This is a genomic window from Serpentinimonas sp. SSL01, assembly GCF_056323735.1.
The window spans coordinates 395,223-451,753 of sequence record NZ_CM150487.1 but is presented as its reverse complement, the minus strand read 5'-3'; the positions used below and the strand labels follow the sequence as shown (position 1 = coordinate 451,753).

Genomic DNA, 56,531 nt, shown 5'->3' with positions numbered 1-56,531 from the left:
CGTGAGGGTGCCGACGATGCCAAAGTCGAGCGAGATCAGGCGCCCAAAGGTCGCGGGCTCGAGGCTGACCTGGATGTTGCCGGGGTGCATATCAGCATGGAAAAAACCGTCGCGAAACACCTGAGTAAAAAAGATCGTCACCCCTTCGCGCGCCACGTGCGGGATGTCCACCCCGGCCGCGCGCAGCCGCTCGACCTGGCTGATGGGCACGCCGCGCATGCGCTCCATCACCAGCACGTCGTTGCGGCACCAGTCCCAATGCATTTCGGGAATCAAGACCAGATCGAGGTCTTGCATGTTGCGGCGCAACTGGGCCGCGTTGGAGGCTTCGCGCACCAAGTCGAGCTCGTCGTGCAGGTATTTGTCGAATTCGGCCACCACTTGGCGCGGTTTCAGGCGCTTGCCATCGACCGAGAGCCGCTCCACCCAGCCGGCCATCAGGCGCATGAGGCCGAGGTCTTTTTCGATCACGGGCTGCATGCCCGGGCGCAGCACCTTGACCGCCACCTCGCGCCCGTCGTGCAGCGTAGCAAAATGCACCTGGGCGATCGAGGCGCTGGCCACCGGCGTTTGCTCGAACTGGGTAAATATCTGCTGCAGCGGCTTGCCAAAGGCTTTTTCGATCGTGGCCACCGCCACCGCGCTGGGAAAAGGTGGCACCCGCTCTTGCAGGTGCGCCAACTCTTCGGCGATGTCGGGCGGCATGAGGTCGCGCCGGGTCGAGAGCACCTGGCCGAATTTGACAAAGATCGGCCCGAGCCGCTCGAGCGCTTCGCGCAGGCGCTGACCGCGCGGCGCACGCAGGTCGCGCCCCACCGAGACGATGCGGCGCAGCAAGGCCAGCAACGGGTTGTCAAAGCCCGACAGCACCAGCTCGTCAAGGCCGTAGCGCAGCACCACCCAGACGATGAAAGCGCCGCGAAAGAAACGCCGGATCACGCTGGCGCCCCGCGCTCGCCGCGGCTGGTACCAAAGCGCTTGAGCTCGCTCAAGCCGACCTGCACCGCGCTCACCAGCCGGTGCGCCAGCGCGTCGCCAAACAGGCGGGACAGGTCTTCTTCGGCGTCCCAGCGCACGTTGTCGAACAGCCACGCCACTTCGGCGGCGAGCTGCACGTCGCCCTGTATTTCGAGCACGGGCTTGGTGCCGCTCAGGGCCGCCTGGGCCAGCGCCAGCGGCGAGGGGTCGGTAAGCTCGATGCGCAGATCGGGGGTGCGCTCGGGCGCCGCCAGCGCCAGCAAGCCCGCCGGCGTGGCCTGCAGCTTGAGCGCGAACGGCCCCCATTGCACCTGCACCGCCTTGCCTTGCTGGCGGCGCAGCCGCTCCATGGCTTGTGGCTCTTGCTGCAGCACGTGGTTAAGCAGCAGCAGCAAGCGGTTGTGCAGCTCGAGGCGCAACCACTCGGGGGGCTCGGGCAAGGCCGCCAAACTGGGCAGCGCGCCGGGTAGCGCATCTAGGGCGGGCAGCTTGGGCAGCGCTTCCAGGAAGCGCTGCAGCGCTTCGGGCGGCGGCGGAAAAGTAAAGGGGGACTGTTTCATGGCCCCCCGATTTTGGCGCATAAAGCCTGGCCTATCGCATCCAGCCTCTTAGTGCATGGCCTGCACGCCCGCCACCACCCAGCCACCGGGGCCGTGTTTGGGGCGGGTGATGTTCCAGACTTCGCGCATCGGCGTGGGGCCGGCGGAGCCTTCTTCGCGCATCATGCCCGAGAACTCGACGCTGGCCATGTAGTCGTGCCCGCGGTCTTCGATGCCCAGCAGCTGCGCTTCGAGCATCAGCACTTCGTTTTTCTGTGCCAGCGGGGCGCCTGCGCGCTCGCGCTCGGCGGCGCGCTCAGCCAACTGGGCTTGGATGTGGCCCACCATCTCGTCGCTCATCAGGGTGCGCAGGGCAGCGATGTCGGCGCGGTCCCAAGCCTCTTGGATGCGCACGAAATTGGCTTTGGAGGCGCGCAGGAAACCTTCGGTGTCGAAGTCTGCAGGCACGCCCCAGCTTTGGCTGCCGCCCAGCGCCGAGCCGCCCAAGGCCGCGCCGATCAGGCTGCCGCCTTGGCTACCGCCTTGATTGCCACCACCATGGGTCGGGGCCGGGCTGCCACCAAAGCCGCTCTGGCTGCGCTCCCAAGGCCGGGCCGAGGCGTCGTTGCCCACGTTGCCGGGCTGGTAGCTGCGCGCCGTGTACTGGCCACCGGCGCCTTGCAGGGCAAAGGGCGAACGGCCCGACGAAGCCGCGCGGGCACGCAGAATCAGGCCCACCACCACCATGATCGCCAAACCAGCGAGCAGGAACAGCAGCAGGGTGGCAAACTCTTCACCCAAACCGAGCGAGGAAGCCAGCCAAGCCAAGCCCAGACCCGCGGCCAAGCCGCCCAGCATGGCCCCCCAAGGGCGCGAAGCCGGGGCCTGATTGGGTGTGGCCTGCCCAGCGCGCTGGCCCGGGGCTTGCGCCGGTTGCGCTGGGGTGGCGTTGCGCTGCACATTGCCCGACTGCTGCCCGAAGGAGCCGCCGCCGCCAAAGCGTTTTTGCGCAAAGGCATCAAAGGAGGTGAGCGCCAGCATCAGCGCCAGAAAAATCGACCAAAACTTCATGTCTCGCTCACTTTCATTGAAAAATCAACACTTGATGCCCACGTGCAAGGCCGTGACGCCGGCCGTGAGGTTGTGCACGTCCACATGCCCGAAGCCGCTTTGACGCATCATGCCACGCAAAGTTTCCTGATCCGGGTGCATGCGGATCGATTCGGCCAAATAGCGGTAGCTGCCAGCATCGCCGGCCACCCACTGGCCCAGCCGCGGCAGGATGTTGAAGCTGTACCAGTCGTAAGCCGCTTGCAGCGGCGGCGCCACCTTAGAGAACTCCAGCACCAGCAGCTTGCCGCCCGGGCGCAGCACCCGGTGCATCTCTTGCAGCGCGTGCTGCTGGTGCGTCATGTTGCGCAGCCCAAAGGCCACCGTGACAAGGTCGAACGCGCCTTCGTCGAAGGGCAGGCGCTCGGCGTCGCAGACCAGCGTGGGCAGCAGCACACCGGCGTCGAGCAGGCGCTCGCGGCCCTCGCGCAGCATGGCCTCGTTGATGTCGGTGTGCACCACCACGCCGCCGGGCTGCACCAGCGGCGCGAAGGCGCGCGCCAAGTCACCGGTGCCGCCAGCGAGGTCGAGCACGCGCTGCCCCGGCTGCACATTGGCCACCGCCACCGCGTAGCGCTTCCACAAGCGGTGCAGGCCGCCCGACATCAGGTCGTTCATGAGGTCGTAGCGCGGCGCCACCGAATCGAACACGGCGCGCACGTGGCGCGCCTTGTCTTGCTCATCGACGGCGGCGAATCCGAAATGGGTCTGGCTCATGGATGTCTATGGTAGCGGGTTTGGGTGGCGGTTGCTGAGGCGGTTTGTGAGCCGGGCACCCGCACGCTGCAAGCGGCGACGCGGCCGGCAGGCAAACGCGGCTTTACAGCCAGCGCCCAGCGGCCAGTTCGGCGTCGCAGGCCTGCAGGCGCTGGCGCAGCTGGGCTAGGCGCTCGGGGTCGGGCGGGCGCTGCGCAGCCGCCCAGATCGGGGCCGGGTAGTGGCTGTCCCAGTCGAAGCGCGCCACGATGTGCCAGTGCAGGTGCGGCACCATGTTGCCCAGCGCCGCGAGGTTGATCTTGCTCGGTTGCAGCTGGCGCCGCAGCACGCGCTCGACGGCGCTGACGGCGCGCATGCACAAGCCCTGCTCGGCCTCGGTGAGGTCGGACCACTCGGGCACGTGGGCATTCCAGATCACGCGGTAAAAGGCCGGGAAGGGCTCTGCCAATGCCTCGGCCTGCACGCCGGCGGGCAAACTGCCATCGAGCACGCTGGCCACGCGCACGAGGCGCAGCTTGTGCTGGCGCAGCAGCAGCACGCCACCGGCGTGCGCGCACAAGGGGCAGATCAGTTCGTGGGCCGCAGCCTCGGCCGGGGCCGAAGCCACCGCTTGGGCAGGAGGCGCAGCGGCACCGCTCACACCAGCACCCGTTCGATGCCCCCAGCGTTGGCGCGCGCCACGTACTCGGGCAGCCAGTTGGGGCCTAGGATCTGCTGCGCCATCTCGACCACGATGTAGTCGGCCTCGAGCAGGCCGTTGCCGCCTAGGTCGTCGCCGTAGCGGCTCAGGCCTTGCAGGCAGCTGGGGCAGCTGGTGAGCACCTTGGTCTTGCTGGGGCGCGGGCCGGCCCCGTTGCCCGCCAGCGCGGCCAGATCGGCGGCGTTTTGCTTGAGCTCTTGCTCTTTGCGAAAGCGCACCTGGGTCGAAATGTCGGGCCGGGTCACGCCCAGCGTGCCCGACTCGCCGCAGCAGCGCTCGGTTTTGAGCACTTTGGGCCCGAGCAGCGCCTTCACGGTTTGCAGCGGCTCTTGCAGCTTCATCGGGCTGTGGCAGGGGTCGTGAAACAGGTAGCTGCCGTCGGTCTTGGGCAGGGTGATGCCTTTTTCGAGCAGGTATTCGTGGATGTCGATGATGCGACAGCCGGGGAAGATTTGCTCAAACTGGTAGCCCTGCAACTGGTCGTAGCAGGTGCCGCAGCTCACCACCACGGTTTTGAGGTCGAGGTAGTTGAGCGTATTGGCGACACGGTGGAACAGCACCCGGTTGTCGGTGATGATCTGCTCGGCTTTGTCGAACTGGCCCGAGCCGCGCTGCGGGTAGCCACAGCACAGGTAGCCCGGCGGCAGCACGGTCTGCACGCCGGCGTGCCAGAGCATGGCTTGGGTCGCCAGCCCGACTTGGCTGAACAGGCGCTCGGAGCCGCAGCCGGGGAAGTAAAACACGGCCTCGGTGTCGCTGCTGGTGGCGCGCGGGTCGCGGATGATGGGCACGTAGGCCCGGTCTTCGATGTCGAGCAGGGCGCGCGCGGTTTTTTTGGGCAGGCCACCGGGCAGCTTTTTGTTGACGAAGTGGATCACCTGCTCTTTGATCGGGGCCATCCCTAGGGTGGCGGGTGGGGCGTTGGTCTGCTTTCTCGCCAACCCTTTGAGCAGCCCGTGCGCCCAGCGCTGCAGCTTGAAGCCCACCCCCACCATCAGGCTGCGTGCGAGCTTGATGGTCTCGGGCCGGGTGGCGTTGAGCATGAACATGGCGGCGGCGTTGCCCGGCCTGAAGCTCTTTTTGCCCATTTTGCGCAGCAGGTTGCGCATGTTCATGGTGACGTCGCCAAAGTCGATGTTCACCGGACAGGGCGACAGGCACTTGTGGCACACGGTGCAGTGGTCGGCCACGTCTTCGAACTCTTCCCAGTGCCGCAGGCTGATGCCGCGCCGGGTCTGCTCCTCGTACAAAAAGGCTTCGATCAGCAGACTGGTGGCCAAAATCTTGTTGCGCGGGCTGTAGAGCAGGTTGGCGCGCGGCACGTGGGTCGCGCACACCGGCTTGCATTTGCCGCAGCGCAGGCAGTTTTTGACCGAATCGGCAATCGCGCCGATGTCGCTTTGCTGCATGATCAGCGACTCGTAGCCCATCAGGCCAAAGCTCGGGGTGTAGGCTTGGCTCAGGTCGGCGCGGCGCTGCTCGGCCTGCTCGAACAAGGGGCTGTGGCGCAGCAGCTTGCCGCGGTTGAAGCGGCCTTCGGGGTCGATGCGCTGCTTGTAGTCGGCAAAGGGGGCCAGTTCGGCCTCAGTCAGGTATTCGAGCTTGGTGATGCCGATGCCGTGCTCGCCGCTGATCACGCCGCCCAGGCTGCGCGCCAGCGCCATGATGCGCGCCACCGCTTCGTGTGCGGTGTGCAGCATGGCGTAGTCGTCGCTGTTGACGGGGATGTTGGTGTGCACGTTGCCGTCGCCGGCGTGCATGTGCAGCGCCGCCCAGACCCGGCCCTTGAGCACGCGCTGGTGGATGGCCTCGCATTCGGCCAGCACCGGCGCCCAGACGCTGCCGGTGAACAGGGCGCGCAGCGGGGCGCGGATCTGCGTCTTCCAGCTGGCGCGCCAGCGCTGCTCTTGCAAGGGCTCGAAGCTGTTGCGCTCGGCGGGCGCGCCGTTCGAGCCATCTACGCCGTCTAGGGCATTGAGGGCATCGAGGGTATCCAAGGCATTCGGGCTGGGGGCGGCGGCGAAGCCGTCGAGGCTGTCGAGCCACCCCTGCCACTGCGCGCGCACGCGCTCGATCAGCGCCCGCGCCTGCTGCGCCCGCTCGAGCTGCGCTTGCGGCCCGGGGCGGTCGACGGCGTCTTCCACCGGCCCCAGCGGCAGCGAGGCGCGCTCAAAGAAAGCCAGCAGCGCATCGGCCAGCTCAATCTTGTTGCGCAGGCTCAGCTCGATGTTGATGCGCTCGATACCGAGCGTGTATTCCCCCATGCGCGCCAGCGGGATGACCACGTCTTCGTTGACCTTGAAGGCGTTGGTGTGGCGGCTGATAGCGGCGGTTTTCTTGCGGTCGGCCCAAAACTTTTTGCGTGCCTCGGGGCTCACGGCGACAAAGCCTTCGCCGGCGCGGCCATTGGCCAGCCGCACCACCTCACTGGTGGCGTGCGCCACGGCGTCTGGGTCGTCGCCCACCACGTCGCCGATCAGCACCATCTTGGGCAGGCCGCCGCGCTTGCTCTTGGTGCTGTAGCCCACCGCCTTGAGGTAGCGGTCGTCTAGGTGCTCGAGCCCGGCCAGCAGCACCGGCTGCGCGCTGCCGTTGCGTTGCAGGCGGTCGAGGTAGTCTTTGATTTCGACGATGCTGGGCACCGCGTCTTTGGGGTTGCCAAAAAACTCGAGGCACACGGTGCGGGTGTGCGCCGGCATGCGGTGCAACACCCAGCGCGCGCTGGTGATGAGGCCGTCGCAACCCTCTTTTTGCACCCCGGGCAGGCCGGCAAGGAACTTGTCGGTCACGTCTTTGCCCAGCCCGGCCTTGCGGAAGGTGCCGCCGGGGATGTCGAGGCGCTCGGTGCGCAGCAGCGTTTTGCCGTCGGGGCCAAAGTATTGCAGCTCGAAGCTGGCGATTTCGGCGTCGTGGATCTTGCCCAGGTTGTGGTTCAGGCGCGTGACTTGCAGCCATTCGGCATCGGGCGTGACCATGCGCCAGCTGGCCAGGTTGTCGAGCGCGGTGCCCCAGAGCACGGCTTTTTTGCCGCCGGCGTTCATGGCAATGTTGCCGCCCACGCACGAGGCCTCGGCGCTGGTGGGATCGACGGCGAACACGAAACCGGCGCGCTCGGCGGCGTCGGCCACGCGCTGCGTCACCACCCCGGCCTCACTCCAGATCGTGGGCACGGGCTGCGCCACGCCGGGCAGTGCAGTCATTTCGACGGCGCTCAGGGTTTCGAGTTTTTCGGTGTTGATGACGGCGCTGTTCCAGCACAGCGGCACCGCGCCGCCGGTGTAGCCGGTGCCGCCGCCACGCGGAATCAATGTCAACCCGAGCTGGAAGCAGGCGCGCACCAAGGCGGCGGTTTCGGCCTCGCTGTCGGGCGTGAGCACCACCAAGGGGTATTCGACGCGCCAGTCGGTGGCGTCGGTGACGTGGCTGACGCGGCTCAGGGCGTCGAACTTGACGTTGTCGCGCGCGGTGTGGCGGCGCAGCGCCTTGGCCACGCGCTGGCGCAGGGTGGCCACTTCTACAAAGCGGCGCTCAAACTCGCGCACCGCCTGCTGCGCGGCCGCCAGCAGCTCGCCCACCAGCGCGTCGCGCGCGCCGTCTTCGAGCGGGCGGCGGCGTTTTTCGATCTCGCACAAACGGTGCTCGAGCGCCTGCACCAGCGCGCTGCGGCGTTTGGGGTTGTCGAGCAGGTCGTCTTGCAGGTAGGGGTTGCGCTGCACCACCCAGATGTCGCCAAGCACCTCGTAGAGCATGCGCGCCGAGCGGCCGGTGTGGCGCTCCTGGCGCAGCTGGTTGAGCACCTCCCAAGCGCGCGCGCCGAGCAGCCGGATGACGATCTCGCGGTCGGAAAATGAGGTGTAGTTGTAGGGGATTTCGCGCAGCCGCGGCTGCACGTCGGCGGCGGCGAGCAACTGCTGCATCGGGATCGAGGCGTTCATAAGGGCCAAAGCGTCAGGCTGGGTTGCCGATGTTAACGCAGCGCCTCCCTGCACCGGCCAGCGCAGCGGCGCTGTGCCTGCGCCGCGCAAGGGTATGCGGTGATCCCCATGCCGCCGTTGCCGCCCCTGCCAACCTTGAAGTCAGCGCGAGCGCCAGTAGGCCACTGCCGAGCCTAGCGCCACCACCAGCGCCGCGTAGGTGGCCATGCGGCCGTCGCGCCCGTGCCACCACAGCCCGGCCAGCAGCACCAGCGCACCCAGCGCCGACAAAGCAAGCCAGCCCAGCAGCAGACTTTTGAAGCGCGACCCGCGCCGGCTGCCCGCTCCTTGGCCCCAGACCAGCGCCGGCGCCAGCAGCGCCGCCATCCCGAAGGCCGGCAGGAAGAAATGGAACAGGTGCAGCAGGCCGTCGAAGAAGCTCATGGGGGTGGTGCGGCCACGCAGGCCTGCTGTAGGGGCAACAAACTAGGGGCAAATCCGCTTCGATTTTATAATCCGGCCCTTATGGCAGTTTGGGCGCTAGGAATCAACCATCAAACCGCGCCGCTCGACGTGCGCGGTCGGTTCGCGTTCGCGCTCGACCAGCTTCCCCCCACCCTGCAGCGCTTTCGCGCCGGCTTGGCGCAGCGGCCCGAGGCGGCGCTGCTCTCGACCTGCAACCGCACCGAAATCTACTGCGCCGCCGAGCAGGCCGCGCTCGAACCCACCCTGCACTGGCTGGCCGACACCGGCGGCGTGAGCCCGCAGCAGTTGCTGCACCACGCCTACGTGCTGCACGACGACGCCGCGGCGCGGCACGCCTTTCGCGTCGCCAGCGGGCTCGACTCGATGGTGCTGGGCGAGCCGCAAATCTTGGGCCAGATGAAAGACGCGGTACGCGCCGCCGAACAGGCCGGCGCCCTCGGCCGCACGTTGCACCAGTTGTTCCAGCGCTCCTTTGCCGTGGCCAAGCAGGTGCGCAGCAGCACCGCCATCGGCGCGCATTCCATCAGCATGACCGCCGCTGCGGTGCGCCTGGCGGGCCAGCTGTTCGAAGATTTGCACCAGATCCGGGTGCTGTTCATCGGCGCCGGCGAGATGATCGAACTCGCCGCCACCCACTTTGCCGCCAAGCAGCCGCTCTCAATGGCCATCGCCAACCGCACGCTGGAGCGCGGCGAAAAGCTCGCCAGCCGCTTCGGGGCCGAAACGCTGCGGCTGTCCGATTTGCCCAACCGGCTGCACGAGTTCGACGCCGTGATCAGCTGCACCGCATCCACCCTGCCGCTGATCGGGCTCGGGGCGGTCGAGCGCGCGCTCAAGCAGCGCCGCCACCGGCCCATGTTCATGGTCGATCTGGCCGTGCCGCGCGACATCGAGGCCGAAGTCAAGGGGCTCGACGACGTGTACCTCTACACCGTCGATGACCTCGCGCACGTGGTGCAAAACGGCAAAAGCCAGCGCCAGGCGGCGGTGGCGCAGGCCGAAGCGATCATCGACTCTGGCGTGCAGGGTTTCATGCACTGGCTGCAGCAGCGCGACCCGGCCCAGGGCGTGGTCGGGCTGATCGGCCAGCTGCACGCGCAGGCCGAAGACTGGCGCGCGCTCGAACTGGAGCGGGCGCGCAAGCGGCTGGCGCGCGGCGAGGACACCGAGGCCGTGCTGCAAGCGCTGGCGCGCGGCCTGACGCAAAAAATGCTGCACGGCCCGCTGGCCGAGCTGCACGCCGGCGACGAACACACCCGCGCCGCCACCGCTGAAGCGGTCTCGCGCCTGTTCCTGCGCGGGCCCGGGCGCTTGTGAACCGTCTGTGAAGCCCTTCATCCGCCACACGCTGGAGCGCCAGCGGCTGCGCCTGCACGAACTCGACGCCCTGCTGGGCGCGCCCGACGCCGTGGCCGACCGCGAGCGCTTTCGCCAGATCAGCCGCGAGCACGCCGAGGCCGACGCCGTGGTGCAGCCCTATCTGCGCTATCTCGAGCGCGAAGCCGCGCTGCACCATGCGCACAGCCTGAGCCTGGACCCCGACCCCGAACTGGCCGAGTTGGCACAGCTCGAAGCGGCGCAGCTGCAAGCCGAACTGGCGCAGCTCGAGGCCGAGCTGCAAACCCTGCTGCTGCCGCGCGACCCGGACGACACGCGCAACGCCTTCCTCGAAATCCGCGCCGGCACCGGCGGCGACGAGGCCGCGCTCTTTGCCGGCGACCTGGCGCGCATGTACACCCGCTTTGCCGAGCGCCAGGGCTGGCGCGTCGAAACCCTGAGCGAAACCCCGGCCGAGCTGGGGGGCTACAAAGAGCTGGTGTTGCGCCTCGAGGGGCGCGGCGCCTACGGCATGCTGCGCTTTGAATCTGGCGGGCACCGGGTGCAGCGCGTACCCGCCACCGAGGCGCAAGGGCGCATCCACACCAGCGCCTGCACCGTGGCGGTGCTGCCCGAGCCCGACCCGACGCAGGCCATCACGCTCAACCCGGCCGAGCTGCGCATCGACACCTTTCGCGCCAGCGGCGCCGGCGGCCAGCACATCAACAAAACCGACTCCGCCGTGCGCGTGGTGCACCTGCCCACCGGCCTGGTGGCCGAATGCCAGGACGGGCGCAGCCAGCACAGCAACAAGGCCAAGGCGCTGCAGGTGCTGCAAGCGCGCCTGCAGGAAAAAGAGCGCAGCGAACGCGCCAGCCGCGAAGCCGCCGAGCGCAAGGGCCTGATCGGCAGCGGCGACCGCAGCGACCGCATCCGCACCTACAACTACCCGCAGGGGCGCCTGAGCGACCACCGCATCAACCTCACGCTCTACAAACTGGGGCAAATCCTAGAGGGCGACCTAGACGAAGTGCTGCAGGCGCTGCGGCTGGCGCGCGGCGCCGAGCTGCTGGGCGAACTGGAGCAGCGCGCCGCCCAGAGCGAGCGCGGGGCGCTGGCGTGACCGGCCTGCCCGCGGCCAGCACCGAAATGGCCCGCACCGAATCGACCAGCGCCGAGGCCGCTTGCCACAGCGCGCAGCGAGCCGGGCTGCCGCGGCTCGAAGCCCAGCTGCTGCTGCTGCACGCGCTCGGGCGCCAACCGCACGAGCGCGCCTGGCTGCTGGCGCATGGCGATGCGCCCTTGCCCGCCGCCTCTGCCCAGCTTTACCACGCCCTGTGCGCGCGCCGCCTGAGCGGCGAGCCGCTGGCCTACCTGAGCGGCCAACGCGAGTTTTACGGCCTGGCGCTGCAGATCGACGCGCGGGTGCTCGACCCGCGCCCCGACACCGAAACCCTGGTTGACTGGGCGCTCGAGCTGCTGCCCCTGGGGCAGGCCGTGCCGGTGCTCGATCTGGGCACCGGCAGCGGCGCCATCGCGCTGGCGCTGCAACAGCAGCGGCCGCTGGCCCAAGTGTGGGCGCTCGACGCCAGCCTCGATGCCCTAGAGGTGGCGCGCGCCAACGCCGCGCGGCTGCGCCTGCCGCTGCGCTTGCGCCACGGCCACTGGCTGCGCGGCTGGCCGAAAGCGGCTGGCTCCCCGCCAGCCCAAGCAGACCCAGGTAGCGCCCTGCCCCCTCTAGACGAGCCGCACACGCCCCCAGCCGCGCTGGGGCTGATCGTGTCCAACCCGCCCTACATCCGCGCCGCCGACCCGCACCTGCCCGCCTTGCGCCACGAGCCGCAGCAGGCGCTGGTGGCCGGGCCCGATGGCCTAGACGACCTGCGTGAAATCATCGCCAGCGCCCGCGCCCACCTGCAGCCCGGTGGCTGGCTGTTGCTCGAACACGGCTGGGATCAGGCCGACGCCGTGGCCGCCCTGCTGCGCACGCACGGCTACCAGAGCGTGACGCACCGGCTCGACCTCGCCGGCCACCGGCGCTGCAGCGGCGGGCAGCAAGCGCCGGCTTGAGTGGCTGTGAGCGCAGACCAGTCCTGCGCGTAGACCATCACGCCACTCGCTCCAGTGCCGCCTCCAGCCGCTGGCACAGGTGGCGCAAAACCTCGATGCGGCTCCAGTGTTTGTTGTCGCTGGCCACGATGTGCCACGGCGCGACTTGGGTCGAGGTGCGGTCGATCATCTCCTCCACGGCGCGCTCGTACTGCGGCCATTTTTCGCGGTTGCGCCAGTCGTCTGGCGTGATCTTGAAGTTTTTGTACAGCGTTTGCTCGCGCTCGCGAAAACGGCGCAGCTGTTCCTCGGGCGTGATGGCGAGCCAGAACTTGACGATCACCACCCCGGCGTCGCTCAGCTCCTCTTCGTACTCGTTGATCTCGCCGTAGGCGCGCAGCCAGTCAGCCGGAGCGCACAAGCCTTCGACGCGCTCGACCAGCACCCGGCCATACCACGAGCGGTCAAAGATCACCGCGCGCCCGAGCGCCGGGATGTAGCGCCAAAAGCGCCACAGGTAGGGCTGGGCGCGTTCGTTTTCGTTCGGGGCCGCAACCGGCACCACGCGGTAAAAGCGCGCATCCAGCGCCTGCGTGACGCGCCGGATGGTGCTGCCCTTGCCGGCCGCGTCCATGCCCTCGAACACCAGCGCCAGCGCGCGTTTTTGCATGCGCGCGTCGCGGCTGAGCAAGGCCAGCTTGCCTTGCCAGTGTTCGAGTTCGTCTTCATAAACGCTGCGCTTGAGGCTGCGCGTGTAATCTTGTGCCTTGAGCAGGCTGCGGTCGTCGAGCGCCAGAAAGGGTGGCTGGTGCAACACCCGGTCGGCAGCGGCTGCGATGGCCGGCGCAGCCTCGCCGGCGGCCACTGGGCGGGCGAGCGCCGTCTGCATCGCCTGCAGCAGGTGCTGCGCGGCGCTCAGGGTGCGGTAGGCTGGGTCGCTGCCGTCGATCACCAGCCACGCGGCCTCACCGATGCTGGTCTTGCGCAGCGCCTCGTCGCTCACCTCGATGAAGCGGTCGTAGTGCCTGAGGTTGTTTTTTTCTTGGGGCGTGACGCGCCAAGCGGTTTTGGGGTCGGATTGCAGGGCTTTGAAGCGCTCCCTGGCCGTTTTTTTGGACAAGTGAAACCACAGCTTGACCAGCACCACCCCTTCGGCAACCAGCATGCGCTCAAACTGGCGGATGCGCTCCAGCCGCTGCACGAAGCGGTCGTGGGGCTCGCCGCCCCTAGCGTAAGAGTACACCGGGTCGGTGTACCAGGAGCCGAAAAAAATCCCGATGCGGCCCTTGGGCGGCAACACCTGCCAAAAGCGCCACATCTCGGGGTGCTTGCGGTCTTCGGGCGTGAGCGGGCCAAAAGCTTCGGTGCGGATGTGGCGCGGATCCATCCACTCGTTGAGCGTGTTCACGGTCTCGCCGCGGCCACCGCCATCGACGCCGTTGACCAAAATCAGCACCGCCGTGTGCGCCTCATGCAGCAGCCGGTACTGGGCTTGCAACAGCGCCTGGCGCAGGCGCGCCGACTCCTGCTTCCAGCGCTCTTTATCGACCCGGTGCCCGATTTCTGCCGATTCAAACATCCAAACTGCCTCCTGCAAACGCACTGTAGCGCCGAAAACACACCAAGCCCTTCCCAAGCCTGGCGCAGATGCATATAATTCCAAGCTTTGCTGGCAACCCCCCGTCGGCCTTGATCCACCACCAGACGGGGAAAAATTTTTGCAGCGCGGCCTAGGGGCTCGATCTTGCCCTAGAACCGACGCGGCGCAATCCTGGAAACTTTTGGCTAATGACCACCATCCGCGTTAAAGACAACGAACCTTTTGATGTCGCTTTGCGCCGCTTCAAGCGCACCATCGAAAAACTGGGCCTCCTCAACGACTTGCGCGCACGCGAGTTCTACGAAAAACCCACCGCCGAGCGCAAGCGCAAGAAGGCCGCCGCCGTCAAGCGCCACTACAAGCGCGTGCGCTCGATGCAACTGCCCAAACGCATGTACTGATCAGGCCGCCCCGCTCGGGACCCTGCACAACAGCCCGCTAGAGCTTGCTTTGGCGGGCTGCTTTGCTTGGCAAACCCGCAGGGTGGGGCTCCTCCCAGCCCTCCAAACCGTTCTCCCTGCCGCCGCACCGGCACCACTCGCCTCGCATTCGCGCCCAATTACCCCAACATTGGCCCAAAATTCGCCCAGCACTCACCCCCCATGCCGACCTTGCCGCCGCACCCTTCAGCCGCCCCAGAGCTGCCACACGGCAGCGCCGGTGCCGCCGTGGGCGTGTTCGACTCCGGCGTCGGCGGCTTGTCGGTGTTGCGCGAAATCCGCGCCCTGTTGCCGGCGCAGGCGCTGCGCTACGTGGCCGATTCGGGCCATGCCCCCTACGGCGACAAGGCGGCGCAGCAGGTGCAGGCGCGCGCCGAGCGCATCATCGAATTTTTGGCGGCGCAACCGGTGCAGGCGGTGGTGGTGGCGTGCAACACCGTCACCGGCCTGTCGATCCAGGCGCTGCGCCAGCGCTTCCCGCAGCTGCCGCTGGTGGCCATCGAGCCGGCCGTCAAGCCCGCCGTGGCCGCCACGCGCAGCGGCACCGTGGGCGTGCTCGCCACCCACAACACCGTGCACAGTCCGGGCCTGGCGCGCCTGATCGCGGTCCATGCCGGGCCGGTGCGGGTGCTGGCCCAAGCCTGCCCGGGCTGGGTCGAGTTGGTGGAGCGCGGCGAGCTCGATGGCCCCGCTTCTAGGGCGGCGGTGGCCGCCTGCCTCGATCCGCTGCTGGCACAAGGGGCCGATGTGCTGGTGCTGGGCTGCACCCACTACCCCTTTTTGCGCCCGCTGATCGAGCAACACGCCGGCCCCGGCGTGCAGGTGCTGGACCCGGCCGCCGCCGTGGCGCGCGAGCTGCTGCGCCGCTTGCCTGGTGCTGCGTCGAACGCTGCGCCAGGTACCACGCCTGGCGCCGCGCCGATGGCTGCGGCCCAGACCCTACTAGGCGCAGGCTGCACGCGCTTTTGGAGCAGCGGCGACTGCGCCCATGCCTCGGGGCTGATCTCGCGCCTGTGGGGCGCGCCGGTGGTGGCCGCCGCGCTGCCGGTTTGACCGACCCAGCTCAACGCCGGCGCCGCGCCGCCGGCGGCGGACCTCAGGTGCCCGCGACCTTCATGCGCTCGATCAACACCGAACCCACGTTTTTGGAGCCGAAGGCAAACTCGTCGGCCCCGATCGCTTGCAGTGCCAGAAACATGTCCTTGAGGTTGCCGGCGATGGTGATCTCTTGCACCGGGTAGGCGATGGCGCCACCTTCCACCCAGAAGCCGCTGGCGCCGCGCGAGTAGTCGCCGGTGACGTAGTTCACGCCCTGCCCCATCAGTTCGGTGACGAACAAGCCGGTGCCGAGCCGGCGCAGCATGGCCGGCAGATCGTCTTCGGGCTGCGTCAGGCGGCTGCGCAGGTAGAGGTTGTGCGAGCCGCCCGCGTTGCCGCTGGTGCGCATGCCGAGCTTTCGCGCCGAGTAGCTGCTCAGAAAATAACCCTTGACGCAGCCGCCGCTCAGCACCTCGCGGGCCTGCGTTTGCACGCCTTCGCTGTCGAACGGGGCGCTGCCTTTGGCGCGCACCACCCACGGGTCTTCGTGCAAATCGATGTGCTCGGGGAACACCTGGCGGCCTAGGCTGTCGAGCAAAAAACTGGTTTTGCGGTACAGAGCGCCGCCGCTGATGGCCTGCACGAAGGCCCCCAGCAGCCCAGCCGCCAGCGGCGACTCAAACAGCACCGGGCATTCGGTGGTGGCGATTTTGCGCGGCGCCAGCCGCGCCAGCGCGCGCTCGGCGGCATAGCGCCCCACCGCTTCGGGGCTGGCCAGATCGTGCGGGCTGCGCATCGAGCTGTACCAGTAATCGCGCTGCATCTGCGCGCCCTTGCCGGCGATGGGGCTCACCGACAGGCTGTGGCGCGAACTGGCGTAGCCGCCGCGGAAAATGCCCGCACGCCCGCGCTCGCCGCCGCGCATGTGCTCGGCGTAAAAGTGCGACTGCTGCGCCGACACCGCCGCGCCTTCGCTGTTGCGGATGTGCTTGCTGGTTTGCAGCGCCGCCGCCTCGCAGCGCAGCGCCAGTTGCTGCGCCTGCTGGGCGTCGATGGCCCAAGGATGAAACAGCTCCAGCTCGGGGGCGTCGCGGGCCACGTCCTGCTCGTCGGGCAGGGCCGCCGCCGGGTCTTCGGCGGTGTAGCGGGCGATGTCGTAAGCGGCCTGCACGGCTTGGCGGATGGCCTGCGGGCTGAAGTCGGAACTGGAGGCGTTGCCGCGGCGCTGCCCCAGATAGACCGTGACGCCGAGCGACTTGTCGCGGTTGCGCTCGACGTTTTCCAGCTCGCCCATGCGCACCGAGACGTTGAGGCCCGCGCCCTCCGAGACCTCGACCGCCGCATCGGCGGCACCGAGCTGCTTGGCGTGCTGCAATGCCAGATCGGCCAAGGCCTCGAACTGCTGCCGGTGGTACTGAAAACCCGCTTCGGGGGCAACGGGGGTATACGGGCCAGCCGGGCTATTCGTGCCAGTTGTGCTATTTGGGCCGGAGGCGGGCCCAGTAGATCGGGATTTTTTCATGCTGGGCGCTATGATAGCCGGATGGCACGCAAACCCACCAAAGGCTACTTCGTCAAAGGCCACTTCGTCGCTGCGGGCAGCGAACTGGACCTTGAACTCAAGCGCGAACTCAAAGGCGACACCGAGACCAGCAAGACCGACCTCAAAAAACACAGCGAGCACCTGCAGCAGCTGGGCGAGCAGCTGCTGGGCTTGCGCAGCGGTTTGCTCGACCGGCTGGCTTTGCCCGGCGTTCTGCTCGACGCCCTCGCCGAGGCGCGGCGCATCAGCGACTTCGAAGGCCGCCGGCGCCAGATCCAGTACGTGGGCAAACTCATGCGCCGGCTCGACGCCGCCACCGTGGAAGCGGTCGAGCAGGCGCTGGCCGAGCAGCACCAAGGCAGCGCCGCCGACACCCTGCGCCTGCACCAGGCCGAGCAGTGGCGTGAGCGCCTGCTGGCCGACGACGAGGCGCTCAGCGCGTGGCTGCAGCTTGCCCCAGACACCGACTTGCAACACCTGCGCACCCTCATCCGGCAGGCGCGCAAAGACGCGCAGTCGCAGCGCGCCGCCGAGCCGGGCGCTGCACCCGCCGGCAAAGCCGCACGCCAGGGCAAAAGCTACCGCGAAATCTACCAGCTGGTGCGCGCCGGCCTAGAGCCACCGCCCGACCCTGCCGCTGCGGCCCCCGCGCAACCGCTGGAGGCCGCATGAGCGCGCTGGAGCCGGTGCGCATCGGGCTGGTGTCGGTGAGCGACCGCGCCAGCGCCGGGGTCTATGCCGACCAGGGCCTGCCCGCGCTGCAAGACTGGCTGCGCCGGGCGCTGCGCAACCCGCTGCAGTTCGAAGCGCGCCTGATCCCCGACGAACGCGAGCGCATCGGCCAGACCCTGATCGAGCTGGCCGACGCGGCCGGCTGCGCGTTGGTGCTCACCACCGGCGGCACCGGGCCGGCCCCGCGCGATGTCACGCCCGAGGCCACGCGCGACGTGGCCGAGCGCGAGCTGCCCGGCTTTGGCGAGCAGATGCGCCAGATCGGGTTGCGCTTCGTGCCCACGGCCATTTTGTCGCGCCAAGTAGCCGTGCTGCGCGGCCGCTGCCTGATCATCAACCTGCCGGGGCAGCCCAAGAGCATCGCCGAGACGCTCGAGGGCCTGCGCGACCCCAACGGCCAGGTGCTGCTGCCCGGCATCTTCGCCGCCGTGCCCTACTGCATCGACCTGATCGGCGGCCCCTACCTCGAGACCGACCCCGCCGTCTGCGCCGCCTTCAGACCCAAGAGCGCACAGCGGCCGGCGAGCCCGACCTAGAAAATCCGGCTCCGTAGGCTGCCTGCCCCGTAAGCCCAGCCCTTTGCCCTGTCCCGCTGGAACCGGCCCCGTAAGCACCCTACTCGCGGGCCAGCCCCCTACTTGCCCACCAGATCGTTGAGCTTTTGGGCCTCGAACTGCTCGAGCCGGGCGGCGTCGGGCGGCAGCGGCTGGTTCAGTCCTTGCTGGGCCGACAACTGCTCCAGCGCCTGCCAGAGCAGCGCGATCTGGTGCTCTTGGCTGGCGGCGCTGTCGACCAGGCCACGCAGCGCTTGGCTGAGCGGGTCGTCGTTTTGCGTGATGCCGTAGGCCGAAAAACCCAGCTTCGCGGCCTGCTCCTCGCGCCGGGCGTCGGCTTGGGCCAAGATGATGCGCGCCGGGTTGCCCACCGCCGTGGCCCCGGGCGGCACGGCCTTGGTCAGCACCGCGTTGCTGCCCACGCGCGCGCCGTCGCCCACCACAAAGCCGCCCAGCACCTTGGCGCCGGCCCCAATCACCACATCGCGCCCCAGCGTCGGGTGCCGCTTGGCTCCCTTGTGCAGCGCCACCCCGCCCAGCGTGACGCCGTGGTAGATGGTGCAACCGTCGCCGATTTCGGCCGTCTCGCCGATCACTACCCCCATGCCGTGGTCGATGAACACGCGTGCACCGATCTGCGCGCCGGGGTGGATTTCGATGCCGGTGAGCCAGCGGCTCCAGTGCGCCAGCCAGCGCGCCAGCCATTTCCAGCCCCGGCCCCACAGCCGGTGCGCGATGCGGTGCAGCAGCAGCGCATGCAAGCCGGGGTAGCAGGTCAGCACCTCCCAGCGCGAACGCGCCGCCGGGTCGCGCTCCAAAATGCAATCGAGGTCGGACTTGAGTCGGGCAAACATAGCCGTGCAGTCTAACCCTTGGTCTGCGCCAAACGCAACACCGCACGCGCCACCCCGCGCAAAATATGGATTTCGGCCAGCGTGGGCTGGGCCCGGTTGAGCAACTGCTGCAGGCGCGGCAGCAGTTTTTTGGGGGCGGCTGGGTCCAGGTATTGCAGCGCCACCAGCGCCTCTTGCCAATGCGCCAGCGCCGCGGCCACGGTGGCGGCGTCGGCGGGGGTGTCGGCGGGGGTGTCGGCGGCGTTGCGCGGTGTCGGCGCGGGAGCGCCGGGGAGCTGATCGGGGCGGTCGTCGGTGTGATCTATGGCGCGATCATCGGTATGTTGTCCGGCGCGATCGTGCGCACGGTCGCCGGCGCGGTCGTTGGTGTGAGGCTCAAATCCACCCAAAGCCAGCCGCCACTCGTAGGCGATCAGCTGCACCGCAGCAGCCAGGTTGAGCGAGCCGTAGCCGGGAGAGGTCGGGATGCGCAGGCTGGCGTGGCAGCGGTACACGTCGCCGTTGCTCAGGCCATAGCGCTCGGGGCCAAAGACAAACGCCACCCCGTGCGCCGCGGCGGGCGCAGCCCGCTGCGCCTGCACCCAAGCGCCTAAATGCTCGCGCGGGGCCAGAGTGGGCGGGCCAAAGTCGCGCGCCGTCATGGCGGTGGCGCACAGGTGCGTGATGCCGCCCAAGGCCTCGTCGAGCGTGGCACACACCCGCGCTGCCGCCAGCACGTCGGCGGCACCGCTGGCGCGCTCCAGCGCCTCGGGGCGCTGCAACACATCGGCCCAGCGCGGCCGCACCAGCACCAGATCGGCAAAGCCCATCACCTTGAGCGCCCGCGCCACCGCGCCCACATTGCCAGCGTGGCTGGGCTCGATCAAAATGAAACGGCTGACGATCGGCTGGTTGTGCATGGGTTCGATGGGGGTTGGCGGGTGCGGGGGTCGGGGCGGGCAAGGGTTTGAACCCGGATTGTCCATGAGCCGCCGCTGCTGTGCAGCTGGTGTGGCGCACACCTTGGCACCCACGCACCCACACGGCCACGCCGCCCGGGCTAGAGCAGCAAATCGTGGAAAGCATGGGCGGCAAGCTGGAGCTGGTGGCGCAGTTTCCAAACCGTCCGCCCGTGGTGATCGAGCGCCTAGGCGTGAACGCCAAAGCTGGGCGCAAGACGCGGGCAGCTGCCTAATCGCTGCCTCTGGTCACGTCAGATTCGCCTTGTAGTTTGTCAGATTAAGATTTATACTTCTGACAAAGGAGCCGTGACCTTGAGCCATCTTGCCCAATACATCGTGTCTGCTGCCCAGGCCAAGCCCGAAGGAGGGCTGTTGTCGCCCAAGGAGTTTCTGCATCTGGGGTCGCGGGCGGCCATCGACAAAGCCTTGTCCCGGCTGGCTCAGGAAGGAAAGTTGCTGCGCATCAGGCGTGGCGCCTATGTTGCGCCCCATCGGGGTCGCTTTGGTGCCCGCCCGCCGTCCACCGAGTCCGTGGTGCAGGCCATCGAGGCCAGTTGTGGTGAAACGGTCGTAGCCAACGGCGCAGCCGAAGCCAATGCGCTCGGTCTGACCACGCAGGTGCCGACGCGCGAGGTTTTTCTCACCTCAGGCGCATCCCGCACCCTGCATCTGGGCAGCCGGTGCGTGGAGCTCAAGCACGCCAGCCGCTGGCAACTGTTGCTGGGCAAGCGCCCTGCAGGGCAGGTGATCCGTGCGTTGTCATGGTTGGGGCCACAGGACGCACCGGCAGCGCTCAAGCAACTGCACGGCAAACTGCCCGAGTCCGAGTGGGAGGCCGTGCGCGGCGCGCGGGCCGCGTTACCGAGCTGGATGGCCAAAGTGGTCAGCGAGGCCTTGGCGCATGGCTGAGACCTGGTTTGCGCTCGGTCCGCAAGATCGGGCTGAAGCGCTGGAGTTTGCTGCGGCTCGCATTGGGCGGCCTGCGCACCTGCTCGAAAAAGACATCTGGCTGGTCTGGGTGCTGTCTGCCATCTACGAATCCGACTTGGCCAGCAAGCTCACTTTCAAGGGCGGCACCTCGCTGTCCAAGGTTTATCGCATCATCGATCGGTTTTCCGAGGATGTCGATCTCACCTACGACATCCGGGAACTGGCCGCCGACCTCCTGAAGCAAGGCAACCCCATTCCAGACTCCGCCAGCCTAGAAAAAAAGATCAGCAGCGCGGTACGCCGCCGCCTGCCCATCTGGATCGAAGCGACGGTCAAGCCGGTCATCGCCGCCGCATTGGGTAAAGCGGGGCTGCACGCGAACCTGACGCTGGCAGGTCCAGACAAGGACAAGCTGATCTTGGCTTATCCGCCAGTCAAAACGGGAACCGGATATGCAGCGCCCACGATCCAACTGGAGTTTGGTGCCCGCGCCACGGGCGAGCCGCACCACGTGCAGCCAGTGGCTTGCGACATTGCGCCCGCCATTGAAGGAGTCACTTTCCCGGTTGCCCATCCCCTGGTGCTGACGGCCGAGCGCACCTTCTGGGAAAAGGCCACCGCTGCCCACGTGTATTGTTTGCAGGGGCGGTTGCGTGGCGAGCGCTATTCACGGCACTGGTACGACTTGGCCGGGCCCCTCGCATGGCCTAGAATGTTCACAGGAGGAGGGACGATGTGCCGCTCCCATGCGCAAGCTCATCAAGTGAACCACTGAACCACTGAACCACTACAAGAACAACCATGCTCAGCCCTATCCAAGTGAAGCTCAACGATCTAGACCAGTTGGATCTCGGCTCAACGGCTCGCCTCTACAAAGCCAGCAAGTGCCAAGACACCTCCGAGCTTCTGACTCAGGACTACGCCCTTTGGCAAGGGAAGGTCGAAGGGCTGCTGCAACTTCTGCCGCAAAAGCCTTTGTTTGATCTGATCGTCTCCTCCCCTCCGTACAACATCGGCAAAGAGTACGAGACACGGCAGGCACTAGACGATTATCTTCAATGGCAAGGAAAGATTATCGATAACCTAGTGCCTAGGCTAAAAACCGGTGGCTCACTTTGCTGGCAGGTGGGGACCTATGTTGATGACAATCAAATCTGGCCTCTGGACATTGAGTTTGCTCCGATTTTTAAACGGCACCGCTTGCAGCTCAGAAACCGAATCATCTGGCATTTTGGGCATGGCCTTCACACTCAAAAAAGATTTTCAGGTCGCTATGAGGTCGTTCTTTGGTACACCAAAACTCAAAGTCAAAAAGATAAGTACACCTTTAATCTGGATTTTGTTCGCGTGCCGGCAAAATATCCTGGAAAAAGACACTTCAAAGGCCCCAATCAAGGTGAGCTTTCCGGGAATCCACTTGGGAAAAATCCAGAAGACGTTTGGAACATTCCAAACGTCAAGGGCAACCACGTGGAGAAAACTGAACACCCCTGCCAGTTCCCAGTGGGACTCATTGAAAGACTGGTGCTCTCACTCACGAATCCCGGGGATCTAGTGTTTGACCCGTTTGCGGGTGTTGCCTCAGCGGGAGTAGCCGCTGCTTTGCATGGCAGAAGGTTTATCGGATGCGAACTAAGTGCCGCCTATGCAAAGACTGGGCATAAACGACTCCAAGAAACATTAAACGGCACAGTGAAATATCGGCCTCACGACAAACCGGTTTTTGATCACACAAGAAGCACTCTATCGCGTGCACCAGAGGGCTACCGAACACAGGGGGATGAGTGAAGTTCTACAAATACATTCATTGTGCTGGGGATAAGTCAGTCCCCAAGAGCCACCAAAAAGATATTGAGGCAGCCATCACGGCCATCGATATCAAACCTGCTGAGGGCTCGGCCACCAAGATTCGAGATCATTTTCTTTCCAGCATCAAAGCGTCTGGCTGGTCCGGTGAGATACCAGTCTCCAAGGACTCGGACATGACCATCACTTCCAGCAAGGACAGTGTTGGGCTTTGCTTGCAGACGGGAAATGTGGCCCGAATCTACGCTGATATCATCAAGCTCCAAGTGCTATACTTCGACAACGCGATCAACTCTGCCGTTATCGTGGTGCCATCCCAAGAGGTGGCCAAGGTCATCGGCAAAAACATCGCCCAAGCAAAACGTCTCGAGCGAGAGTTAGAGATTTTCAAAAAAGCCTACCACGTTCCGACCCTCGTTTACGCATTGGAGTGAGAATGCCCGATACCCAAAACCCGTCTGCAGCTACTGGCTCCCGTTTTGGCTGGCCCAAACCCAAAAGGACTGAGGAGTTCACCAAGCTATTTGCCAAGACCAGCGGGGCCACTGAGCGTGTCGTCTTTCAGGGCAAGACTATCGATATTCCGATCATTCGAGTGCCGATTGATCTGCCGAAATATCGAATGGTCAACGGCAGAACCGCCTCACTCCAAGCCGAGTATCTGGCTAAAAATCCCAAAGAACGTGCTGATCTTTTCTCAGGGGACCCAGAGCTTTGGGAGGCACAGGAAGCCCAACACAACCTTCTGATTCATCTCACGAAACAGGCTGATCTCGCTGGATTCTTTGATGACCCAGCCAACAAGCAGGTTAACCCCATTTTGCTGGATGAAAATGGTTTTGTTGTAAACGGAAACCGTCGCCTTGCTTCTTGGCGGCATCTGCTGCACAAAGACCCGGGCAAGTACGCACACTTTCAGCACATCGATATCGCAGTTCTGCCCCACTGCGAAGAAAAAGAGATCGATCGACTGGAAGCCCGGCTTCAAATCACAAAGGACATCCGTGCTGATTACAGTTGGGATGCCCAAGCCAACATGATGCTCGCCAAACAAAAGCGAGACAATTTCTCCAACAAGGAGCTTGCTGAGCTTTACGACATGAAGGAGTCGGAGGTTCAGCTTCTCTTTGACATGAGGGCTTATGCCGAAGAGTTCTTGAAATCCCGTGGCAAACCCAACCACTGGTCTTTGGTAGCCGACTCTGAGTTTGCCTTCAAGAAAATCGTTGCTGCACGTGGAAAGATTTGCAGTGTCGGCAAGCAGCAGATTTTTAAAGAGGCTGCTTTTATTTTGATCGACAAACCCGAGGAAGCGGGAAGCCGTTTGTATGAGGCCATCCCCGCTGCCCTAGAAAGCATCGATGAGATCCGCACCAAGCTACTAGAAGCCTTCAAGGTAGAGCCTGCAAAGGAGGCACCGGGCGGTATCGATGATCTATTCGGTGGTGTGCCCACTGCTGCGGGTGAAGACCCTAGGGACATACCCCTATCCCAAGAGATTCAGAAGCCCGAGAACGTTGATGCCGCTCGAAAGATCATCGTTGAAGTCATAGAGAGCCAAAAGCAGCTTCAAAAGGATGCCAAGAGTGCAAGCTACCTTTTGGACTGCTGTGCCAAGGCCCAAGCCGCTCTAACTGCTGCCGTAAAAGAGGGCCTACGCCCTGAGTCCAAGACTGAGGGGGTCATCAAGCAACTTGAAGCCATCCAGGCGCAGTCGGACAATATCCGCGCTTTTGTAGAGAAGCATGCTAAGCATTGACTACCGGGAAGTTGATCGCAGAGCCGTTCTCACCTGGGAGGGCTCTGATGAGGCCGCTCCTTGGTTTGATGTCATCAAGCGGCTGATCATCGATTCCACAGACGATGCAACACAGGAAGCAGCACACCTGCTCTCGCTTCCTTGGTGGAATTTCATCGCACTGAGAAATCGGTTCGGTGGGATTTGTAAGGGCTACAACCTAGTGCCCGGTAGCACTCTGGGTGTCAGTGATCATGCGACCAACCTGCTGAGGCAGTCCAGACGGGCAGCAGACGGCTACCATCTTGCGATGCAGACTCACTCGGTTGATGAGCAGGATCTGCGTGCAAAGCTCAAACTGCTGGGATTCGGTCGCACGCTTACAGAAAAGCAAGCTCGGAACGTGTGCCGAATTGCGGCCCTTCCTGCGGGTGCCACCTTCTCTGTGCCAGGTGCCGGCAAAACCACAGAGGCACTAGCCACCTTCTTCTACCGGGCAACCGATGATGAGCGTTTGCTTGTCATCGCCCCGAAGAACGCCTTTGCCGCATGGGATGAACAGATGGATGACTGCATGCCCCATCTGAAAACTCAGTTCACGCGCTTGCGTGGTGGCAAAGAAAAGATCGCAAAACTGATATCAGATGACCCCCGATGGATGCTCATCACCTACCAGCAGCTAGCACGTGTGCCCGATCTGATCTCTGCACACGTGGCCCAGTTCAAGACACACGTATTTCTAGATGAGAGCCATCGGATCAAAAGCGGTGTTGGAAAGCAGACGGCCCGTGCGGCACTGGGGCTAGCTCACTTGCCCGTTGGCAAGCTGATCATGTCCGGTACACCCATGCCTCAGTCCACTGAGGATTTGATTCCTCAGTTCGCGTTTTTGTACCCCGAGATTCCGGCTAACGCTGACACGGTGGTGGATATGATGAAGCCCATCTACGTGCGGACCAACAAAACAGAGTTAGGGCTGCCACCTGTAGACCGGGTGATGGCTCAGCTTCCGATGGCACCCATGCAAAGTGAACTCTACAAGCTCATGAAGTTTGAGGTGGCTCGCGATGCAGCCAGTGCCCTCAACATCCGAAGCAAGCAGGCTTTCAGGAGCCTTGGCCGCTCGGTGGCCCGCCTTCTGCAATTTGTCTCGAACCCAGCTCTCCTCTCCTCTGAGCTTGGGTTTGCTCACCCCGATCTCTTGGCCGCAGTGCTCGCAGAAGGGGATGGCCCCAAACTCAAATATGTTTTGAAGCGTGCCCGTCAGCTTGCACGTGAAGGCCACAAGGTCCTGATTTGGTCATCCTTTGTTCGGAACGTGGAGTACATCGCTGGGCGTCTTGCAGACCTTGGAGCCGTCTACATCCACGGGGGTGTAGATGCCGGGGAAGAAGATGACGATGAGACCCGTGAAGGTAAGATCAAGCTCTTTCACGATGATCCCAATGTGCGGGTGATGGTGGCAAACCCTGCTGCAGCCAGTGAAGGGGTGAGCCTGCACCGCATATGCCATCACGCCATCTACCTAGATCGAACCTTCAACGCTGCCCACTACCTACAGTCAGAGGATCGCATCCATCGGTTCGGGCTGCCAGCCGATCAGAAGACCACACTTGAGATCGTGGAGTGCTTGGACTCGGTGGATGAAACCGTCCGGATGCGGTTGAACTTGAAGATCGGGGCAATGGCCGAGGCGCTCGAAGACTCTTCGTTGAAGCCTGATCCCATCGCACTCGATCCGACCGACATTGAAGACTATGAGGAGTACAGCACCGGCCTCTCCTCGGAAGACATTGAGGCACTGCTGCGAGACATCAACAAGGCCCAGTCATGATTGCGTTCTCCCCAGGTCTCGCACAAGGCTGCTTCGATCTTCTGGGCATCGTCAGCAGGCAGAAGCTCTCCTTCGTGGATATCCATTCCTCGTTTGCCTACCTTGGAAGCATCCCCACTGCCAAGGTCCTAGAAACGGCCCAAGCACTCAACTGGCTGCAAGCGGATAGCCTCGGCACTGCTGAGCTTTCGCCCACCGGAAGCCGCCTCTTTTCGATCACCGGGTATGAAGCCCAGTTGAGGCAGGCACTACTCGACTACATCGACATCGAGCGACCCAGCTGGATCCAAAACGCGAGCTTTGGCCGCAGTCGTGTCCTCGTGTTTGCTGGCAGCCAGATCGCACAAGTCTTCTCAGAGGCTGGGCTTGCCAATGGCACAGATGAGGCCGTAGTGGCCTTTTGGGATGCACTGGCTGCAAGAGCCAGAGGCCAGAGGGACGATAAGATGAACCAGATCGGACGGGTCGGCGAACGTCTGACGATCCAGTTTGAGACAGAGCGAACTGGCAGAACCCCGAAGTGGATTGCCATCGATAACAACGCTGATGGCTACGATGTTCTCTCGGTGGTCGATGCTACGGACCACAAGCAGCTCACCATCGAGGTGAAGACCTCAACTCAAGGGACATTTGGCTTTGCCGTGCTCACTCGCAACGAGTGGGAGTTGGCTATGGAGTCCGATGCTCATGTCTTCCACCTGTGGAACCTGCGAGATCCGGCCACCCCAAAGCTAGCAATTGTGAACAACCAAAAACTTTTGGATCACTTGCCACATGATCAAGGCATGGGCTCATGGGACTGCACCAAGATACCCTTTGCGGCCTTTAAAGACCACTTTGCTTTGATGTAGCATCCCCGATGACTGTATAAACTCCAAGCGTCATCCGTTGTTCATCGCCGAGGCGGCTGGTTGATCTCATGGGGCTGGGGCGCTGGGGGCAGTTGGCCGATTTTTGGCCGCGCAGCGGACGGCATGAGGCCGGCTGCCCCCAGCGCCCCAGCCCCTACCCCACCGACGCACCGCCCCATGCCGCACAGGCTGGCCCCACCTCCCCCAGCCCCAGCCCGCTAAAATGGCCTACTTCCTGCGGCCATCGCGCCCCCACCCTGCGCTCCTACACAACCATGACCTCTCCGCACCTGCACCCCATGCTCAACGTGGCCATTAAGGCCGCGCGCGCTGCCGGCAACCTGATCAACCGCGCCGCGCTCGACATCGAGGCGGTGCGCGTATCGGCCAAGCAAACCAACGACTACGTCACCGAAGTCGATCAAGCGGCCGAGCAAGCCATCATCGCCACGCTGCACGAGGCCTACCCCGACCACGGCCTGTGGGCCGAAGAATCGGGCCGGCGCGAGGGCAAGGGGCGCGACCGCGCCTTCGTCTGGATCATCGACCCGCTCGATGGCACCACCAACTTCATCCACGGCTTTCCGGTCTATTGCGTCAGCATTGCGCTGCAGGTGCACGGCAAGCTCGAGCAGGCCGTGATCTACGACCCGACGCGCAACGACCTGTTCACCGCCACCCGCGGCCGCGGCGCCTACCTCAACGAGCGCCGCATCCGCGTGGCCAAACGCACCCAGTTGAGCGACTGCCTGGTGAGCACCGGCTTTCCGTTTCGGCCCGGCGACTCGCTGCCGCACTTCATGCAGATGCTGGGCGAGGTCATGCCCAAGGTGCGCGGGGTGCGCCGCCCAGGCTCGGCCGCGCTCGACCTGGCCTACGTGGCCGCTGGTTTTGCCGACGGGTTTTTCGAGACCGGCCTGAGCCCTTGGGACGTGGCCGCCGGCGCGCTGCTGGTGACCGAAGCCGGCGGTCTGGTGGGCAACTTCAGCGGCGAATCCGATTTTCTGGAACGGGGCGAATGTCTGGCCGCCAATCCGCGCATCTACGGCCAAATGGTCAACCTGCTGCATGGCTATAGCCGGATTGCGCCACCTGCGCCCAAAGCCAGCCCAGCCTGACCCGAGGAATCCCGGTTTCCAGCAACTTAGGGCTTCCAGCGAACGCAGGCGGAACCAGCGGCGCCATCTAGCCCGCTGGCCAATGCACCGCTGGCAGTTTCTCGTAGGCCGGGCGTGCAAACAGATAGCCTTGCATGTAGGGCACACCCATGCCGCGCAGGGTCTCGAATTCGGCGACGGTCTCGATGCCTTCGGCCACGACCTCGATCTGCAGCGCCTGGCAGACCCCCAAAATGCCGCGCACGATCGCTTGGCGCACTTGGTCGCTGTCGATGTGGCGCGTCAGGTCCATGTCGAGCTTGATCAGGTCGGGCTGAAACTCGGACAGCAGGTTCAGGCCCGAGTAGCCGGCACCAAAGTCGTCGATGGCGGTCTTGAAGCCCTGGCGTTTGTACTCTTTGATGATGCGCTTGAGGTGCTCTTTATCGACCAGGCGTTCGTTTTCGGTGATTTCAAAAACCAGTTGCTGGGTTGGAAAGCCGCACTGTTGTGCCGCTTGCAACGTCGCACGGATGCAGGTGGCGGCCTCATAGACCGCGTTGGGCATAAAATTGATGCTCAGGCGCGCCGTTAGCCCCAAGCGAGCAGCCAATTCGACCGCCTTGACGCGGCAAGTCTGATCAAAAAAGTAGCGGTTGTCGTCGTTGACACGATCCAGCACCTCGGCCGCCGAGCCGCCAGCTTGTGCCCTTACCAAGGCTTCGTAGGCATAGACCTGCTGCGTGCGCACATCGACGATGGGCTGAAAAGCCATGCTGAAATCAAAGTCCAGCGGCGGACGGTCTTGGCACTTGCGGCAGGCGGGGTGAGGAGGAATCAATTCTTGCATGGTGAATATCTTACACACCTAGCCAAGCTAGCATCAAAACAAATACGACACCCCAAGCTGCTGCCATAGCTTCAAGGCGGCTTTTTTGGCCCGAAGGCCCGCCCAGGCCATGCCGCCCAGCTCTGAATGCGCGCGCACGCAGGCAAAATCAGCCCCCATGAGCAACCCTCACCCTTTGGCCGCCAGCGCCGCCGAGCTCAGCGCGCACACGCCCATGATGCGCCAGTACCTCGCGCTCAAGGCCCAACACCCCGACGCCTTGCTGTTTTACCGCATGGGCGATTTTTACGAGCTGTTCTACGAGGACGCACACAAGGCCGCGCGCCTGCTCGACATCACCCTGACGCGGCGCGGCCAGTCGGCCGGCGAGCCGATCCCCATGGCCGGCGTGCCCTTTCATGCGGCGCAAAACTACTTGGCGCGGCTGCTCAAGCAGGGCGAGTCGGTGGCCATTTGCGAGCAAGTGGGCGACCCGGCCACGGCCAAGGGACCGGTCGAACGCCAGGTGCTGCGCGTGCTCACCCCCGGCACCCTGACCGAGGCCGAACTGCTGCCCGACAAAGCCGAGCCGGTGCTGCTGGCGCTGCACTGGGGGCCGCGCCAGACGCTGGGCCTGGCGTGGCTCAACCTGACGCTGGGCGAGCTGCAGCTGGCGCAGTGCCGCAGCGACGAGCTGCCCACTTGGGCGGTGCGCATCGGGCCCAGCGAGCTGCTCTACAGCGCCGACTTGGCCGATTCCAGCACCCGCGAGCTGCAGGCGCTGCAGCGCCAGTGGCCGGCTCTGGCAGGAGGCACGGGCGCGGCCGGGCCAGCACGCCTGAGCCTGGCAGCGCGCCCGGCCTGGGCCTTCGATAGCGCCTTGGGGCTGCGCAAGCTGTGCGCGCAGTTGCAGGCCGCCAGCCTGGCCGGCTGGGGCGCGCAGGATTTGCCGCTGGCCCATGCGGCCGCCTCGGCGCTGCTGGACTATGCCGAGCACACCCAAGGGCGGGCGCTGGCGCACCTGGCCACCCTGCGCGTGGCGCGGCCCGACGAACTGATCGAGCTGCCCCCCAGCACCCGGCGCAACCTGGAGCTGACGCAGACCCTGCGCGGCGAACCCAGCCCGACGCTGTTTGCGCTGCTCGACAGCTGCCAGACCAGCATGGGCAGCCGGCTGCTGCGGCGCTGGCTGCTGGAGCCGCCGCGCAACCGCACGCCGGCCCTCGAGCGCCTGCAAGCCATCGGCGTGCTGCGCGAGCACCTGCAGCAGCCGCTGCGCCAGGCGCTGGCCGGCGCGGCCGACGTGGAGCGCATCGCGGCGCGGCTGGCGCTGCGCCAAGTGCGCCCGCGCGAGCTGGCAGGTCTGGCGCAGACGCTGCAGCGCGCCGCCGTGCTGGCGCAGCTGCTGCAAGGCAGCGCGGTGCCGCAGCCGGATCGCACCGTCCCACCGGCCGAATCCGCGCTGCTGACACGGGTGGCGCAGCACCTGATCCCGCCACCCGGCTGCGCCGACCTGCTGCAGCGCGCCCTGCTGCCCGAACCGGCGGCGCAGCTGCGCGAAGGCGGCGTGATCAACCACGGCCACGACGCCGAGCTCGATGGCTTGCGCGCCCTGCAGTCCAACTGCGACGCCTTTTTGCTCGAGCTCGAGGCGCGCGAACGCGCGCGCAGCGGCATTGCCAACCTGCGCGTGCAATACAACAAGGTGCACGGCTTTTATATCGAAATCACCCAAGGCCAGCTCGATCGGGTGCCCACCGACTACCGGCGCCGCCAGACCCTGAAAAACGCCGAGCGCTTCATCACCCCAGAGCTCAAGGCCTTTGAAGACCAGGTGCTGAGCGCCCAAGAGCGCGCCCTGGCGCGCGAAAAATGGCTCTACGAGGCGCTGCTGGAACAGCTGCAACCGTACTTGAGCGCGCTCACCGAACTGGCGCGCGCGCTGGCCACGCTCGACGCCCTGTGCGCGCTGGCCGAGCGCTCGCTCACGCTCGACTGGTGCGCGCCCGAGTTCAGCCTCGAGCCCGGTATCGAAATCCGTGCCGGCCGCCACCCGGTGGTGCAGGCGCGGCTGGCCGAGAGCCACACCGCCTTTACCCCCAACGACACCGTGCTCGGCCCCAAGGCGCGCTTGCAGATCGTCACCGGCCCCAACATGGGCGGCAAATCCACCTACATGCGCCAGGTGGCGCTGATCGCGCTGCTGGCCAGCATGGGCAGCTACGTGCCGGCGCAGCGCTGCCGCTTGGGGCCGCTGGACGCCATCCACACCCGCATCGGGGCCGCCGACGATCTGGCCAACGCCCAGTCCACCTTCATGGTCGAGATGAGCGAGGCGGCACAGATCCTGCATCGCGCCAGCGCGCACAGCCTGGTGCTGATGGACGAGATCGGCCGCGGCACCTCGACCTTTGACGGCCTGGCGCTGGCCAGCGCCATCGCCAGCCACCTGCACGACAAGGTGCGCGCCTGCACCCTGTTTGCCACCCACTACTTCGAGCTCACCCGCTTCCCGGCCGAGCACGCCGCCGCGCTCAACGTGCACGTGAGCGCGGTCGAAAACGGGCGCGAGATCGTGTTTTTGCACCAGATCGAGCCTGGCCCAGCCAGCCGCAGCTACGGCGTGCAGGTGGCGCGGCTGGCCGGTGTGCCCGCCGCCGTGCTGCAGCACGCGCGCCAGCTCTTGCACGCGCTCGAGGCGCACAGCGCGGCGGCGCAGGCGCAGCTCGACCTGTTTGCCACCGCATCCAGAGCCGCCTTCGAAGCCGCCGAACCCGATTCGGCCCCAGACGCGCAGCCCCCTGCCCCCGCGGCCGCCGCTGCACCGCCCCCAAGCGCCCTCGAGCAAGCCATGGCCGCGCTCGACCCCGACGCCTTGAGCCCGCGCGAGGCGCTCGAGGCGCTGTACCGCTTGCGCCAGCTGCTTGGGGCTGAACTGCTCGGGTCTGGGGCTGCGCTTGGCCCCCAAGCCTGAAAACAAGCAGACCGTCCGCTAAAATCGCCTGCAAACTTACCCTCTGCCCCCTTGGAGTCTGCCATGAGCCCCGCCCTACCCGCCTTCGACTTCGAACAAGCCCGCTTCAACATGATCGAACAGCAGATTCGGCCTTGGGAGGTGCTCGATGCGCGGGTGTTGCAGCTGCTGGGCCAGCTCAAGCGCGAAGATTTCGCCCCCGCCCCCTACCGCTCGCTGGCGCTGGCCGACGTTGAAATCCCGCTGTGCCAGCCGGCGGTCGAAGGCGCGTGCATGCTGGCACCCAAGATCGAAGCCCGTGCGCTGCAAGATCTGGCCCTGCAAGACACCGACACCGTGCTCGAAATCGGCACCGGCTCCGGTTACATGGCCGCGCTCATGGGCCGCCTGAGCGCGCGCGTGCTGAGCTTGGAGATCGACCCGGCGCTGGCCGAGCAGGCGCGCCAGAAGCTGCACGCCGCCGGCATCGACAACGTCGAGGTGCGCTGCGCCGACGCCGCCGCCCAGCGCTGCGCCGCCTGCGGCAGCAACGCCCCCTACGATGCGATTGTGCTCAGCGGCTCGGTGGCCGAGGTGCCCGCTGATCTGCTGGCCTTGCTTAAGACCGGCGGGCGCCTGTTTGCCATCGTCGGTCAAGAGCCGATCATGCGCGCCACCTTGGTGCGCCGCACCGGCCCGGCCAGCTACTACACCGAGCAGCCGTGGGACACCGTGGCCCCGCGACTGCGCGGCTTCCCCGAAGCCCCGCGTTTCCAGTTTTGATCCGCCCCTAGCCATGAACCCCCTGCGGCGCGCCCGCTCTAGCGCATTTAAACGGGCGCCGGTGGCCTGCGCCTTGGCTGGCTTGCTGGCCGGATTGTTTGCGCTAGGCAGCGCCCAAGCCCAGAACCTACCCGAGCTCTTTGCCGCCGCACGCGCCCACGACGCCAGTTTTGAGGCCGCACTTGCCCAATTTGAGGCCGACCGCGCCCGCGCCGCCCAAGCCCAAGCCGGCGTGCGCCCCAGCGTGGCTTTGAGCGGCGGCGCTTCTTGGACGCACCGCGACAGCAGCCTGCCCGGGCCCGACCGCCTGCTCAACCAGCAGCAGCTCACCTTGGGCGCCAGCCAGCCGCTGTTTCGCCCGGCCAACCAACTGGCGCTGCAACAGGCGCAATGGGCCTTGCAGGCGGCGCAGGCGCGCTTGCAAAGCGCTGAGCAAGACCTGATCGTGCGCACCGCCCAAGCCACCTTCGACGTGCTGGCGGCGCAAGACCGGCTGCGCTTCATCGAAGCGCAACAGCAAGCCGTGGCCGAGCAGCTCGCCGCCGCCCGGCGCATGTTCGAAGTCGGCGCCACCACCGTCACCGACGTGCGCGAGGCGCAGGCGCGCTTCGACCTCGTGCGCGCGCAGCAGATCGCCGCCGCCAACGAGCTGCAGGTGAACCAGCTCGCGCTCGAGCAACTGGTCGGCCGCAGCCCGGTGAGCCCGTGGCACCTGCCCGAAGGCGTGGCCCTGCCCGCGCTGCCGGGTTTGCCCGGTGCCCCTGCTGCTACCGCCACCACCCCAGCCGCCGGCCTAGGCACCACACCCGCTGCTACCTCCTCCCCTGCAGCATCGCCCACCACCGCCCTGCCCAGTTGGGTCGAGCGCGCGCAAACCGCGCACCCCTTGCTGCGCCAGGCCGAGGCCGGCTTGCAGATCGCCGCACTCGAGGTGCAGCGGGCGCAGGCCGCGCGCGGCCCCACCGTCGATGCCACGGCCCAGCTCCAGCTTGCCCGCAGCCCCAACCCGGCACAGCCGGCCAGCGGCCACGTGCGCCAGCGCGATGCCAGCGTCGGCATCCAGTTCAACCTGCCGCTCTACAGCGGCGGTGCGCTGCAAAACCGCATCGAAGAAGCCGTGGCCCTGCACACCCGCGCCCGTGCCGAGCTCGACGCAGCCCAGCGCAGCGTCACCCAAGCCACGCGCAGCGCCTACCTCGGTGTGGCCTCCGGCATCGGGCAGGTGCAGGCGTTGCAAGCCGCGCAAGCCTCCAGCCAGAGCGCGCTGGATGCCAACCGGCTCGGCCTCGAGGTTGGGGTGCGCATCAACCTCGACGTGCTCAACGCCCAAAGCCAGCTCTTTGACACCAAAACCCAGCTGGCGCGCGCCCGCTACGAGGTGCTGCTGGGCACCCTGCGCCTGCGCCAAGCCAGCGGCGTGCTCAGCGCCGACGATCTGCAACCCATCGCCGCGCTGCTGCGGGCACCACAGCCCAAGCACTAGGCGAGGGGCCGGGTAGGGGCGGCTCTCGCCCCCCCCCACCATGAGCGGCTAAAGCCCCCTCACTGCGCCAACTGCTTCCAAGTCTCGATCACGGTGTCGGGGTTGAGCGAGATCGAGCCGATGCCCTGCTGCAGCAGCCAGCGCGCAAAGTCGGGGTGGTCGCTCGGGCCTTGGCCGCAGATGCCGATGTACTTGCCCTGTGCGCGGCAGGCCTGAATGGCTTGCGCGATCAGCGCCGTCACCGCCGGGTCGCGTTCGTCGAAGTCCTGCGCCAGCAGCTCGAGCCCAGAATCGCGGTCCAGCCCCAAGGTGAGCTGGGTCAGGTCGTTGGAGCCGATCGAAAAGCCGTCAAAATACTGCAAAAACTGCTCGGCCAAAATGGCGTTGCTAGGTATTTCGCACATCATGATCAGCTTGAGGCCGTTGACGCCGCGCTTCAAACCAAAGCTGGCCAGCAGCTCCACCACCTGCTCGGCCTGCTTGAGGGTGCGCACAAAGGGCACCATCACCTGCACGTTGTCCAGCCCCATGGGCTCGCGCACGCGCCGGATGGCCTCGCACTCCATGGCAAAGGCCTCGCCAAAGTCGGCACTCAGGTAGCGCACCGCGCCCCTGAAGCCCAGCATCGGGTTTTCTTCGTCGGGCTCGTAGCGGCTGCCGCCCACCAGTTTGCGGTACTCGTTGCTCTTGAAGTCGCTCAAGCGCACGATCACCGGCTTGGGCCAGAAGGCGGCGGCGATGGTGGCCACGCCCTCGGTCACTTTATCGACGTAGAACGCGCGCGGGCTGGCGTGGCCGCGAGCCACGGATTCGACCGCTTTCTTCAGGTCGGGGTCGATCTGCGGGTAGTCGAGGATCGCCTTCGGGTGCACGCCGATGTTGTTGTTGATGATGAACTCGAGCCGCGCCAGCCCCACGCCGGCGTTGGGAATCTGGGCAAAGTCGAAAGCCAGCTGCGGGTTGCCCACGTTCATCATGATCTTCAGGTCGAGCTCGGGCATGGTGCCGCGCTGCACTTCAGAGATTTCGGTCTCCAGCAGGCCGTCGTAAATGTGGCCGGTGTCGCCCTCGGCGCAGCTCACGGTCACCAGGGTGCCGTCCTTGAGCGCCTCGGTGGCGTCGCCGCAGCCGACCACGGCCGGGATGCCGAGCTCGCGCGCGATGATGGCGGCGTGGCAGGTGCGCCCGCCGCGGTTGGTGACGATGGCGCTGGCGCGCTTCATCACCGGCTCCCAGTTCGGGTCGGTCATGTCGGTCACCAGCACGTCGCCGGGCTGCACCTGGTCCATCTCGCTGATGTGCTGCACCAAGCGCACCGGCCCGGTGCCGATTTTTTGCCCGATGGCGCGCCCCGTGGCCAGCACCGCGCCCTGGCCCTTGAGCTGGTAGCGCAGCTCCACCTGGCCGGCGGCCTGGCTCTTGACGGTTTCCGGGCGCGCTTGCAGGATGTAGATCTGGCCGTCGAGCCCGTCTTTGCCCCATTCGATGTCCATCGGGCGGCCGTAGTGGCGCTCGATCACCAGCGCGTAGTGGGCCAGCTGCAGCACCTCGGCCTCGCTCAGGCTGTAGCGGTTGCGCTGCTCCACCGGCACCTCGATGGTCTGCACCAGCTTGCCGCTGCGCGCTTTTTGCTCGGGCGTGGCAAACACCATCTGCAACAGCTTGGAGCCCAGGTTGCGCCGGATCACGGCCTGCTTGCCGGCTTGCAGCATCGGTTTGTGGACGTAAAACTCGTCTGGGTTCACCGCCCCTTGCACCACGGTTTCGCCCAGCCCGTAGCTGCTGGTGATGAACACCACGTCCTCGAAGCCCGACTCGGTGTCGATGGTGAACACCACGCCGGCCGCGCCCAAGTCGGAGCGCACCATGCGCTGCACCCCGGCCGAGAGCGCCACCTCGGCGTGCGCAAAACCCTTGTGCACACGGTAGCTGATGGCGCGGTCGTTGTAGAGGCTGGCAAAGACCTCTTTGATTTTGTGCAGCACATCGTCGATGCCGTGCACGTTCAAAAAAGTTTCCTGCTGCCCGGCAAACGAGGCGTCGGGCAGGTCTTCGGCCGTGGCCGAGGAGCGCACCGCATAACTGGCTTGGCTGCTGGCGCCATCGAGCTGCGCAAAGGCGGCGCGTATCGCCTGCTCGAGCGCCGCCGGCAGGGGCTGCGCCTCGACCAGGGCGCGGATTTCGGCCCCGCACTGCGCCAGCGCGCGCACGTCGTCGGTGTCGAGCGCGTCGAGCTTGGCCTGGATGCGCTGGTGCAGATCGTCGGCGGCCAAAAATTGCCGGAACGCGTGCGCCGTGGTGGCAAAACCGGTGGGCACGCGCACGCCTTGCGGCAGCTGCGAGATCATCTCGCCGAGGCTGGCGTTTTTGCCACCCACGGCCTCGACGTCGGTCATTCTGAGTTGCTCGAAGGGCACGACCAAAGCGGTCGGGTCAAACAGTTGCGACATGATGCAGGGCTCCAAAGTTAAAAAACCGGTCAACCGCCCACGGCTGGCCACAGCGCGCAGCGTGCGGCGCGCGGCTGGCCGGGCGCTGGCGTGCACAGCCCGACCAGCGCCCCATCGTTCGTGGGGGCGGCAAGGACAGCTAAGCGAGCAACGGCGGGGCCCGGCGCCGGGGCGGGATAATGCGTGGATTGTAAAACCCGCACCCTGTGTCGCACCGCATGTCGCACCGCACCGCCTTTTTTGTTTCCGACGGCACCGGCATCACCGCCGAAACCTTTGCCAAAGCCATCTTGGCGCAGTTCGAGATCGAGCCGCGCCGCGTGCGCCTGCCCTTCATCGACGACGCCGACAAAGCGCACCAGGCGCTGCGCCAGATCAACCACGCGGCCGATGTCGATGGCCGCCGGCCGCTGGTCTTTACCACCGTGGTCAACCCCGATGTGCTGCAGGTGCTGCACGGCCACTGCAAGGGCATGCTGATCGATATGTTCGGCACCTTCATCGCGCCGCTTGAGCACGAGCTTGGGATCAAGTCCAACCACCGCGTCGGGCGCTTTTCTGACGTCGCCAAAAGCCGCGAGTACCACGACCGCATGGAGGCCATCAACTTCACGCTCGACCACGACGACGGCCAAACCAACAAAGACCTGGCGCAGTCCGACGTGATTTTGGTGGGCGTGAGCCGCAGCGGCAAGACGCCGACCTCGCTCTATCTGGCGCTGCAGTTTGGCCTCAAGGCCAGCAACTACCCGCTCATCCCCGAAGACTTCGAGCGCCGCCAGCTGCCACCGCCGCTGCTGGCGCACAAGAAAAAGCTCTTTGGCCTGACCATCGAGCCCCAGCGCCTGAGCGAAATCCGGCACGAGCGGCGCCCGAATTCGCGCTACGCCAGCCTCGAGAACTGCCGCTACGAGGTGGCCGAAGCCGAAGCCATGATGCGCCGCACCGGCATCCGCACCCTGTCCACCACCAGCAAATCGATCGAAGAGATCGCCACCCTGATCCGGCAAGAGCTGGAGCTGTGAGATCTGGATCTGTGTGGGCAGGCGTCGAATGCGCGCCAGCAACGGCACAGGTGCCGTGCCCAGCGCTCAGCGCTCAGCGCTGCGGCGGCCAGACGTGCAGCGGGGCGCGGTAAAAGTTCAGGATGCGGCGCACGTAATCCTGCGTTTCCCGAAACGGCGGGATGCCGCCAAAACGGTCCACCGCGCCTTCGCCGGCGTTGTAGGCCGCCGCCGCCAGCGCCACGTCGCCATTGAAGCGCTCCAGCAACCAGCGCAAGTAGCTCAGGCCCCCGCGCACGTTTTGCTCTGGGTTGAAGGGGTAGCGCACGCCAAAGCGGGCGGCGGTTTCGGGGATGAGCTGCATCAGGCCCATGGCGTTTTTGGGCGACACGGCGCTGGGGTTGAAGTTCGATTCGGCCCGTGCCACCGCCAGCGCGAAGCGGTAATCGACTTGGAAGTGCGGCGCCAAGCGCTGGATCAGCTCGGCGTAGCGCTGGCGCTCGGGCGGCAGCGCGTCGATGAAACGATGCACCACCTCGAAGGGCACCACCGCCTCGGCCACCGGCGATGCGGGGGCCGCTGGTGCGGCCGCAAGGGCGAATTGCGGTGCGGCACCTGTCAGCAGACAATCGGGCACCGCCTCGGCAAAGCCGGTGTGCATCACGGCCAGCACGGCCTGCTCGTGCCCACCCTGCGCCGCCATGGCCAGCAACGCGCGCCCCTCGAGCCGGCCTTGGGCATCGATGCGCTCCAAAAACAGCCGCCCCAGCCGGTACTGGGCCTCGGTGCTGCCAAAACGCGCGGCCGCGCAGTAGCGCTCGGCCGCCAGCAGCACCTCGCCGCGCTGCTGCGCCGCGAAACCCTGCTCGATCCAACGCGAAAGCTGCGGTGCTTCGTCGGTCCAGGGCGGCGGCCCCAGGGGGGGCAAATGCGCCGCGCCTGCCGCGGGGGTGGGCAACGCTGCAGCAGACAGCGATGGCTGCAGGACAGGAGCGGGCGTGGCAGCCCCCGCACCGGCCGCAGCACCCAGCAGCCCAAGCAAGAGCCAAACCCCAGCCCATGCCCGCAGCGCACGCGCCGCGAGTGGGGGTGGCTGCGTCATGGTGCGGACCTCGTTTGCCGATGAAGCAAGCGGGCCCAAAGAGATTGGGGAACGCTGGGCATGGGGTTTTCCCTGTCTGTAGCTGGTTGTGACATTGTCACCCAATCCCGGCCGACCTGCGCCACTCTGATAAAAATTCCAGCCAGCAGCCACGGATACGGCCTGGGTTTAAGATGCGGTTTTGGGTATTCCCCGCGCACACGCATGAACATCCAGACCGACCCCACCCCCACGCCCGGCAGCGACGCCACCACCACCCTGATCACCACCCCGGCGCGCAGCCTGCTCAAGCGCGCGCCGGTGACGCTGCCGCCGCAAACCCCGATCATCGAAGCCGCGCGCCTGATGCGCGAGCACCGCATCTCCTCGGTGCTGATCGTGCAAGACGGGGCCCTGTTTGGCCTCATCACCGACCGCGATCTGCGCAACCGCGTGGTGGCGACCGGTCTCGATACCTCGCGCCCGATCTTGGAGATCGCCACCCTGGCGCCACTGACCATCGACATCGAACGCCCGGCCTTCGATGCGCTGCTGCTCATGGCACGCCACAACATCCACCACGTGCCGGTGCTCGACGGGCAGGCCGTGGTGGGCATGATCACCGGCAGCGATTTGAACGAGCGCCAGAGCAATTCGGCGGTCTATCTGGCCGGCGCCATCTACAACCAAGACTCGCTGCAAGCACTGGTGCAGACCAGTGCGCGCATCAAGCTGCTGCAGCAAAGCCTGGCCGCCGCCGAAGCCAGCGCCTACAGCACCGGCCACATCGTGAGCGCCATCACCGACGCCCTGAGCGCGCGCCTGCTGCAACTGGGCGAATTGCAATTCGGCCCGGCGCCGGTCGAATACGCTTGGGTGGCGGCCGGCTCGCAAGGGCGCAACGAGCAGACCGCCAAGTCGGACCAAGACAACTGCATGGTGCTGGCCGACGACTACGACCAAGCGCAGCATGGTGAGTATTTCAAACAACTGTCGCGCTTCGTCTGCGACGGGCTCGATGCCTGCGGCTACGTCCATTGCCCGGGCGAGATGATGGCCATGACCGACCAGTGGCGCCAGCCGCTGCAAAAGTGGCGCGGGTATTTTCACCACTGGATCGCCTTCCCCGAGCCCGAGGCGCTGATGCTCACCGGCGTGTTTTTCGACCAGCGTTTCGTCTATGGCAAGGCGGCCCTGATCGATGAGTTGCGCGCCGAAGTGGTGCAGCGCACCCGCGGCAACAAGAGCTTTTTGGTGCCCTTGGCCGGCAACGCGCTGCAGCGCCAGCCGCCGCTGAACTGGCTCGGCAACATCAGCCTCATCAAAGGCGGCGCGCACGAGGGCTGCGTGGACCTGAAGATGCAGGGCATCGTGCCGATCACCGACATGGCGCGCTTTTATGCGCTCGCCGCGGGCTCGGATGCGGTCAACACCCGCGACCGGCTGCAGATCGCCGCCGACAGCGGCGCCATCACCGCCGAACGGGTGCGCGACCTGATCGACGCGCACGAGTTCCTGGGCACGCTGCGGCTGCAGCACCAGGCGCAGCGCATGTCCGAAGGCCACGCCGCCGACAACTACCTGCGCCCCGACGAGCTTTCCAACCTCGAACGCGGACACCTCAAAAACGCCTTTGCCGTGGTCAAGAGCGTGCAGGGTTCGCTGGCGCGGCTGTACCCGGTCAATCAGCTCTAAAACCCGCCTTGCGGCGGGCCGTGCATCCATAAAAAAACCCGCCTTGCGGCGGGTTTTCAAGCGGTCGTAAAGAGCGCTTTAGTTGCGGTGCGCAGCGGCGAGGAACTCGCGCGCGTTGCCCGTGTTTTTGGTCAGCAGGCTGACGAGGATGATGCTCAGCAGCGCGGCCGGTACACCGTAGAGCGCCGGGTTGCCCAGCACGCGGATGCCCATGATTTCAGGCACGTCCGAGAAGCGCGCGAAGGTGAACACCAGCGACACGATCAGGCCCACCACCAAGCCAGCAATCACGCCTTCTTTGGTCAGGCCCTTCCACCACACCGACAGGATCAGCACCGGGGCGAAGGTGCTGGCAGCGATGCCGAAGCACATGGCCACCAAGATCGCCACGTTCTGGTCTTTGAGCCAGATCGAGGCCAGCAGCGCGATCACCGTCAGCACCACGGCGCCGAGTTTGGCAAACACCAAGCGCTCGCGGTCGGTGCTGTTGGGGCGCAGCACGCCGGCATAGACGTCGTGCGACAGGCTGGTGGTCATCGAGATCAACAGACCCACCGAGGTACTCAGCATAGCGGCCATGGCGCCGGCAGCGATGATGCCCAGCACCACCTCACCACCCAGCTCCATGCCCAGCAGCGGGATCGCCATGTTGGTGGCGCGGCCGCGTTGGCCAGCTTGCAACATCTCGATCAGCGCCGGGTACAGGATCATCATGGTGGCAAAGCCGACGAACAGCACCGCGATGTAGAACACGGCCAAGCCGATGATGGTGATTTCGGCACCCTTCTTGGCGTCTTTGGCGTCTTTGACGGTGTAGAAGCGGATCAGGATGTGCGGCAGACCGGCGACACCCAGCAGCAGGCCCAGCACCAAGCTGACTTGGTTCCAGACGTCGGGGGTGGCAATACCGGGGGTGAGCGCATGCGGCAGGTTGGCAAACCCAGCGCGCACAGCTTCGGCGAGCACGAACGGGCCATAGGCGCCTTCGGGCGTAGGCGGCACCACCACTTGTGCCATCACACCTACGGCTTGCGTCGGCGGCACCGTAGTCATGGCCTGCGAAATGATAGCGAACGGGTTGCCGCCAAAGTAGACCAGGGCCGCCAGCACGAACAACAGCAGCATCGCCACCAGCAGAATCACGCCTTGGATGGCTTGGTTGTAGGTGGTGCCCATCATGCCGCCCAGAATCACCATCAGGCCCATGATGAACGCCGAGACGAACACCGTGACCATGTAGTCCCAGCCCAGCAGCAACTGGAACAGGTGACCCGCGCCCACGATCTGCGGCACCAGGTACAGCGTACCGATGACGACGGTGGTGAACATGGCTAGGAACTTGAGGCTGCGGCCGCCAAAGCGCCCGACCAGCACGTCGGCCACGGTGAACTTGCCCGAGCTTTTCAGCGGGCCAGCCAGCGCCACGAGCACAAAGATCCAAGCGCCAAAGAAGCCGATGGCAACCCACCAGCTGTCGATGCCGGTCAGGGCGATGGCGCCGGCCACACCCAGGAAGCTGGCGGCGCTGCAGTAGTCGCCGAACATCGCCCAGCCATTGAGACGCGGCGAAATTTTGCCACCCGCTACGTAAAAGTCGGTCGTGGTGCTGGTGTGCTTCTTGCCCCACCAGCTGACATAGACCACCGCGATCAGGCTGACGACCAGGATGGTAAAGGCAATCGGATTGTCAAAGCCCATCTCAATCCCCTTTGTCTTGGTTGAGGCACATGCGCGTCACCACCAGGCCGACGATGAACACCAGCAGGCCAGCGTAGAGCGCCAGCGGCATGCCAAGGATGTCGATCTGACCGATGGCGCGGAAATCGCGCGTGGCGATCACGGCCGCCGTGAAGTAGGTGACGCAAAAGATGGCCAACAGGCCGATGGCCGCGCCAAGCTTGCGCTTGATCGCGGCCTCGTCGTACACGGGGCCGGGCGGCGCCGCGCTTTTGGTACTGGGGTTTGTCATGAAGGGGGTCCTTTCTGAATCAGCCCGGGATGGGTCGAATCAACTCTGAAACGGCAGCTTGCGCAGCCGCGCCAGAACGCTGCCGAATCAAGGCCTAGCAACGCTCAGGCAGGCACTGTCGAACCCGAGCCTTACAGCCAGCTTATGCCGACGCCCAAAGCTCCCATTACCTAGGGTATGTCCTAGGAAAAACCCGCCAGCCACCAAAGGAAACGCTTGAGCGCGGCCACGATTGGGCTTGCGGCTCAGGACAGATCTGCGAGCTGGTGCTGCTTGGGCTGGACGTGATCGGACAGTTTGCCCCGGTTGACAGCGGCGCGCGCTGCGTCAGCCACTGCACGGCCTGCAACGTACCCGCATGACCGAGCCAGACTGTGTTGTACTCCGCCGCGGCCTGCCATGCGCGCCAAGCGGCCCCGACCCGCGCCAGCAACTGCCGCACCGTTTCGCCGCCACCGGGCGCGTGGTCGGAAAAATCGCGCACCCAAGCCGAGACCGCCGGCTCGCCAATGGCGTCCCAGCGCTGCCCTTCCCAGCCGCCGAAATCGAGCTCATCGAGGCGCGCATCGCTGCCGGCGCACTGCAGATCGGGGCGCAGGGCCAGCAGCGCCTGCGCCAAGGCACGGGTGCGCTGGCGGCTGCTGCTGCGCACCGTGGCCGCGCGCGGCAACCAGTCGGCCAGGTGCTGCGCCAAGCGCTGGTTGGCGAGCGGGTCGGCCGGCCAGTCGAGCCGGCCATAACAGCAGCCGCACACCGGGCTGCCGTCGGGGCGCACCGGCCGTGCATGGCGCACCAGCCACAACTGGCCGGGTTGCCCTGCGCCCGCGCTTAATGCGCCGCGATTCATGCCCCAGCCCCAGCGGCCACGCTCAAGCACCCGCACCCAACACAGGCCCAACCAGCAGCGGCCCAGCCAGCACCAGCCCGAGCAGCAAACCCAGTTCAGCCGCTTGCTGCGTGGCCCCCAAGCCGTCGCCCGTGTAGCCCCCGAGGCGGCGCAGCAACCAGCGCGCCATGGGGGCCGCCACCAGCAGCGCGCCGCTCAAAGCCGCCGACAGCGCTACAACCAGGGCCAGCGCAGACCCGCCGCCCTGCACCAACTGCGTTGCACCCAGCGTTGCGCCCAAGGCCACGGCCGCCGCCCCACTGCCCAGCAGCACCAGCAGCGCCCACATCGCCGCCCAGAGCAGGCCGCCCAAACCGATGCCGTCGGCCAGCGGCTTGGCTTTGACTCCGGCCCGATCGCCCACGTGGCGATGCCGGTACAGCAGCCACAAGGGCGCGCAGCGCGACACGGTGTGCCCCCACAGCAGTCCCAGCAGCGCCAGCAGCGGCTCGATCTGCAGCAGGCTTGCCAATAAGGCGCATTTGGCCAGCAGGGCCACGCCCAGCGCCAGCGCGCCGTAGCTGCCGATGCGCGAGTCTTTCATGATCTCGAGCGCGCGCTCTGGCGTCGAGGCGCCACCGAGGCCGTCGAAGGTGTCGGCCAGCCCGTCTTCGTGCAAGGCCCCGGTGAGCAGCAAACCGGCCGCCAGCGCCGCCACGGCCGCTACCCAAGCCGCCGCTGGAACCGGGGGTAGCAGCCACCAAGCCAGCCCCAGCACGGCCGCCGTGAGCACCCCCACCCCTGCGCCCACCAGCGGAAAATAGCGCGCCGATGCGCGCAGCAGCTGCGGGCTGTAGCCCACCCAGTGCGCCAGCCGCCCCGTGACCGGGATGCGTGTCAAGAACTGCAGCGCCAGCAGCAGGCAACGCAGCTCATGCGCCATCATCGGTCCGCCTTGGCGCAGCGCCGCCGTCGAGGGTGCATGCCGCCTCGCCCGAGGCTGTGGCCACCACCGGCCCGCTCACCGCCGCCGATTCGAAGCTGGCCATCTCGTTGAGCAAAGCGCAGGCTGAAACCAGCAGCGGCCAAGCCAGCGCCGCGCCCGAACCCTCGCCCAAGCGCAGCCCCAGATCGAGCAGCGGCTCGGCCCCCAGCAAGCGCAGCATGGCGGCGTGGCCGCGCTCGCCGCTGCGGTGCGCAAACACACAGCGCTGCAACACCCGCGGCTGCAGCCGCGCCGCCACCAGCACCGCGGCACTGGTGATGAAGCCATCGACGACGATCACGCGCCGCTCGGCCGCCGCCTGCAGCACCGCCCCGACCAAGGCGGCGATCTCGAAGCCGCCCAGCGCCGCCAGCGCGTCCAGCGGTTCGCGGGCCTGTGCATGCAAAGCCAAGGCGCCGCGCAAGACGGCGGTTTTGTGCGCCACCCCGGCGGCATCGAGCCCGGTACCGGCCCCGGTGCAGTCCTCGATCGGCAAACCCCCGAGCCGCGCCAGCAGCAGCGCCGCCGCCGAGGTGTTGCCTATGCCCATCTCGCCCAGCAACAAGGCGTTGCCGGGCAGGCCCTGCACCACGGCCACGCCGTGCGCCAGCGCGGCGGCGCACTGCGCGGGCGTCATGGCCGGCTCGACGCTGGCGTCGGCGCTGCCGCTGGCGACCTTGCGCAGCTGCAAACCTGGCTGCGGCGACAGTGGGCTGGCCACGCCGCAGTCCACCACCGTCAGCGCCAAGCCGTGCAGGCGTGCCAGCACGCTCACCGCCGCGCCGCCGGCCAGAAAGTTCTGCACCATCTGCGCCGTGACGGCGCTCGGATAAGCCGATACGCCCCGCGCCGCCAAGCCGTGGTCGGCGGCAAACACCACCAGCTGCGGCTGCTGCAGCGTGGGCTTTTCGCTGCCCAAAATCAGGCCGATGCGCAGCGCCAGGGCTTCGATCCCGCCCAAGCTGCCCAGCGGCTTGGTCTTGTGGTCGAGCCGGTGCTGCAGGCGCGCTGAGAGCGCCGGCTGGAAGAGGTCTTCTAGGGTGGGCGGGGTGAAGGGCATGGTCATCAGTTTTTGCATGGTCAGGGCTTGCGTGGTTGGGGCTTGCAGGGTCAGGGCTTGCGTATCAGGGCGTCGAGCACACCGGGGGCAAAGTGGCTTTGCACAAAATCGGCTAGGCCATCGAACACGCTCTCCAGCGTGGGCGCGCTGCTGCCAAACAGGGCGCGCAGCACGGCTGGCTGTTCGAACAGGCCGTGCACATAGCAGCCGAGTACGTTGCCGGCCGCGTTTTGCCACGCCAGGCCGGGCATGACCTCGCGCGCGATTAGGCCTTGGGCCGCCATGTCGGGGTGCTGCACCGTTTGACCGTGATGGATTTCGTAGCCGGTCACGCGCACGCCCGACAACGCCGCCCAGCAGCCGGTCAGTTCAGCAAAGGACGTGCTCGTGTGGCAGACGGTTTTGCGCTCCGCAAACACCGTCACCAGCGGCAGCAAGCCCAGGCCGGGGGTGTTGCCCAGCGCCAGCGGTTCGATGCCGTGGGGGTCGATCAGCGCCTCGCCCAGCATCTGCAGCCCGCCGCAGATGCCCAGCACGGCCCGGCCCTGTGCGGCGTGCGCGGCCAGCGCCTGGTCCAGCCCCTGCGCACGCAGCCAAGCCAAGTCGGCTGCTGTGGCTTTGGAGCCGGGCAGCACGATCCAGTCGGCCCCGGAGCAGTCGGCCGGCGTGCGCGCCCAGATCAGGCGCAGACCCGGCACGTTCTTGAGCGGCTGAAACTCGTCAAGGTTGCTGCTGCGCGGGTAGGCGATCACGGCGATGGTCTGGCTAAGCGCGCCAGCGACACGGCTGCGGTCATCAAAAACCCCATCCTCTTCGGGCAAGCCGTGCTGCCACCACATGGGCAAGGTCGCCACCACCGGCACGCCGGTCAAGTCGTGCAGCATCTGAGGCGCCGGCGCGAGCAACGCCGCATCGCCCCGGAACTTGTTGAGCACAAAGCCGCAGATGAGCGCGCGCTCGTCCTCGGGCAGCAGGGCCCAGGTGCCGTAGAGGTGGGCAAAAGCGCCGCCGCGGTCGATGTCGGTCACCAGCAAACAGCGCGCCTGGGCGTGGCGGGCCACGCGCATATTCACGATGTCGCTGGCGTGCAGGTTGATCTCGGCCGGCGAGCCGGCGCCCTCGATCACCACCACGTCGTTTTCGGCGCACAGCGCATCGAGCGCGGCCCTGATCTGCGGCCAGACCCGTACGCTGCGCGCGCGCCAAGGCATGTCGCTGAGCTCGCGGCTGACTTCGCCCAGCAGCACCACCTGGCTGCGGGTATCGGCCTCGGGTTTGAGCAGCACGGGGTTCATGCGCACATCCGGTATGGCTCGGGCTGCGAGGGCCTGAAAATACTGGGCACTGCCGATTTCTCCCCATTCGCCACTGGGCGTTGGCACCACCCGGGCGTTGTTGCTCATGTTCTGGGCTTTGAACGGGGCCACTCGATAGCCTTGGGCGGCGTAGTAACGGCACAAGGCAGTCGCCAGCCAGCTTTTGCCGGCACCGCTGGTGGTGCCCAGGACCATGATGCAAGCGGCGGTCATGGGTGGCTTTCTGTTGGGGCCAGGGCGTCCAGCGCCTCAGTGAGGGCTAGACGGGCATCATCGGGCTGGGCACTCAGGCGCCACCAGCCGGGCAGGCCGAAGGAGGTGGCGTCTCGCAGCTTGACGCCACGGGCACGCAGTGCCTCTGCCTGGAGGGGGTATGGTGGACGGGCACAGAAATACGGCGTGTGACTGGGCTGGCACTGCCAGCCACGGGCAATCAGGTCATGTACTAGGGCCGTCTTCCATGCCCACAGCGTCTTCAGACTGCGGCGGACCCAATCCTGCACCTCGGGCTGACTCCACTGCATCAGCAGCGCCACACCATGACTGCCCACGGGCCACGAGGCGGCCATCGCGTCGAGTTCCATGGCTGCGGTGCGTGCCAGCTCGGGGGCAATCACGTAGGCGGCGCGCACACCCGTCATGCCCAGCGCCTTGTTGGGCGACCAGATCTGCCAGCAGTTGGACTGCAGGCTGGGACTCAGGGCGGGCGAGCCATCCAGGCGCAAGGGCTGATAGGCGCAGTCCAGCGCCACGAGGGCATGCGGGTGCTGCATCAGGGTGGCCAAGGAGGCAAGGTCTTCGTTCTGTCCCAAGGGGCTGCCCGGCTCGCACAACCACAGCAGGGCGGCCTGCGATGGATGGTGTGACCGCTCCAAGCCCCACGCGGCGGCGGCATGGGCATAGTCGCCATAAGCATGGCGTGGCCACCAAACGGACTGCCGACGGTGCAAGGCAGCCCAGCCGGTCAGGCGCTGAATCCATTCGCTGGCACTGCCGGCCAGCAGGATACGGTCGGACGCCACCCCATGCAGGTGAGCCAGCGCCTGCCGCAGCTGCGCGTAAGACGGATCGGGGTAATGGCAGGCATCGGCCTGCTGAACCGCCCGAGCCACCTGCGGGCATGGGCCGCAGGCATTGGCGTTGGACGAAAAATCCCAGCGGACGGGGCCCTGGGCATCGGTACTGCCATGTTCACGCTGCGGAAAAGTCATTTCACATCCCTCCCCGCCCATGCGGGAGCCACCCCACATGCAAGCACAAAAATGTCACCGCCAGCGCAGCCAGCAACCCGGCAGCCAGCCACACCACCCGTCCACAAAGCGCCACGCTGGCAGCGATGTGTTTCGGCGAGGGCGCAGGTGCCGGCTCGTTGAGCACATACACGCCCTCCTTGCCCAGCCGCACGTTCAGTGCCAGTGCCAGTGCGCCCATGGGCCAGCCTCCGTTGGGCGAAGGAGTCAGGCGGGCCAGCCGTGACAGCTCCTTCCAGTGTAGGCCACCGCCCACGGCCAGTATCAGGGCGCCCGTGAGGCGCGCGGGCAGCCACGACAGCACATCATCGGCCCGGGCTGCCCATTTCCCAGCCCAAGTCCAGACGCGACCATGGCGCTCTCCGCGGTAGCCCCACATGGCATCGGCCGTGTTGGCAAAGCGGTAAAGCACCGCCCCCGGCAAACCGGCGACAGCGAACCAGAACAGCGGCGCCACCACCGAGTCGTTGAGGTTTTCGGCCAGGGTGGACACCGCAGCCTCGCGCACCTGGATGTCGCTCAGGTCGGTGACATCCCGACTGACCAGCCGACCCACGCGCGCCCGACCGGCCTCCAGCGAATCCGCCAACGCCACCTCAACCGCGCACACCTCGTCGCGCAGCATGCGCCACGACAGCATGGGTTTGAGCAGAGCGCCTAGCAGAACTGCCTGGGCCAGTGGGTGCAGGGTTTGCATCGCGGCAACGACGGCCTGCGCGAGAGCCACCACCAGCGCCCCACCCACACACCAGCCCAGCGCCCCCAGCCAGAACTCGACCCCAGGCCGCGGGGCAGCGCCGACCGCGCGTGACACGCGACGCCCGACCGCCCCCAGGTAATGTCCCATGGCCACCACCGGGTGCAGACGCGCTGGTGGCTCGCCGAACAGCACATCCAGCGCGAGCGCAACCAGCACCGCGCCAGCCAGCACAGCGGCATCTGGGATAAGCAAGGCGATGAAGTCCATGAAAAACTCAGTCGAGATCACCTGTGGTCACTTGTGGCTCATATTCATTTATGGTTCAACACTGGAGATCGGTTATTCATGGGGTGCCGTAGGTTTGCATGGAGCCCGGCCCCAAACATCTTCAAATACCAGATCGTCCAAGCTGGCCCTGCGACTCCAGCGTTCCTGCTCCAGCATGGGTTCGTCGTAGAAGTGGTGCACCGGGCCGATGCAGAGCAATGCAACCGGCTCGGCGCCATCAGGCATTCCCAGGCGAGCAGCCACGGCTTGCGGATCAAACATCGACACCCACCCCACGCCCAGGCCTTCGGCACGGGCCGCCAACCACAGATTTTGAATAGCACAGGCCACAGAGGCCAGATCCATCTGTGGCATGGTGCGTCGCCCGAACACATGGCGCTCTCGCCCCTCGGCCAGGGCCACCACCCAGACTTCGGCCGCGTCCATCAAGCCCTCGATCTTCAGGCGCATGAAGGCATCGGCCCGCTCGCCTAGGGCGTGGGCGGTCTGTTTGCGTTCCTGCTCCACCAATGCCTTCAGATCGACCCTCAGCGCACGGGAGGCCACTCGCACAAAGCGCCAGGGTTGCATGTAGCCGACACTGGGGGCGTGGTGGGCGGCCGTTAGCAGGCGGCGCATCACGTCTGGCTCAACTGTGCCACCGGCAAAGTGGCGCATGTCACGCCGCTCGAAGATGGCGCGGTACACCGCTTCGCGTTCGGCGTCGGAAAACGCCGCATCGGTCGCGGCTGGAAGGATCGTCGGGGTGTTCATGCGACGGAGGTCTCCAGCGGCGGCAGGCGACACAGGATGCCGCTGCGCAGCAAGGGGGGCCGGGCGTCGCGGGCCAGGTTGCCGTCGGGCGTACGGTGGTGCAGCGCTGCGCAGTCGAGCAACTGGCGCGCCACCTCCTCAGAGGGTGCGAGGTCGCCAAACTGGTAGCTGTGTTTGCCTGCGGCCTGGAAGGCCACGGTACAGGCGCGTGAGCAGCCGGCCGTGCAGGTAACGCCGCGCACGCGCACACTGGCCCAGTCGGCGCGATCGGCAAAGGCCTGTTCGGCCTGCACGGCTTCGAACAGGATTTCGCCAGCAGCCCGCTGGTCGCGCGGGTTGTCGGCGGGTCGGCAGGTGGTGCAGATGATGAGTTCGGTCATGTTCGGTCTCTGTGGTCAGGATGCGGCCGCCAGCGGACGGCGCCATTCGGCCCCCCAGCACACGGCCCAGTCGCGGCAACGGCCCAGGGGTCGCTGCGGGTCGTCGAAATCGACGATGACGAGGTGGTCGGCGCCGGCAGGCGGGTGGGGGTGTTCCAGGCTGCGACCATCGGTCAGCAGCCACAGCGTGCACGACACCGAGCCGTGGCGGCGACGAAAGGTTTGCAGCTCGGTCTGGGCCTGGCGCAGGCCTTCGGCCAGCGGCGTGCCCCCTCCGCCCCCCAGGCGGCCTATGCGGGGCATGGCCGAGCGGCGCGCCGGGGTGGCGTGTTGCAGCCACTGCACCCCCTGGCCGCCGAACAGCAGCACTGCCACGTGGGTGCCTGCGCGGGTGGCTTCTTCGAGCAGCCGGCTGGCAAACGCCTTGGCCTGCGCCAGGCGCGCGCCGTGGCGCATGGACCCGGAGTTGTCCAGCGCGATCAGGTGCAGGGTGGTGGGCTTGGCCGGGGTGTGCACCCGCTGCAGGTGGGCGTGCTGCAGCGGGGCCGTACCTTTGCTGGCCAGGGTGCGCGGCCAGTGGATGCGGGCCGACGCAGCTGCCGGTGCGGGCCGTTCGGCCTGCGCCAGGCGCGGCCGTGCCAAAGCGGCAGAGGGGGCTTGCCACCACCGCAGACCGGGCACCACAGGTACCCGGTCCACGGGGTGGCTCAAGCTTTTTTTGCCACAAGCCCTCCCGTGGGCAGGCGGGCTGCCATGCCTTCGGGCAACGGGTCCAACGCGCCCCAGTCGCCTTCGGGCGTGGGGGACGTTGCGCCGTTGGTGTTGCCCGTGGGCGGGGTGTGGGCGGCAGGCGCGCTAGCCGCCGGGGGCTGCGCGAGTGTCTGCGCGGACACCTGGCGACGGTGGGCCAGGGCCAGTTCGGCCACCGCGTCCACATCGGCCACACCCACCTGGTCATGGCCCTGCAGGGCGGCGTGGGCACGGGCGGCGCGCAGCAGCACCAGATCGCCGCGCACGCCATCCACGCCGGCCTGCAAGGCCAGGGCGGTGGCGTGGGCCAGCACCGCGTCGGGCCAGTCGAGCCGGGCCAGCGCTGTTCTGGCTGCCTGCAGGCGCGTCACCAGGGCCTCCTGGGCTGCGGCCTGCTGCTGCACCACGGCCTGGGGGTCCATATCAAAAGCCAGCCGGGCGCGCACGATGGCCTGGCGCAGCTCGGGCGTGTCGGGGTTGCCCAGGTTCACCAGCAGGCCGAAGCGGTCCAGCAGCTGCGGGCGCAGCTCGCCCTCTTCGGGGTTCATGGTGCCCACCAGCACGAAGCGCGCGGCGTGCTGGTGCGACAGGCCATCGCGTTCCACCGTGTTGACGCCACTGGCGGCCACGTCCAGCAGCGCGTCCACCAGCGCGTCGGGCAGCAGGTTCACCTCGTCCACGTACAGCACACCGCCATGAGCGCGGGCCACCATGCCCGGCGCCAGACGAACCTGGCCGTCTCGCAGCACGTCTTCGAGGTTGAGGGTGCCCACCAGCTGTTCCACGCTGGCGGCCAGCGGCAGGCTGACGAATGGTGCGCCGGGCAGCAGGTCGGCCAGGGCCCGCGCCGCCGTGGACTTGGCGGTGCCGCGCGGCCCGCTGATGAGCACACCGCCAATGCCGGGGTCCACCGCCGCCAGCAGCAGGGCCTGGCGCAGCTCGGGGTTGCCCACCAGGGCCGAGAACGGGAACCCGGGGGCCGGCGCGGTTTCGGTGATGAAGATATCGTGTTTCATGCGTTCGGTCCTTCGCCCTGCGATTCGAGGCGGTGTTCCAGCGCCAGCAGCGCTTCTTCGATGCGTTCGCGGTGGTCGCCGGGCTGGGCCCACAGCCCGCGCTGCATGGCTTCGAGCAGGCGCTCGCCGATGCTGCGCAGGGCCAGCGGGTTGTGCTGTTCCAGGAAGGCGCGGTTGGCCGGGTCGTGCACATAGGCTTCGGCCACCAGGGCGTACTGGTGGTCGCGAACCTGGCCGGTCGTGGCACCAAAGCCGAACAGGAAATCGACCGTGGCCGCCATTTCGGCCGCGCCCTTGTAGCCGTGGCGCCGCACGCCTTCGATCCATTTGGGGTTGACCACGCGCGAGCGCACCACCCGCGCCAGCTCTTCCGACAGGCTGCGGATGTGCGGCGCGCCGGGGGTGCTGAAGTCGCCGTGGTAGAGGGCCGGCTGCGCACCGCCCAGGTGCTGCACGGCGGCGGCCAGGCCACCCTGGAACTGGTAGTAGTCGTCGGAGTCGAGGATGTCGTGCTCGCGGTTGTCCTGGTTCTGCAGCACGGCCTGCAGGCCGCAGACGCGGCGCTCGAAGCTCTCGCGAGCGGCGGTGCCGTGGCCGTCCTGCCCGTAGGCGAAAGCGCCCGCACGCAGGTAGGCCTGGGCGATGTCGTCCTGGCCGTTCCAGCGCCTGCCGTCCACCAGTTCCTGCAGCCCGGTGCCGTAACCGCCAGGGCGCGGGCCGAACACGCGCCAGCTGGCCTGGCGCTGCGCGGCGTCGTCGGTCAGGCCGCGCGCGCGCGCCTCGTCGGCTTCGCGATGCACGCGCGCGCGCACCGGGTTCACGTCGTCGGGTTCGTCGTCCACCGGCACCGCCGCAACGGCCTTGACGGCGGTGTCGAACAGGTCGATCAGGCCGGGGAAGGCGTCGCGGAAGAAGCCCGAGACGCGCAGCGTCACATCCACCCGCGGCCGGTTGCGGATGGCCATGGGCAGCACCTCGATGTCCACCACCCGGCCGCTGCCGGGCGCCCACTTGGGCCGCACGCCCAGCAGGGCCATGGCCTGGGCCACATCCTCACCGCCGGTGCGCATGGTGCTGGTGCCCCAGACCGACAGCCCGACCGACGCGGGGTAGCTGCCGTGGTCCTGCAGGTGGCGCTCGACCACCCGGTCGGCAGCCAGCGCGCCCATGGCGTAGGCGGTGGGCGTGGGCACGGCGCGGGTGTCCACGGCGTAGAAATTGCGGCCGGTGGGCAGCACATCGGGCCGCCCACGCGAGGGCGCACCGCTGGGGCCGGGTGGCACGAAGCAGCCACGCAGGCCGCGCAGCAGCTGGGTCATCTCCTGTTCGCCGCAAGCGTCCAGCCGCGGGGCCAGCACGCCCTGCACCTGGGCGAGTACCGGCGCTGCGTGTGGCCAGCGCGCGGCGTCGGGCGGGGTGGCATCGGCCAGCAGCCGGGTGGCCAGTTTTTCGATGCGCTCGCGGGTGTGGCCGGCGTGGCGCCAGGGCTCGTCGCCCAGGGCCTGCAGGGCGGCCGGGCGCGGGCCCTGCCAGGGCTGGGCCCAGTCCGGGTCCAGCGGGTCGAAACCGTCCAGCCCCAGGTCGGCGGCCAGGGCCTGCAGCAGGCTGCCCTGCCCGGGACACTTGCCGCGCGGAAAGCGCGCCAGCGCCAGCAAGGTGTCGGCGCGCTGGCGGCCGGCGGGCGAACGGCCGAACACGTGCAGCCCGTCGCGGATCTGGGACTCCTTGATCTCGCACAGGTAGGCGTCCAGCCGCTCCAGCACACGCTGGCGTGCCGCGTCGTCGGCCGGCGGTTCGAAGCCAAGGTCGGCGTGCAGGCCGTGGGTGATGACGTGGTCCAGGATGGTCTGGCGCAGCCGGGTGGCGCGGCGCGGGTCCAGCGACAGGGCTTCGTAGTACTCGTCCATCTGGCGTTCGAGCACCTGCAGCGGGCCGTAGGTCTCGGCCCGCGTGAGCGGCGGCATGAGGTGGTCGATGATGACCGCCTGCGTGCGGCGCTTGGCCTGGCTGCCTTCGCCGGGGTCGTTGACGATGAAGGGGTAGAGGTGCGGCAGCGGGCCGAGGATGGCGTCGGGCCAGCACTCGGCCCCCAGGGCCACGCTCTTGCCCGGCAGCCATTCGAGGTTGCCGTGTTTGCCCACGTGCACCAGCGCGTCGGCGGCCCAGGTGCGGCGCAACCAGAAATAGAAGGCCAGGTAACCGTGCGGTGGCACGAGGTCGGCGTCGTGGTAGCTGGCCAGCAGGTCCAGGTCGCGCCCGCGCGCGGGCTGGATGCCCACAAACACCCGGCCCAGGCGCAGGCCGGGGATCATGAAACGGCCCTGACGTACCATCGGGTCCTGCTCGGGCGCGCCCCACAGCGCGTTCACCTCGGCCTGCCGTTCGGGGGCCAGCGCGTGGAAGGCGGCCAGGTAGTCGGCCATGGCCAGGCTCTGGCCCACCGGGCGGTGGTCGTTGGCGTCGAGCCGGTTGGTCACGCCCTCGATCAGGCGTGCCATCAGCGCGTCACCGCCGTCGGGCAGGTCACCCGTGTCGTAGCCCTGGGCGCGCAACGCCTCAAGGATGCCAACCGCCGAAGCCGGCGTGTCCAGCCCCACGCCGTTGGCCAGCCGGGCGTCGTCGTTGGGGTAGTTGGCCAGCACCAGGGCCAGCCGGTGCTGGGCCACCGGGACGTGGCGCAGGCGGCACCAGCGCTGCGCCAGTTCGGCCACGAAGGCGATGCGTTCGTCGTCGGGCTGGTAGCGCACCACGTCCACCTCGGCGCGCTCGCAGCGCCAGGCCAGGCCCTTGAAGCTGATGGCGCGGGTGCCGATGCGGCCGTCCACCTCGGGCAGCACCACCTGCATGGCCAGGTCGCGCGGCGCCAGGCCGTGCGGGTCTTCGGCCCACTGTTCGCGCACGCAGCCGGCGGTGATGAGCTGCAGCACCGGCGCATCACCGGCCAGCAGCACCGGCTCGGCGCCCTCCCCGTCGACACCGTCGATGGACCCGATGGCAAAGCTGGTGGCGTTGAGCACCACGTCCACCGCGTGCTCGGCCGCCAGGGCCTGCAGCGTCGCCAGCGTGGCGGGCGCCTTGAGCGAGTCCACCGCCAACGCCAGCGGGTTCAGGCCGCGCTCGTGCAGCGCGGCCAGCAGCGCGTCGAACACCGCCGTGTTGCCGGCCTGCGCGTGCGCGCGGTAGAACACCAGCAGCGCCACCGGCTGCCCGGTCCGCCAGGCCAGCGGCTGTGCCGGCTGGTAGCGCAGGGTCGGCGGCATCGGCTGCGGCGGCGCCGGCTCGGCCCCCGCGTGCCAGACGCGGTGCCGGATGAGGTCGAAAAACGCACGGGCGTTGTCGCGCCCGCCTTCGCGCAGGCAGCGCCAGAGCCAGCGGCTGTCGGCCACGGCGGCGGTGCCGCGCTGCAGCAGCAGCGGGTCTTCCAGCGCCTCGCCCGAGAAGATGGACAGCCACTGCCCGCGACGCCCGGCCAGTTCCACCGCCTGCTCCACCACGTAGGCCCAGTCGGCCGGCGCACCCAGGTGGTCGATCACCACCACCCGCGCGTGGCGCAGCACGTCGTCCACGTACAGGTCCATGGACGCGGGCTGGCGCAGCCACATCAGGTTGGCCAGCCGCACCGTCGGGAAGTCGGGCGGCAGCGCGTCCACCGCGTCGGCCAGCAGCGACAGCGTGGTGTCGGCCGCGCTGAGCACGACGATGTCGGCCGGCGTCTGCGCCACACGCACGATGCCCTGGCCACCGTCTTCGACGTGGCCGCCCGGGCGGGTGGACAGCAGATGCATGCGCGGCGTCCGACGATCAGGCCGCCGCAGCGGCGGGGTTCAGGTCGGCCTGCAGCTCGCGCAGCAGCTGGTCGGCGTCCAGGTGGTCGCCAATGAACACCAGCCGGCTGGCGCGCACCTCGTCAGCGCGCCAGGGGCGGTCGAACTGGCTGTCAAAGCGCTGGCCTACGCCCTGCACCAGCAGGCGCATGGCGGCGCCGGGCAGCGCCACGAAACCCTTGACTCGGTAGACTTCGTGGCGGCGCACCAGGGCCAACAGCGCGTCCAGCAGGCGCTGGCGGTCGGTCACGTCCAGCGTCAGCGAAAGCGAATCGAATTCGTCGTGGTCGTGGTCCTCTTCCTCGTCGTGGTGGGTCTTGCGGCCGTCGATTACGTCTTCCACAGCGCGGCCCATGCCCAGCAGCAGGTCGATGTCCACGCGCCCTTGCTGCGCGTGCACCAGCTTCACGCCAGCCGGTGTTTCGGTGCGCACAGCGGCTTCCACCTGCGCCAGGGCGGCGGCGCCCAGGCCATCGGTCTTGTTGATGACCACCAGGTCGGCGGTGGCCAGCTGGTCCTCGAAAAGCTCGGCAAGCGGCGAGTCGTGGTCCAGGTTCTCGTCGGCACGGCGCTGGGCGTCCACCGCCACCGGGTCTTCGGCGAACTGACCGGCGGCCACGGCCGGTGCGTCCACCACCGTCACCACCGAGTCCACCGTGAAGGTGTTGCGCAGGCTGGGCCACTGGAAGGCCTGCACCAGCGGCTTGGGCAGGGCCAGGCCCGAGGTCTCGATCACCAGGTGGTCGATCTGGTCGCGCCGTGCGGCCAGTTGCTCCATGACAGGCGCGAACTCTTCCTGCACTGTGCAACACAGGCAGCCGTTAGCCAGTTCGTACAGCTGGCCGTTGTCGTTGCCGTCTTCGTCACAGCCGATGCCGCAGGCGCGCAGCAGTTCGCCGTCGATGCCCAGGGCACCGAACTCATTGACGATGACCGCGATGCGCCGGCCCTGCGCGTGGGTCAGCAGGTGGCGCAGCAGCGTGGTCTTGCCAGCCCCGAGGAAGCCGGTGACGATGGTGGCGGGGATTTTCCGGAGGTTCATGTCGGTGTCCTGTAGAAAGATCGGGTAGGGTCGTGGCGTCAGTCTTCGATGCCGCGCTGCGCCGGCACGCCGGCGTTGAAATGGTGTTTGATGAGCGTCATCTCGGTCACCGTGTCGGCCAGTTCGATCAGTTCTGCCGGCGCGTTGCGACCGGTCAGCACCACGGTCACACCGGGCGGACGCTCGCGCAGGCAGGTGAGCACCGCATCCAGGGTGATCCAGCCGTAGCGCAGCGGGTACATGATTTCGTCGAGCACCACCATGAAGTGCTCGCCCGCGCGGATGGTCTCCTCGGCCTTGGCCCAGCCGTGCTGCGCCAGCTCGGC

General features: G+C 66.9%; 49 protein-coding genes (2 of these 49 cut by a window edge). 20 read left to right on the top strand and 29 right to left on the bottom strand.

The window, feature by feature from the left end; genetic code table 11:
* The 7 genes from ubiB to ACVMK0_RS02065 all read right to left on the bottom strand — a co-directional run.
* Positions 1-936: the 5' portion of a ubiquinone biosynthesis regulatory protein kinase UbiB gene (ubiB, locus tag ACVMK0_RS02095; RefSeq protein ID WP_476464632.1), read on the bottom strand. 618 nt of this gene lie to the left of the window's left edge; 936 of the gene's 1,554 nt are visible here — the first part of the coding sequence; its start codon is at positions 934-936; the stop codon falls past the left edge of the window.
* Positions 936-1,538, bottom strand: a complete 603-nt coding sequence (locus ACVMK0_RS02090) for an SCP2 sterol-binding domain-containing protein (RefSeq protein WP_476464137.1) — start codon at positions 1,536-1,538, stop codon at positions 936-938. The genes ubiB and ACVMK0_RS02090 overlap by 1 nt, the downstream gene beginning before the upstream one ends.
* Positions 1,539-1,586: 48 nt before the next feature.
* The gene (locus ACVMK0_RS02085; RefSeq protein WP_476464136.1) at positions 1,587-2,588 is read right to left on the bottom strand and encodes a Tim44 domain-containing protein; all 1,002 of its coding nucleotides are present in this window, start codon (positions 2,586-2,588) and stop codon (positions 1,587-1,589) included.
* Positions 2,589-2,612: 24 nt separating this feature from the next.
* Positions 2,613-3,344 (bottom strand): bifunctional demethylmenaquinone methyltransferase/2-methoxy-6-polyprenyl-1,4-benzoquinol methylase UbiE, encoded by a 732-nt coding sequence (gene ubiE / locus ACVMK0_RS02080; protein ID WP_250959798.1) that lies wholly within the window; start codon positions 3,342-3,344, stop codon positions 2,613-2,615.
* A 103-nt stretch (positions 3,345-3,447) separates the two neighbouring features.
* Positions 3,448-3,915, bottom strand: a complete 468-nt coding sequence (locus ACVMK0_RS02075; RefSeq protein ID WP_250959872.1) for an HIT family protein — start codon at positions 3,913-3,915, stop codon at positions 3,448-3,450.
* Positions 3,916-3,980: 65 nt separating this feature from the next.
* Complete coding sequence (locus tag ACVMK0_RS02070; protein ID WP_476464135.1) at positions 3,981-7,979, bottom strand: DUF3683 domain-containing protein; 3,999 nt, start codon at positions 7,977-7,979, stop codon at positions 3,981-3,983.
* A gap of 141 nt (positions 7,980-8,120) precedes the next feature.
* Positions 8,121-8,402, bottom strand: coding sequence for a hypothetical protein (locus tag ACVMK0_RS02065; RefSeq protein WP_476464134.1), 282 nt, complete (start codon positions 8,400-8,402; stop codon positions 8,121-8,123).
* Between the two features lie 81 nt (positions 8,403-8,483).
* Here ACVMK0_RS02065 and hemA point away from each other — a divergent pair, with 81 nt between their 5' ends.
* Genes hemA through prmC form a run of 3 tightly spaced genes read left to right on the top strand, consistent with a single transcriptional unit; the run spans position 8,484 to position 11,831 of the window.
* Positions 8,484-9,761, top strand: a complete 1,278-nt coding sequence (hemA, locus tag ACVMK0_RS02060) for a glutamyl-tRNA reductase (protein WP_476464133.1) — start codon at positions 8,484-8,486, stop codon at positions 9,759-9,761.
* A 7-nt stretch (positions 9,762-9,768) separates the two neighbouring features.
* A complete protein-coding gene (gene prfA, locus ACVMK0_RS02055; RefSeq protein WP_476464132.1) occupies positions 9,769-10,884 on the top strand; it encodes a peptide chain release factor 1 in 1,116 nt (371 codons plus the stop codon).
* A gap of 26 nt (positions 10,885-10,910) precedes the next feature.
* Positions 10,911-11,831: a peptide chain release factor N(5)-glutamine methyltransferase gene (gene prmC, locus ACVMK0_RS02050; RefSeq protein ID WP_476464631.1), complete on the top strand. Its 921-nt coding sequence runs from the start codon at positions 10,911-10,913 to the stop codon at positions 11,829-11,831.
* A 37-nt stretch (positions 11,832-11,868) separates the two neighbouring features.
* Here prmC and pap read toward each other — a convergent pair whose 3' ends face one another.
* Positions 11,869-13,389, bottom strand: a complete 1,521-nt coding sequence (gene pap / locus ACVMK0_RS02045; RefSeq protein WP_476464131.1) for a polyphosphate:AMP phosphotransferase — start codon at positions 13,387-13,389, stop codon at positions 11,869-11,871.
* Between the two features lie 209 nt (positions 13,390-13,598).
* Here pap and rpsU point away from each other — a divergent pair, with 209 nt between their 5' ends.
* Both rpsU and murI read left to right on the top strand, forming a co-directional pair.
* The gene (gene rpsU, locus ACVMK0_RS02040) at positions 13,599-13,811 is read left to right on the top strand and encodes a 30S ribosomal protein S21 (RefSeq protein WP_029463041.1); all 213 of its coding nucleotides are present in this window, start codon (positions 13,599-13,601) and stop codon (positions 13,809-13,811) included.
* Positions 13,812-14,012: 201 nt separating this feature from the next.
* Positions 14,013-14,903: a glutamate racemase gene (gene murI, locus ACVMK0_RS02035; protein ID WP_476464130.1), complete on the top strand. Its 891-nt coding sequence runs from the start codon at positions 14,013-14,015 to the stop codon at positions 14,901-14,903.
* 43 nt (positions 14,904-14,946) lie between these two features.
* On the opposite strand, the gene pmbA is transcribed toward murI, so the two are convergent.
* Positions 14,947-16,410 carry a metalloprotease PmbA gene (pmbA, locus tag ACVMK0_RS02030; protein WP_476464129.1) on the bottom strand — a complete coding sequence of 488 codons (1,464 nt, stop codon included), beginning with the start codon at positions 16,408-16,410 and terminating at the stop codon, positions 14,947-14,949.
* A gap of 21 nt (positions 16,411-16,431) precedes the next feature.
* Between pmbA and yjgA the strand changes: the two genes are divergently transcribed.
* A complete protein-coding gene (gene yjgA / locus ACVMK0_RS02025; protein ID WP_476464128.1) occupies positions 16,432-17,103 on the top strand; it encodes a ribosome biogenesis factor YjgA in 672 nt (223 codons plus the stop codon).
* The gene (gene mog, locus ACVMK0_RS02020; protein ID WP_476464127.1) at positions 17,100-17,699 is read left to right on the top strand and encodes a molybdopterin adenylyltransferase; all 600 of its coding nucleotides are present in this window, start codon (positions 17,100-17,102) and stop codon (positions 17,697-17,699) included. The genes yjgA and mog overlap by 4 nt, the downstream gene beginning before the upstream one ends.
* A gap of 98 nt (positions 17,700-17,797) precedes the next feature.
* Here the strand turns inward: mog and cysE are convergent, their stop codons facing one another.
* Together cysE and ACVMK0_RS02010 are read right to left on the bottom strand one after the other, a co-directional pair.
* Positions 17,798-18,571 carry a serine O-acetyltransferase gene (gene cysE / locus ACVMK0_RS02015; protein ID WP_045534603.1) on the bottom strand — a complete coding sequence of 258 codons (774 nt, stop codon included), beginning with the start codon at positions 18,569-18,571 and terminating at the stop codon, positions 17,798-17,800.
* Positions 18,572-18,582: 11 nt separating this feature from the next.
* Positions 18,583-19,470: an RNA methyltransferase gene (locus ACVMK0_RS02010; protein ID WP_476464126.1), complete on the bottom strand. Its 888-nt coding sequence runs from the start codon at positions 19,468-19,470 to the stop codon at positions 18,583-18,585.
* Between the two features lie 354 nt (positions 19,471-19,824).
* Here ACVMK0_RS02010 and ACVMK0_RS02005 point away from each other — a divergent pair, with 354 nt between their 5' ends.
* The 8 genes from ACVMK0_RS02005 to ACVMK0_RS01970 all read left to right on the top strand — a co-directional run bounded on the left by ACVMK0_RS02005 (position 19,825) and on the right by ACVMK0_RS01970 (position 27,789).
* Positions 19,825-20,421, top strand: a complete 597-nt coding sequence (locus ACVMK0_RS02005) for a DUF6088 family protein (RefSeq protein ID WP_476464125.1) — start codon at positions 19,825-19,827, stop codon at positions 20,419-20,421.
* Positions 20,414-21,217, top strand: coding sequence for a nucleotidyl transferase AbiEii/AbiGii toxin family protein (locus ACVMK0_RS02000; protein WP_476464124.1), 804 nt, complete (start codon positions 20,414-20,416; stop codon positions 21,215-21,217). Before ACVMK0_RS02005 ends, ACVMK0_RS02000 begins: the two co-directional genes overlap by 8 nt.
* Positions 21,218-21,243: 26 nt before the next feature.
* Positions 21,244-22,230 (top strand): DNA-methyltransferase, encoded by a 987-nt coding sequence (locus tag ACVMK0_RS01995; RefSeq protein ID WP_476464123.1) that lies wholly within the window; start codon positions 21,244-21,246, stop codon positions 22,228-22,230.
* The gene (locus tag ACVMK0_RS01990; protein WP_476464122.1) at positions 22,227-22,682 is read left to right on the top strand and encodes a BglII/BstYI family type II restriction endonuclease; all 456 of its coding nucleotides are present in this window, start codon (positions 22,227-22,229) and stop codon (positions 22,680-22,682) included. Before ACVMK0_RS01995 ends, ACVMK0_RS01990 begins: the two co-directional genes overlap by 4 nt.
* Before the next feature lie 2 nt (positions 22,683-22,684).
* A complete protein-coding gene (locus ACVMK0_RS01985) occupies positions 22,685-24,007 on the top strand; it encodes a hypothetical protein (RefSeq protein WP_476464121.1) in 1,323 nt (440 codons plus the stop codon).
* The gene (locus tag ACVMK0_RS01980) at positions 23,994-25,820 is read left to right on the top strand and encodes a DEAD/DEAH box helicase (RefSeq protein WP_476464120.1); all 1,827 of its coding nucleotides are present in this window, start codon (positions 23,994-23,996) and stop codon (positions 25,818-25,820) included. The genes ACVMK0_RS01985 and ACVMK0_RS01980 overlap by 14 nt, the downstream gene beginning before the upstream one ends.
* The gene (locus tag ACVMK0_RS01975) at positions 25,817-26,671 is read left to right on the top strand and encodes a protein NO VEIN domain-containing protein (RefSeq protein ID WP_476464119.1); all 855 of its coding nucleotides are present in this window, start codon (positions 25,817-25,819) and stop codon (positions 26,669-26,671) included. Before ACVMK0_RS01980 ends, ACVMK0_RS01975 begins: the two co-directional genes overlap by 4 nt.
* A gap of 275 nt (positions 26,672-26,946) precedes the next feature.
* Complete coding sequence (locus tag ACVMK0_RS01970) at positions 26,947-27,789, top strand: inositol monophosphatase family protein (RefSeq protein WP_476464118.1); 843 nt, start codon at positions 26,947-26,949, stop codon at positions 27,787-27,789.
* Between the two features lie 67 nt (positions 27,790-27,856).
* On the opposite strand, the gene ACVMK0_RS01965 is transcribed toward ACVMK0_RS01970, so the two are convergent.
* On the bottom strand, positions 27,857-28,618 hold the full coding sequence (locus ACVMK0_RS01965) for an EAL domain-containing protein (RefSeq protein WP_476464117.1): 762 nt from the start codon (positions 28,616-28,618) through the stop codon (positions 27,857-27,859).
* A gap of 157 nt (positions 28,619-28,775) precedes the next feature.
* Between ACVMK0_RS01965 and mutS the strand changes: the two genes are divergently transcribed.
* From mutS to ACVMK0_RS01950, 3 genes are all read left to right on the top strand, one after another.
* Complete coding sequence (gene mutS / locus ACVMK0_RS01960; RefSeq protein WP_476464116.1) at positions 28,776-31,571, top strand: DNA mismatch repair protein MutS; 2,796 nt, start codon at positions 28,776-28,778, stop codon at positions 31,569-31,571.
* A gap of 63 nt (positions 31,572-31,634) precedes the next feature.
* Complete coding sequence (locus ACVMK0_RS01955; RefSeq protein ID WP_045534594.1) at positions 31,635-32,333, top strand: protein-L-isoaspartate O-methyltransferase family protein; 699 nt, start codon at positions 31,635-31,637, stop codon at positions 32,331-32,333.
* A 13-nt stretch (positions 32,334-32,346) separates the two neighbouring features.
* Complete coding sequence (locus tag ACVMK0_RS01950) at positions 32,347-33,816, top strand: TolC family protein (protein WP_476464115.1); 1,470 nt, start codon at positions 32,347-32,349, stop codon at positions 33,814-33,816.
* 59 nt (positions 33,817-33,875) lie between these two features.
* On the opposite strand, the gene ppsA is transcribed toward ACVMK0_RS01950, so the two are convergent.
* On the bottom strand, positions 33,876-36,266 hold the full coding sequence (ppsA, locus tag ACVMK0_RS01945; RefSeq protein WP_476464114.1) for a phosphoenolpyruvate synthase: 2,391 nt from the start codon (positions 36,264-36,266) through the stop codon (positions 33,876-33,878).
* A 218-nt stretch (positions 36,267-36,484) separates the two neighbouring features.
* Between ppsA and ppsR the strand changes: the two genes are divergently transcribed.
* A complete protein-coding gene (gene ppsR / locus ACVMK0_RS01940; protein ID WP_476464113.1) occupies positions 36,485-37,291 on the top strand; it encodes a posphoenolpyruvate synthetase regulatory kinase/phosphorylase PpsR in 807 nt (268 codons plus the stop codon).
* Between the two features lie 73 nt (positions 37,292-37,364).
* Here the strand turns inward: ppsR and ACVMK0_RS01935 are convergent, their stop codons facing one another.
* A complete protein-coding gene (locus tag ACVMK0_RS01935) occupies positions 37,365-38,228 on the bottom strand; it encodes a transglycosylase SLT domain-containing protein (RefSeq protein ID WP_045534586.1) in 864 nt (287 codons plus the stop codon).
* A 348-nt stretch (positions 38,229-38,576) separates the two neighbouring features.
* On the opposite strand from ACVMK0_RS01935, the gene ACVMK0_RS01930 reads away from it, so the two are divergent.
* Positions 38,577-40,046, top strand: coding sequence for a putative nucleotidyltransferase substrate binding domain-containing protein (locus tag ACVMK0_RS01930; protein ID WP_476464112.1), 1,470 nt, complete (start codon positions 38,577-38,579; stop codon positions 40,044-40,046).
* A gap of 78 nt (positions 40,047-40,124) precedes the next feature.
* On the opposite strand, the gene ACVMK0_RS01925 is transcribed toward ACVMK0_RS01930, so the two are convergent.
* The 15 genes from ACVMK0_RS01925 to cobO form a co-directional block, all read right to left on the bottom strand.
* The gene (locus ACVMK0_RS01925) at positions 40,125-41,744 is read right to left on the bottom strand and encodes a sodium/solute symporter (RefSeq protein WP_476464111.1); all 1,620 of its coding nucleotides are present in this window, start codon (positions 41,742-41,744) and stop codon (positions 40,125-40,127) included.
* 1 nt (position 41,745) lies between these two features.
* A complete protein-coding gene (locus ACVMK0_RS01920; RefSeq protein ID WP_476464110.1) occupies positions 41,746-42,015 on the bottom strand; it encodes a hypothetical protein in 270 nt (89 codons plus the stop codon).
* A gap of 166 nt (positions 42,016-42,181) precedes the next feature.
* Positions 42,182-42,862: a histidine phosphatase family protein gene (locus ACVMK0_RS01915; protein ID WP_476464109.1), complete on the bottom strand. Its 681-nt coding sequence runs from the start codon at positions 42,860-42,862 to the stop codon at positions 42,182-42,184.
* A 22-nt stretch (positions 42,863-42,884) separates the two neighbouring features.
* On the bottom strand, positions 42,885-43,787 hold the full coding sequence (locus ACVMK0_RS01910; RefSeq protein WP_476464108.1) for an adenosylcobinamide-GDP ribazoletransferase: 903 nt from the start codon (positions 43,785-43,787) through the stop codon (positions 42,885-42,887).
* Entirely contained in the window at positions 43,774-44,904 is a 1,131-nt protein-coding gene (gene cobT / locus ACVMK0_RS01905) for a nicotinate-nucleotide--dimethylbenzimidazole phosphoribosyltransferase (RefSeq protein WP_231851221.1), read from the bottom strand. The genes ACVMK0_RS01910 and cobT overlap by 14 nt, the downstream gene beginning before the upstream one ends.
* A 32-nt stretch (positions 44,905-44,936) precedes the next feature.
* On the bottom strand, positions 44,937-46,415 hold the full coding sequence (locus ACVMK0_RS01900; protein WP_476464107.1) for a cobyric acid synthase: 1,479 nt from the start codon (positions 46,413-46,415) through the stop codon (positions 44,937-44,939).
* On the bottom strand, positions 46,412-47,413 hold the full coding sequence (locus tag ACVMK0_RS01895) for an aminotransferase class I/II-fold pyridoxal phosphate-dependent enzyme (protein ID WP_476464106.1): 1,002 nt from the start codon (positions 47,411-47,413) through the stop codon (positions 46,412-46,414). The genes ACVMK0_RS01900 and ACVMK0_RS01895 overlap by 4 nt, the downstream gene beginning before the upstream one ends.
* Before the next feature lies 1 nt (position 47,414).
* Positions 47,415-48,419 carry an adenosylcobinamide-phosphate synthase CbiB gene (cbiB, locus tag ACVMK0_RS01890; protein ID WP_476464105.1) on the bottom strand — a complete coding sequence of 335 codons (1,005 nt, stop codon included), beginning with the start codon at positions 48,417-48,419 and terminating at the stop codon, positions 47,415-47,417.
* Positions 48,420-48,491: 72 nt separating this feature from the next.
* Positions 48,492-49,193: a 5,6-dimethylbenzimidazole synthase gene (bluB, locus tag ACVMK0_RS01885; RefSeq protein ID WP_476464104.1), complete on the bottom strand. Its 702-nt coding sequence runs from the start codon at positions 49,191-49,193 to the stop codon at positions 48,492-48,494.
* A complete protein-coding gene (locus tag ACVMK0_RS01880; RefSeq protein WP_034113355.1) occupies positions 49,190-49,573 on the bottom strand; it encodes a DUF1636 family protein in 384 nt (127 codons plus the stop codon). The genes bluB and ACVMK0_RS01880 overlap by 4 nt, the downstream gene beginning before the upstream one ends.
* A gap of 15 nt (positions 49,574-49,588) precedes the next feature.
* Positions 49,589-50,215, bottom strand: coding sequence for a vWA domain-containing protein (locus tag ACVMK0_RS01875; RefSeq protein WP_476464103.1), 627 nt, complete (start codon positions 50,213-50,215; stop codon positions 49,589-49,591).
* 65 nt (positions 50,216-50,280) lie between these two features.
* Complete coding sequence (locus ACVMK0_RS01870) at positions 50,281-51,339, bottom strand: magnesium chelatase ATPase subunit I (RefSeq protein WP_476464102.1); 1,059 nt, start codon at positions 51,337-51,339, stop codon at positions 50,281-50,283.
* Positions 51,336-55,124, bottom strand: a complete 3,789-nt coding sequence (gene cobN, locus ACVMK0_RS01865) for a cobaltochelatase subunit CobN (RefSeq protein WP_476464101.1) — start codon at positions 55,122-55,124, stop codon at positions 51,336-51,338. Before cobN ends, ACVMK0_RS01870 begins: the two co-directional genes overlap by 4 nt.
* Before the next feature lie 16 nt (positions 55,125-55,140).
* Entirely contained in the window at positions 55,141-56,205 is a 1,065-nt protein-coding gene (cobW, locus tag ACVMK0_RS01860) for a cobalamin biosynthesis protein CobW (protein WP_476464100.1), read from the bottom strand.
* A gap of 38 nt (positions 56,206-56,243) precedes the next feature.
* Positions 56,244-56,531, bottom strand: partial view of a cob(I)yrinic acid a,c-diamide adenosyltransferase gene (gene cobO / locus ACVMK0_RS01855; protein ID WP_476464099.1) — the 3' portion only. Its footprint extends 282 nt past the window's final position; the window shows 288 of its 570 coding nt (coding positions 283-570); the start codon falls outside the window, past its right edge — the gene reads right to left on this strand; the stop codon is at positions 56,244-56,246.

What these genes read in the sequence shown, in the direction of transcription:
- ACVMK0_RS02090 (WP_476464137.1), bottom strand. Translation starts at nt 1,538, where the DNA reads ATGAAACAGTCCCCCTTTACTTTTCCGCCGCCGCCCGAAGCGCTGCAG.
- ACVMK0_RS02085 (WP_476464136.1), bottom strand. Translation starts at nt 2,588, where the DNA reads ATGAAGTTTTGGTCGATTTTTCTGGCGCTGATGCTGGCGCTCACCTCC.
- ubiE (WP_250959798.1), bottom strand. Translation starts at nt 3,344, where the DNA reads ATGAGCCAGACCCATTTCGGATTCGCCGCCGTCGATGAGCAAGACAAG.
- ACVMK0_RS02070 (WP_476464135.1), bottom strand. Translation starts at nt 7,979, where the DNA reads ATGAACGCCTCGATCCCGATGCAGCAGTTGCTCGCCGCCGCCGACGTG.
- ACVMK0_RS02065 (WP_476464134.1), bottom strand. Translation starts at nt 8,402, where the DNA reads ATGAGCTTCTTCGACGGCCTGCTGCACCTGTTCCATTTCTTCCTGCCG.
- hemA (WP_476464133.1), top strand. Translation starts at nt 8,484, where the DNA reads ATGGCAGTTTGGGCGCTAGGAATCAACCATCAAACCGCGCCGCTCGAC.
- prmC (WP_476464631.1), top strand. Translation starts at nt 10,911, where the DNA reads ATGGCCCGCACCGAATCGACCAGCGCCGAGGCCGCTTGCCACAGCGCG.
- pap (WP_476464131.1), bottom strand. Translation starts at nt 13,389, where the DNA reads ATGTTTGAATCGGCAGAAATCGGGCACCGGGTCGATAAAGAGCGCTGG.
- rpsU (WP_029463041.1), top strand. Translation starts at nt 13,599, where the DNA reads ATGACCACCATCCGCGTTAAAGACAACGAACCTTTTGATGTCGCTTTG.
- murI (WP_476464130.1), top strand. Translation starts at nt 14,013, where the DNA reads ATGCCGACCTTGCCGCCGCACCCTTCAGCCGCCCCAGAGCTGCCACAC.
- pmbA (WP_476464129.1), bottom strand. Translation starts at nt 16,410, where the DNA reads ATGAAAAAATCCCGATCTACTGGGCCCGCCTCCGGCCCAAATAGCACA.
- yjgA (WP_476464128.1), top strand. Translation starts at nt 16,432, where the DNA reads ATGGCACGCAAACCCACCAAAGGCTACTTCGTCAAAGGCCACTTCGTC.
- mog (WP_476464127.1), top strand. Translation starts at nt 17,100, where the DNA reads ATGAGCGCGCTGGAGCCGGTGCGCATCGGGCTGGTGTCGGTGAGCGAC.
- cysE (WP_045534603.1), bottom strand. Translation starts at nt 18,571, where the DNA reads ATGTTTGCCCGACTCAAGTCCGACCTCGATTGCATTTTGGAGCGCGAC.
- ACVMK0_RS02010 (WP_476464126.1), bottom strand. Translation starts at nt 19,470, where the DNA reads ATGCACAACCAGCCGATCGTCAGCCGTTTCATTTTGATCGAGCCCAGC.
- ACVMK0_RS02000 (WP_476464124.1), top strand. Translation starts at nt 20,414, where the DNA reads ATGGCTGAGACCTGGTTTGCGCTCGGTCCGCAAGATCGGGCTGAAGCG.
- ACVMK0_RS01995 (WP_476464123.1), top strand. Translation starts at nt 21,244, where the DNA reads ATGCTCAGCCCTATCCAAGTGAAGCTCAACGATCTAGACCAGTTGGAT.
- ACVMK0_RS01985 (WP_476464121.1), top strand. Translation starts at nt 22,685, where the DNA reads ATGCCCGATACCCAAAACCCGTCTGCAGCTACTGGCTCCCGTTTTGGC.
- ACVMK0_RS01980 (WP_476464120.1), top strand. Translation starts at nt 23,994, where the DNA reads ATGCTAAGCATTGACTACCGGGAAGTTGATCGCAGAGCCGTTCTCACC.
- ACVMK0_RS01975 (WP_476464119.1), top strand. Translation starts at nt 25,817, where the DNA reads ATGATTGCGTTCTCCCCAGGTCTCGCACAAGGCTGCTTCGATCTTCTG.
- ACVMK0_RS01970 (WP_476464118.1), top strand. Translation starts at nt 26,947, where the DNA reads ATGACCTCTCCGCACCTGCACCCCATGCTCAACGTGGCCATTAAGGCC.
- ACVMK0_RS01965 (WP_476464117.1), bottom strand. Translation starts at nt 28,618, where the DNA reads ATGCAAGAATTGATTCCTCCTCACCCCGCCTGCCGCAAGTGCCAAGAC.
- mutS (WP_476464116.1), top strand. Translation starts at nt 28,776, where the DNA reads ATGAGCAACCCTCACCCTTTGGCCGCCAGCGCCGCCGAGCTCAGCGCG.
- ACVMK0_RS01955 (WP_045534594.1), top strand. Translation starts at nt 31,635, where the DNA reads ATGAGCCCCGCCCTACCCGCCTTCGACTTCGAACAAGCCCGCTTCAAC.
- ACVMK0_RS01950 (WP_476464115.1), top strand. Translation starts at nt 32,347, where the DNA reads ATGAACCCCCTGCGGCGCGCCCGCTCTAGCGCATTTAAACGGGCGCCG.
- ppsA (WP_476464114.1), bottom strand. Translation starts at nt 36,266, where the DNA reads ATGTCGCAACTGTTTGACCCGACCGCTTTGGTCGTGCCCTTCGAGCAA.
- ppsR (WP_476464113.1), top strand. Translation starts at nt 36,485, where the DNA reads ATGTCGCACCGCACCGCCTTTTTTGTTTCCGACGGCACCGGCATCACC.
- ACVMK0_RS01930 (WP_476464112.1), top strand. Translation starts at nt 38,577, where the DNA reads ATGAACATCCAGACCGACCCCACCCCCACGCCCGGCAGCGACGCCACC.
- ACVMK0_RS01925 (WP_476464111.1), bottom strand. Translation starts at nt 41,744, where the DNA reads ATGGGCTTTGACAATCCGATTGCCTTTACCATCCTGGTCGTCAGCCTG.
- ACVMK0_RS01920 (WP_476464110.1), bottom strand. Translation starts at nt 42,015, where the DNA reads ATGACAAACCCCAGTACCAAAAGCGCGGCGCCGCCCGGCCCCGTGTAC.
- ACVMK0_RS01915 (WP_476464109.1), bottom strand. Translation starts at nt 42,862, where the DNA reads ATGAATCGCGGCGCATTAAGCGCGGGCGCAGGGCAACCCGGCCAGTTG.
- ACVMK0_RS01910 (WP_476464108.1), bottom strand. Translation starts at nt 43,787, where the DNA reads ATGATGGCGCATGAGCTGCGTTGCCTGCTGCTGGCGCTGCAGTTCTTG.
- cobT (WP_231851221.1), bottom strand. Translation starts at nt 44,904, where the DNA reads ATGCAAAAACTGATGACCATGCCCTTCACCCCGCCCACCCTAGAAGAC.
- ACVMK0_RS01900 (WP_476464107.1), bottom strand. Translation starts at nt 46,415, where the DNA reads ATGACCGCCGCTTGCATCATGGTCCTGGGCACCACCAGCGGTGCCGGC.
- ACVMK0_RS01895 (WP_476464106.1), bottom strand. Translation starts at nt 47,413, where the DNA reads ATGACTTTTCCGCAGCGTGAACATGGCAGTACCGATGCCCAGGGCCCC.
- cbiB (WP_476464105.1), bottom strand. Translation starts at nt 48,419, where the DNA reads ATGGACTTCATCGCCTTGCTTATCCCAGATGCCGCTGTGCTGGCTGGC.
- bluB (WP_476464104.1), bottom strand. Translation starts at nt 49,193, where the DNA reads ATGAACACCCCGACGATCCTTCCAGCCGCGACCGATGCGGCGTTTTCC.
- ACVMK0_RS01880 (WP_034113355.1), bottom strand. Translation starts at nt 49,573, where the DNA reads ATGACCGAACTCATCATCTGCACCACCTGCCGACCCGCCGACAACCCG.
- ACVMK0_RS01870 (WP_476464102.1), bottom strand. Translation starts at nt 51,339, where the DNA reads ATGAAACACGATATCTTCATCACCGAAACCGCGCCGGCCCCCGGGTTC.
- cobN (WP_476464101.1), bottom strand. Translation starts at nt 55,124, where the DNA reads ATGCATCTGCTGTCCACCCGCCCGGGCGGCCACGTCGAAGACGGTGGC.
- cobW (WP_476464100.1), bottom strand. Translation starts at nt 56,205, where the DNA reads ATGAACCTCCGGAAAATCCCCGCCACCATCGTCACCGGCTTCCTCGGG.